This is a genomic window from Paracoccus marcusii, from assembly GCF_006151785.1.
Taxonomy (GTDB): Bacteria; Pseudomonadota; Alphaproteobacteria; order Rhodobacterales; family Rhodobacteraceae; genus Paracoccus; species Paracoccus marcusii.
The window spans coordinates 56,636-98,239 of record NZ_VDDD01000001.1 but is presented as its reverse complement, the minus strand read 5'-3'; the positions used below and the strand labels follow the sequence as shown (position 1 = coordinate 98,239).

Below are 41,604 nucleotides of genomic sequence, written 5' to 3'. Positions count from 1 at the left end.
ATCGCGGGCGGCCACCGCGCGCGCTTCGGCCAGGCGCAGCGTCTCGCGGGCCTGGGTCACGCGGTCGGACAGCTGTCGGGTCTGGTCGATCTGCTGGCGCGCGGTCGTCTCGGCCATCCGGGCCAGCGTCAGGTCGCGTTCCGCCTGCGCCAGCCGGTCTGCATGCTTGCGGGCGGCCTGATGCGCCTCCTCGGCCTGCGTCAGGGCAGCCTGGCGGGCGCGGGCGGCCTCCGGGTCTGTCACGCGGGCCAGCATGCGCGTCACCTCGGAGCGGCGTGCCAAGTCGCCGGACAGGCGCGCGGCCTTGTCGCGGGCCTCGGTTTCGGCACGGGACAGTCGCTCGGCCTCCTCGATGGCGCGCTGCCATTCGCCCCCGGCCCTGGGGCGGCCGGTGGCGGTGGCCAGCCGTGCCATCTCCTGTCCGACGCGGTCCAGGACCGCGTCCATGCGCCGCCCCCCGGTCATCATGTCGATCTCTCCGGCAACGGAAGACAGCAGGTCGCGCCGCGTCCCAAGGTTGCGATCGCGGTCCTGCCGGTCTGCGGCGCTGTTGCCCTCCGGCTCCAGCCCCAGCAGGCCCTGGCGGACCCACAACAGACCCGACGGTCCGGCCAGTCCCCCATCCAGCAGGCGGTCGATCCAGGCCTCGGCCTCGTCCTCCTGGGCGATCAGGCGGCCTTGCGCGTCCGTGATCCGCGCCTGCGCCCGCGACAGGAACCGCTTGTGGATGCGGAACCGCCCTTGGGTCGATTCGATCTCGACCGCCACCTCCGGCGCGCCGCCGGCATGAGGCTGCAGCGCCTTGACCGGCGCGCGGCTGCTGCGGTGGCGTTCAAAGAACAGCGCGTGCAGCGCATCGAAAAAGGTGGATTTGCCGAACTCGTTCGGTTCGGACAGAACCGTGATGCCGTCGCCCAGGTCGGACAGCACCGCCCGGCGCCCGGCAAAGCGGCGAAGGTTGGTCAACTCGATCGCGCGCAGCTTCATGCCTGCACCTCCTGCGCAAAGCTGTACAGGCGCGACAGCGCCGCGGCCGAGATGTCGCGGTCGGCCTGCGACCGCTGCGGGTCGGTCGTGTCCGCCAGCAGGGCGTCGGCGGCGTGGCGCAGCGCGCCCGCGCGGTCGATCAGGTCCAGATCGTCGGGCCGGGCCTCGACCTGCAGGGCGGACAAGTCGACGGCGAACCAGCCGTAATCGGGCGCAGCCGCCTGCAGGGCCGCGTCCAGCGCCGCACGGTCCGACAGGGCCAGCCTGCCGCCTGCCGTCACGCTGACCAGATGATCGCGTGCCCGTTCCGTCGGCAGGGCGCGCGTCAGCGCCGCCCGCACATCCGCGCCCGGCAGCAGGTCCAGGTGCGGGCGGGTCCAGCGGAACTGCCCCACGGGCACCGCCTGCACCGTCATTTGGGCGCCCAGTCCGACCAGCAGCGCACCCGCCGGGCCGTCATGCTTGAAGCTGTCGGCCTCGGGCGCGCCCGAATACCAGGTTGCGGGGCCGATCTGGCGCTGTCCGTGCCAATCGCCAAGTGCCAGATAATCCAACCCCGACCGCGCCGCACGGTCGGGCGGGATGATGCCCGTTCGCCCGCCGCCCTCGTCGAAATCCGTCACCGGGCCGTGGCCCAGGCCGATCCGCCGCGCGCCTTGCGGCGTGGCCGCGTCCATCGCCTGCGTCAGGTCGCGCCCGGCGCGACGCTGCGTGCAAGGCGCGGGCAGCAGCCAGACGTCGTCGGCCAAGGTCACCGGGCCGTCATCCAGCAGGGGTTTCAGGTTCGCCGGGCCATCGGTCGCGATGCGCCGCCACAGCTCGGTCGCCGCCAGGCTGTCATGGTTGCCGGGCAGCATGATCCAGCGGATGTCTGCCTCCTCCGCCATCGCGCGAAGGGCCTGGCGCAGGGTGTCGGGGGCCGGGGTTTCCGCGTCGAAACTGTCGCCCGCCAGCAGCACGACCTGTGCACCGCCCTGCCGGGCAGCCTGGGCCAGGCGCCCGATGGCGGCATGACGCGCCTCGCGCAGGCGGTTGCGGATACCCTCGGGATAGCCGCCGAAGGGCTTGCCCAAATGCAGGTCCGATGCGTGCAGAAAGCGGAATGTCATGCGTGAGAATCCTTGTCGGTCAACGGGTCGCACTCACGGATCCAGGTCGATCCGCAATTGCAGCGGGTCGGTGCCCATGTCGAACGCGGCCTCGTCAAAACGCGGCGCGCGCAGGCGCGGTGCAGGCCCGACAGAAATGCCCCAGCGTTCCTGTGGCATTCCCAGCACGTTTGTGTCCAGCCGCCCGTTGCCATTCGCATCATGCAGCACCGCCACCGCATAGCGCCCCGGCGTCACGCCCTCGAACATGCAGACAGCCTGGCCACCGCGCGGCGGGGACGCGTCATGGACCGCGCCCGCCCCGTCGGGAAACCCCGCGGGATCGGCATGCAGGCTGCAGGCCAGCACGCCGCGGTCATCGGGGATGCCGGTCACCGTCACCTGGATGGTGCCCGCGATCGCGGGCGCGGCCAGCGTGGTTGCGGCGACCAAGGCCGCGATCCCGATCCTGCGACGATGCTGCATCCGTTCCCCCGTGACGGTCGTGACATGACGTGGCAGGTCACCACGAAACGCGGTGCCGGACAACCGCCGCCAGGGCCTGATACGCAGATGGCCGCGCCTTTGCGGGCGCGGCCATCGACACGTCACCGTGAAGGACGATCAGATCTGGCGTTCGGGCATCTGCACGACAAGACCGTCCAGCGCCTCGGTCACCTTCAGCTGGCAGGTCAGGCGCGACCGCTCGGGGTCGGGCTTGTAGGCAAAGTCCAGCATGTCCTGCTCCATCGGGTCCACCGGCGGCAGCTTGTCCGTCCATTCCGGCGCCACATAGACATGGCAGGTCGAACAGGCGCAGGCGCCGCCGCAATCGGCGTCGATGCCGGGAATGCCGTTGTCGCGCGCACCCTCCATCACGGTCATGCCGGGGCGGACCTCGACCTGGTGGCGGGTGCCGTTGTGTTCGATATAGGTAATCTTCGCCATGAGTGCTTGTTCCCTTGTGTCACCCGGAATTACGGGATCGGACGGCCATTGAAAAGGGGCAGCCCCGAAAGGCCGCCCCTCTTTTGCCATGGGCCGCAGCTTATTCGACCGGAGCCGTGTCCTCGTCCGCAGGGGCGGTCTCTGACAGGGGCAGCGCCACGAACAGCGGCTCTCCGCCACGGCGGATCAGCATCAGGACCGACCGGCGACCGGCCTCGCGGGCCTCGTCGATGCGGGCGTTCAGGTCGGCCACGCTGGCGACGGACTGCTGGTTGACGTCGGTGATGATGTCGCCGGGGGCCAGGCCCTTCTCTGCGGCCGCACCCTCGGGGTCGATGCCGGTGATGGCCAGGCCGGTCGCGTCGCGCGGCGCACCCAGCTCGGCCGCCATTTCGGGCGTCAGCACCGTCACGGTCATGCCCAGGACATCGCTCTCCGACGGCTCTGCCGCCGCGGGCGATTCCGACGCGCCGTTCTGCGCCGTCTCGCGGCGACCCAGGGTCACGTCCAGCGTCAGTTCGTCGCCGTCGCGCATCACCACGACCTGCGCGGTCTCTCCCGCCGGGGCCTCGGCCACGCGGCGGACCAGGCCGCGGGTGTCCTCGACCTCGGTGCCGGCAAAGCTGGTGATGACGTCGCCCGTCTGTAGGCCTGCATCGCGCGCCGGGCCTTCGGGAACGTCGGTGATCATCGCGCCGCCAGCCACGTTCAGACCCATCGCCTCGGACATTTCAGGGGTCACATCCTGGATCATGACACCCAGCCAGCCGCGACGGGTCTCGCCAAATTCCTTCAGCTGTTCAACGACTTGCGAAACGACGTTCGACGCCATCGAGAAACCGATGCCGATCGATCCGCCGTTGGGCGACAGGATCGCGGTGTTCACGCCGATCACTTCGCCCTTCAGGTTGAAGAGCGGCCCGCCGGAGTTGCCCCGGTTGATCGCCGCGTCGGTCTGCAGATAGTCGTCATAGGTCCCCGACAGCTCGCGGTTGCGGGCCGACACGATACCCGAACTGGCCGAAAAGCCCTGACCCAGCGGGTTGCCAAGCGCCAGGACCCAGTCGCCCACGCGGGCGCTGTCGCTGTCGCCGAAAGTGACGAAGGGGATCGGCGTCTCGCTGGTGACCTTCAGCAGGGCCACGTCCGTGTTCGGGTCGGTACCCACCACCTCGGCGGGCAACGTCTCGCCGGAATAGAACTCGATCTCGATCTGGTCGGCGCCCTCGATGACGTGGTTGTTCGTGACGATGAACCCGTCGGCCGAGATGACGAAGCCCGACCCCAGCGCGTTGGACCGCTGCGGGCTGCGAGGCGTCGGCATCCCTTCCGGTGCACCGGGGCCGCCGGGCAGGCCGAATTCGCGGAACAGGTCGGCAAAGGGGCTGCCTTCGGGGAAGGCCGGCCCGCCGGTCGGCTGCGACACGACCGAGGTCGTGGTGATGTTCACCACCGCGGGCGAGACCTGCTGCGCCAGGTCGGCAAAGCTGCCGGGCATGACCTGGGACGTGTCGGCGGTCGCGGCATCCGCCCCCAGCGGCTGGTTGGCCTCGGCGGCCTCCTGGGCCTGCTGGCTGACCTCGGGGGGCACGTCGTCATTGGCCGGGTCGACGGCCTGCGCGCCGGCTTGGCCAAGCCCGACCGCCAGCGCCAGCGCCGACGCGGTCAGGATATGGCGAGGGAAAAGCGGTTTCATGCGGGATGTCCTCATCTCTCGACGGCAGCGATCAGGGGCGGGTGCCCGGACTGCCTGTTGGATATGACGCCAATGTAGGGTGCCGTGGCAAATAAACCACGCTCTCGACTTGTGAACAGATCGTGATTTTCGTTGCAGAAACGGGCGAAGGTTTCCCTCCGCCCGCCTCGGGTTCGTCAGTTGGCGGGCGCGGGTTCCGCCGCCGTATCCTCGGCCGGGGCCTCGGGGGCCGGGGCTTCCTCAGCTGGCGCATCCTCGCTCTGGGCAGCGCCCTCCACCGGGGCGTCCGGCGACAGGATCTCGGACGGCTCCTGCGGGGGCGTGGCCAGATTCTCGGGCACCGGGGTCAGCTCGATCCCGGCAGATTCGCCCAGACGGTTGCCGTCGCGGTCGACTACCTCGGGAACGACCAGCTCCTCGCCTTCGGGCGTTTCGGCAGGGCTGTTCAGACCCAGCCGCTCGGCCGAATTGCCCGGCGGTACCGGCGTCGATGCGGGGTTGGCGTTCGCAGCCCCGTCGCTGGACAGATAGCTGAAGAACTCGCTGTCCGGCTGCATCACCAGCGAGCTGTTGCTGCCCTGAAGCGCGCGCTGATACGAGGTCAGCGAGCGCGTGAAGGCAAAGAATTCGGGGTCGCGGCCATAGGCGTCCGCATAGATCGCGTTGCGCTGCGCGTCGGCCTCGCCTCGGACGATCTCGGAGCGGCGGCCGGCCTCGGAGGTCAGCTCGACCACGGTCCGGTCGGCGGCGGCGCGGACGCGCTGCGCAGCCTCGTTGCCGCGTGCAACCTCGTCGGCGGCCTCGCGGGCACGCTCGGCCCGCATCCGGGCATAGGTCGCGTTCAGGTTCTGCTCGGGCAGGTCGGTGCGGGTCAGGCGGACGTCGATGATCTCGATCCCCAGGCCGCCCGAATTCGACCGCGCCTCGTCGCGGATCTGGTTCATCAGGCTGGTCCGGTCATCCGACAGGACCGAGGTCGAGGGCACCGTACCCAGAACGCCGCGAATGGCGTCGATCACGATCGGCTCAAGGCGCATTTCGGCGGCCTGGATGCCCTGCACGCCGACCGCCTGGCGGAACCGCACTGGATCGGTGATGCGCCAGCGGGCGAATGCGTCGACCACCAGGCGGCGGTCGTCCAGCGGGGTGACCTCCAGCGGGCTGGTCGGCAGACCCAGGATGCGCCCGTCGTACTTCACCACGTTGTCGATAAAGGGCAGCTTGAAGTTCAGGCCCGGCGTCTCCTGCACGTCGACGACCCGGCCAAGACGCAGCACCAGCGCCTTTTCCCGCTCGTCCACGATGAACAGGGCCGATCCGGCCAGGACGGCAACGACGACCACGGCCGGCAGGGCCAGGGCGGTCAGCAGGTTCTTGCGCGCAGCCATCAGTTCGTCCCTCCGCTGGTCGTTGTGGTGCCGGGCTGGGTGCCCGCCTGCGTGCCGGTGGTCTGGCCCGCGCCTTGGCCGGCGGTCGGCGCCGGGGGCGTGGCGCCGCCCTGCCCCGTGCCGCGCAGCTGGTCCAGCGGCAGATAGGGCACGATGCCCGAGCCACCCTCGCCACCGCCGATGCCCTCGCCGATGATGATCTTGTTCACGCCGCCGAGAACCTGCTCCATCGTCTCCAGATACATCCGGCGACGGGTCACATCGGGCGCGTTCACGTATTCCTCGTAGATCGAGTTGAAGCGCGCGGCCTCACCCGCGGCGGTGTTGACCGCCTCGGCGCGATAGGCTTCGGCCTGTTCCAGGATCTGGGCCGCCTGACCCCGGGCTGCGGCCAGTTCGCGGTTGGCATAGGCGTCGGCCTCGTTCTGCAGACGGTCACGCTCCTGCTGGGCGGCCTGCACCTCGCGGAAGGCGTCGATGACCTCCTCGGGCGGGTCGGCCCGGTCCAGGTTGACGCGGATCACGTTGATCCCCGACTGATAGCTGTCCAGCGTGCTTTGCACGGCGGCGCGCAGGTCGCTGGCGATCACGCCGCGATCGCGGTTCAGGATCGGGGCCAGTTCGCTGCGCGCGATGATGTCGCGCATCGCGGCCTCGGACACGGCGCGGATCGTGTCTGCGGGGTCGGCCAGGTTGAACAGGTACATCTGCGGATCGCGGATGTTCCAGACCACCTGGTATTCCATGTTCACGATGTTCTGGTCGCTGGTCAGCATCAGGCCGCTGTCCATCGGGCCGGCTTGGCCGGTGCCGATCTCGGTCACGCGTTCGTTCGTGACGGGCACGACCTCGGCGGTGACGACGGGCCAGGGGGCAAAGTTCAGACCCTCGGTCCCCACGGCGATGGCGCGGCCGAAGAGGAACTCGACCGACTGTTCGTTGGTCTGAACACGATAGAAGCTGGCAAAGGCCCACAGGCCGACCGCTGCCAGGCCCGCCACGACCAGGGTCGAGCGGTTCAGGCCAAAGTCCGGACCCATCGGGCTGCGACCGCCGCCGCCACCCCCGCCCGTGCCGCCGCCGGTGCCGCGACCGCCCATCAGCACGCGCAGGCGTTCCTGGCCCTTCTTCATCAGGTCCTCGATCTCGGGGCGCTGCGGGTCGTTGTTCGGACGGCGCGGCCCGCCGGGGGGCGGCTGTTCACCCCAGGGACGGCCGGCAGGCTTCTTGTCACGATCCCCGTCATCCCGGCCGCCGTTGCCGCCGCCGCCTCCGCCCCAGGGGCCCTGATTTGCCATCCGATAGACCTTCTTTCGTAGAAATTTCCGTTAGTTGAAAACTGGGGCGCGGGGCCGAAATGTCAACCCTGACACCCGTCCATGGCCGCGACCCAAGGCCGCGCCCACGGGATTGTCAGCCCGCCACGCCCTGATGCCGGCGCGTGGGCTGGCGCATCGTCACCAACTCCTCGGCCGCGGTCGGGTGGACGGCCACGGTCGCGTCGAACTGCGCCTTGGTCGCGCCCATGGTGATGGCGATGGCGGCCAGCTGGATCATCTCCCCGGCCTCGGGGCCGAAGATGTGACAGCCCAGCACGCGGTCGTCCGCCGGATCGACCAGCAGCTTCATCATCACCTTGGCGTCGCTGCCCGCGAACATAGACCGCATCGGCCGGAAGGTCGCCGCGAAGACGTCGACCGGACCGCGCGCCTTGGCCTCCTCCTCGGTCAGGCCGATGCTGGCCAACTCGTGCGGGCGCAGATAGACGGCGCTGGCGACCAACCCGTGATCGACCGTCCGGGGCCGTGCGCCGAAAACCGTGTCGGCAAACGCATGCCCCTCGCGGATCGCGACCGGGGTCAGGTTGACGCGGTCGGTCACGTCGCCCACCGCAAAGATCGACGGCACGCAGGTCTGCGACCATTCGTCGACCTCGATCGCGCCGTTGGGTTTCGTGCGGACCTCGGTCGTCTCGAGGCCCAGGCCCCGGGTATAGGGGTCGCGCCCAGTCGCCATCAGCACCGCGTCGAAACGATCGTCCGATCCGTCGTCGAACCGCACGCGGATGCCGTCGCCGTCACGTTCCAGCGCCGCGGGCGTCAGGCCCAGACGCAGGTCCACGCCCACCGCGCTCAGCTGCAGCGTCGCCAGGTCGCGCGCCTCGCGGTCGAAACCCCGCAGCACCGCGTCGCCGCGATAGGCCTGCACCGTGTCCACCCCCAGCCCCGCCAGGATCGTCGCGAATTCGCAGGCGATGAAGCCGCCGCCGACCAGCAGGATGCGCCCCGGCAGCCTGTCCATCAGGAACAGGTCGTCCGAGATCACCGCCAGCTCCTCTCCGGGAATGCCGATGGGCGCGGGACGGCCGCCGGCCGCAATCAGGATGTGGCGGGCGGTCTTCGTCGTACCGTCTGCCAGCCGGACCCGGTGATGGCCGTCCAGCGTGGCACGCTGGTCGTGGATCTCGACCCCCGCGCGGGTCAGGCCGGCGCGATAGATCACCTCCAGGCGCGACAGTTCGGCGTCCAGCTTCTCGCGGAACACCTCCCAGTCGAATGCCCCGGCCTGCGCGTCGCACCAGCCATAGCCGCGCATCTCCTCGGCCATCAGCCCGGCCTGAGAGGCAAAGATCATCAGCTTTTTCGGGACGCAGCCGCGGATGACGCAGGTGCCGCCCATGCGGCTCTCCTCGGCCAGGCCGACCTTGGCGCCGTGCTCGCCCGCCGCGATCCGCGCCGCGCGCACCCCGCCCGAGCCGCCGCCGATGACAAACAGGTCATAGTCGAAGGTCACGTCATTCCCCTTCCTGCGCCAGCATGTCGGCGTCGATGTCGTTGCGCGCCAGTTCGATCACGCTGCCGTCCTCGCGGCCGATGATGGCCAGATCGCACATCCCCAGGAACAGCCCGTGTTCGACGACGCCGGGAATGCAGGACAGCGCCCGCGCCAGGGCGGACGGGTCGGGGATCACCTCCAGGTGCAGGTCCAGGATCAGGTTGCCCTCGTCCGTGACGACCGGGTCGCTGCCCTTCAGGCGTTGCAGGATGTCGTGTTCGCCCAGTTCCAGCCCCTCCAGCGCGCGGCGGATCAGCTTGCGCGTGGTCTCGAACCCGAACTCCAGCACCTCGACCGGCAGGGGAAAGGCGCCCAGGGTCTCGACCACCTTGCCGGGATCGGCGATGACCACCATGCGGTCGCTGGCGGCGGCCACGATCTTCTCGCGCAGATGCGCCGCACCGCCGCCCTTGATCAGGTGTAGGTCGGGATCGACCTCGTCCGCGCCGTCGATGGTCATGTCCAGCCAGCCGATGTCGTCCAGGCTCTCGATGCGCAGGCCCAGGCTCTCGGCCAGCTGGGCCGTGGCGCGCGACGTCGCGGCGCAGCGCAGGGACAGACCCTCGGCCTGCACGCGGGCGGCCAGTTCGCGCACCATGACGCTGGCGGTCGAGCCGGTACCAAGGCCCAGCCTCATCCCGCCCTCGACCAGCGCGACCGCCGCCTTGGCGGCGGCCAGCTTGGCGGGATCGACCTGCGGTGATTGCGACATGACGACATCCCCTGAAAAATCCGTTCGCCCGCTTATAGGCCAAGCCACCGCCAAGGGCGAGAGGCCGCGACCCGTCAGCCGCGCGCCAGCCCTTCGGGCAGGATCACGGTAAAGCGGCTGCCCTGCCCCAAACGGCTCTCGATCCGCAGTCGGCCGCGGTGGCGGTTCACGATGTGCTTGACGATGGCCAGGCCCAGCCCGGTACCGCCCTGTTCGCGCGACCGGTGGGTGTCCACGCGATAGAACCGCTCGGTCAGGCGCGGCAGGTGCTGCTCCTCGATGCCGTCGCCGCGATCCTCGATGGCCACGGCCCAGGCCGGTCCGCGCAGCAGCGGTTCGTGCGCGATGCGCGACAGCGTGACGCGCAGCACGCCGCCCGATCCGCCGTATTTCACCGCGTTCTCGATCAGGTTCTGGAACACCTGGGTCAGCTGGTCGCCGTCGCCGGGCAGGCGCAGGTCGATGTCCAGCCCCTCGGTCGCGACGCTTACCCCGGCGGTCTGGATGCGCGGCGCCAGCATGGCCAGCGTTCCACGCAGCAGCCCCGGCAGATCGACCCGGCCCGAGGGGCGCGACCGCTCCTCGGCCTGCACCCGGCTCAGCGACAGCAGCTCGCTGATCAGGCGGTTCATGCGCGCGGCCTCACGCTCCATGATGTCCAGGAACCGGTCGCGGGCGCGGGCGTCGTCACGCGCCGGACCGCGCAGCGTCTCGATGAAGCCGGTCATGGCGGTCAGCGGGGTCTTCAGCTCGTGGCTGACATTGGCCACGAAATCGCGGCGCATCTGCTCGGCCTCCTCGGCCACGCTGCGGTCCAGGACGGCGACCGTCGCGCCACGCCCCAGGGGGCTTGGCAGGGGCGCCACCGTCACCTCGGCCAGGATCTCGCGGCCGTCGGCGACGCAGGTCGCGCGCAGGGTGGCGACTCCGTCCGGTGCCGTGGGCAGCGTCTGATCGGGCGTGGGCGCAGGCACCCCCTCCGGGTCCAGGACCCAGTCCACGGCCTGCACGATGGCAGGATGGCGCAGCACGGTCACGAACGGTCGCCCGACCAGGGCCGGACCGAACAGCGCCAGCGCCAGCGGATTGGCGGCGATCACCCGCGCCTCGCGGTCGACGGCCAGCATGGGCAGCGGAATGCCGTCCAGGAACCCTTCGACCCGGCGCGGCCCGGCCGCCATCGCGTCAGTCCCCCGCCGGCGACAGCCCGGCCCGGAACCGCGCCGCGTTGTCCCGGTACCGCGCCGCGGATGCCCGCAGCCCCGCCTGCGCATCGGTGTCCAGCATCCGAACGACGCGGCCCGGGGCGCCCATGACCAGCGCGCCGTCGGGGATCACCTTGCCCTCGGGGATCAGCGCCCCTGCCCCGATCAGCGCACCCGCGCCGATGATCGCGCCGTTCAGCACCGTCGCCCCCATGCCGATCAGTGCACCGTCGCCGACCCGGCACCCGTGCAGGATCGCACGGTGCCCGATCGTGCAATCGGCCCCGATCACCAGCGGGTGGCCCGGATCGGTGTGCAGCACGCACAGGTCCTGGACATTGCTGCCCTGCCCCACCTCGATCACCTCGGTATCACCGCGCAGCACCGCCCCGAACCAGACCGACGCCCCCGGCGCCAGCACGATCCGCCCCATCACCTGCGCGTCCGGCGCGACCCAAGCCTGCGGGTCGATCTGCGGCGTGATCCCGTCCAGCGACCAGATCATGCGACACCTTCGGACATCAGGTCGCGGACAAAGGCCCCCAGCCCCGCCTGCCGGTCGCGACGCAGGCGTTCCGCCGTCAGTATGGCACGCATCCGCGCCTCGGTCTGGTCCAGGTCGTCGTTGACCAGGACGTAATCGTATTCGGCCCAGTGGCTGATCTCGGATCGGCTTTTCTGCATGCGCCCGGCAATGACCGCGTCGCTGTCCTGGCCGCGGCCGCGCAGGCGGCGTTCCAGTTCGGGCAGCGACGGCGGCAGCACGAAGATCGACACGACATGCGCCCCAAGGGCCGATGCCCGGATCTGCTGGCCGCCCTGCCAGTCCACGTCGAACAGCGTGTCGCGCCCGGCCAGCATCGCCTGTTCGACCGGCCCGCGCGGGCTGCCGTAAAGGTTTCCGAAGACCTCGGCATGTTCCAGCATCTGCCCCTCGGCGACCATCCGCAGAAAGCCGTCGCGGGTGGTGAAATGGTAGTGCTCTCCGTCGATCTCTCCAGCCCGCGGCGCCCGCGTGGTGGCCGAGACCGAGAAGCGCAGCCCCGCGTCCCAGTCCATCAACCGCCGCGCCAGCGTGGATTTCCCCGCCCCGGAGGGCGATGACAGGATGACCATCAGGCCGGTGCGTTCGATCATGGCGGCATGTTCCCTGGCGGTTGGTCGCGATGCGTCCGGGGATGCCCCGTCGCGCCGCAGGGGTCAAGACCCGCAACCGGAAGGCATCTTAACCATTCGTTCATTAAATGACTCGGCGAGCGGGCGGGGAACGCGCTATTGTCAGGGGTGAGCAGTGACCGGCCGTGGCCGGAGAGAGTAAAGGGTTGACCGTGCCGGACCGGGAAGACGGACCAGACACCAAGCCGGGAATGCCGCCCCAGGACGCCATGGGACGGATCGTGCGCCTGCAGGACTATGAGACCTGCACGCCGGACCGCGTTCTGCGCGAGATGCGCGAATACTGGGACGGCATCCGCAAGGGCCGGGCGATCCCGGCGCGGTCGGATGTCGATCCGCGGGGCATCGCGCGCACGCTGGATTATGCGTTCATCCTGGAACGCATCGCGCCGGGCGCGGGTCGCCTGCGTCTGGCGGGACGGCACCTGATCGACCTGATGGGCATGGAGGTGCGCGGCATGCCCGTCTGCGCCTTCCTGAACACCTCGTCGCGGGGGCGGTTCTCGGACGTGCTGGAAAGCGTGTTCAAGGCGCCCCAGATGGCGCGACTGACGCTGCAGGGCAAGCCCGACTATGGCCGCCCGCAGCTGAACGCCCAGATGCTGCTGCTGCCGCTTCGGTCGGATCTGGGCGACGTCACCCGCGCCCTGGGCTGCCTGGTGGCGGAGGGCGACACCGGCATCGCGCCCCGCCGCTTCGACATCCTGGCGGATGAGGTCATGCCGATCATCGAAGGCGGCACGACGGTCAAGCCCTCGCCCTCGGCCATCGGCTTTGCCGAAGGACGCGCCGATTTCAAGCCGCGAGGGGCCGTGCCGGACAAACCCGCAGCGGAAAAGCCCCTGCGCGGTTTCCCCCAGGCCGAAACCCCCGAGGAACGGCGCGCCCTGTTCCGGGTCATCCAGCCCCGGCAGCCCGACGCCTAGCCCAGCAGCGCCGGCCGCCAGCGATACAGCGCGGCCGGCGCCGGCGACGCACGCCCCAGGCTCTGCAGCTCCAGGTCCTCGCCCCGACGGAAACCAAGGTTCTTCAGGATCTTGCGTGACGCATCATTGTCGACGAAGGCAGCTGCCAGAACCTCGGGGGGGTCGAACCGCGCCACCAGTTCTGCAAAGACCGCGGCGACCATCTCCTGCCCCAGGCCCTGTCCGGCATGGGCGGGGTCCAGGAAATAGTTCATGCGCGGCGGTGGGCCTTCGGACAGGCCCACGATGCCGACGACCTGCCCCCTGTATCGGACCGCCAGCCGCAACGGCGGAAGCAGCGCGCCCTGCAGCAGCAGTGGCTGGACATCGTCCAGCGTCATCGCGGGGTCATAGCGCAGCAGCATCCGTGCCACCTCGGGCTTGGTCACGATGCGGTGCAGCGCGGGCAGGTCGTCCGGGGTCACCGCATCGATGCGCAAGCGCGGCGTCGTCAACGCAATCGCGTGGCGCTGCTGGAACGTGTCGCGGTCCAGATGCAGCATCTCGGCCGGGACCTCGGCCCGCAGCGGGCGCGACCGAAGCACTGTCCGGCCACAGGGCCGAAACCCCAGCCAAGCCAGAAGGCGCGCTGACCGGTCGTTGCCGATCAGGCAATGGGCATGCACCTCGGTCGCGCCGGAGAGGAACAGGCGCGAAAGGGCCAGCACGCCCGCGCGGCGGCCGATCCCCTGCCCCTGCCGGTCCGGTGCGATCCAGATGCCAAAGACGCGGCCCGCCTGGACCATGCCGACCAGCCGTCCGTCCTGACGGATCGCATGTTCGTCCAACCCCGCGGCTGCGATGAAATCGCGCGCGTCAGCCGTGCCATAGGGCCAGGGCAGCGTGGTCAACCAGCGCACGACGTCCCAATCGGCCAGGGCTGCCGCAATGTCGTCGGCATCCTCGGGCCAGGGGCGCGTCAGGGCGACCGGCGGGTGCATCGCCTATCCGACCGGCACGACCCGGACCGCGCCGCCCTTGGCCGACAGCGCGATCTCCCCGGCGGCCAGACGCAAAGCGTCGCGGCCAAAGACCTCGGCCCGCCAGCCCTGCAATGCCGGCAGGTCGCGGCTGCCGGTGGCCAGCGCGTCCAGTTCGGACGACGACGCGATCAGCTTTGGCGCGACGCCCGCCGCATCGGCCTTGGCCTTCAGCAGCACGCGCAGCAGATCCGACAGGGCGGCATTGCCGGGCTTGCCGGGCTCCTCGCCCTTGGGCTGCGGCAGGTCCTTGGATTCGATCCCGGCCTTGACCGCGGCCAGGATGCCGTTGGCGATGTCGCCCTTGCGCGCCTCGCGCAGCAGCAGGCGGGACTTGCCCAAATCGGCCTCGGTCAGCGGCTTGGTCGAGGCCAGCTCGATCATCGCGTCATCCTTGTAGACGCGGCTGCGGGGGATGTCGCGCGCCTGGGCATAGCTTTCGCGGAACCGCGCCAGTTCGCGCAGGATCGCCAGGAAGCGGGGCGAGTTGGTGCGGGTACGCACCTTGAGCCAGGCCTCTTCGGGGCGGGTGATATACGTCTCGGGGTCCTCCAGGACCGCGATCTCCTCGGCCAGCCATGCCTCGCGGCCGGTCTTCTTCAGCTCGGCCGACAGGTATTCATAGATCACCCGCAGATGGGTCACGTCGGCCAGCGCATAGGCGGCCTGCGCATCCGACAGCGGACGGCGCGACCAGTCGGTAAAACGCGAAGACTTGTCCAGGTCGGCCCGGGCGATCTTGCGGACCAGCGTCTCGTAGCCGACCTGTTCGCCAAAACCGCAGACCATGGCCGCGACCTGGGTGTCGAACAGCGGCACAGGGAACAGTTGCGCGTCGTGATAGAAGATCTCCAGATCCTGGCGGGCGGCGTGGAACACCTTGACCGTCGCCTCGTGGCGGAACAGGTCATAAAGCGGTTCCAGCGACAGCTCCTCGGACAGGGGATCGACCAGGACGGCGTCGCCCCCGCCGGTCTTGGCCGTCGATGCCGGCGGGATCGCCAGCTGGATCAGGCACAGCTTGGACCAATAGGTCCGCTCGCGCAGGAACTCCGTGTCGACGGTCACATAGGGGGCAAGCTTTGCGGCCTCGCAGAAACGGGCGAGGTCTTCGGTGCGGGTGATGGTGGGGATGTCCTGGCTCATGCGCTCTTTCAGATCGGGCGGTTCGTCCGCCAATTGGACAGCTTTACGCCCACGGCAGCGCGTTGAAAAGCCCCGTCGCCCGCCGCCGGGGCACAGGTCCTAGTCCGGCGCCTGCTCGCCCGGACGGGCGCGCAGCGCGTCGGCCACGCCGTCCTCGCAGACGGTCCGGTCGACCATCGGCACGCCCGTGCGAAAGGCCGCACGGCCGATCAGATGGGCCGCGACCGGCGCGGTCATCAGCAAAAACAGGATCGCCGCCACCGCCCGCGCGATGACCGTTCCTTCGGCGAACTGCACGGCCACGGCCACCAGGATCAGGCCCGAACCCAGTGTTCCCGCCTTGGTCGAGGCATGCATCCGCGTCAGCAGGTCGGGCAGCCGCAGCACCCCCATCCCCGCCGCGAAACAGAAGATGCCGCCGGACAGCACCAAGATCGCCACGATGATGTCATGCATCATGTCAGTTCCTCCGCCTTGAGCAGGATGCGACGCTCCAGATAGCGCGCCAGGCACACGGTCGCCAGAAAGCCGACCAGTGCCAGCACGACGGCCACGTCCAGAAAGCCCGCGCTGCCCGACAGCAGCGCCGTCAGGCCGCCGAACGAGACCAGCTGCACCGTCATCAGGTCAAGCGCCACGATCCGGTCAGCCAGGCTTGGCCCCCGCACCAGCCGGATCGCGGCCAGCACGACGCCCAGGATCACCAAGGCAAAGCCGAACAGGATTACAAATTCCAGCAGGGTCATATCGTTCACTCCGTCGCCTCGCGGACCCAGACCTCGAACCGGTCGCGGATCTGCGCGCGGATCGCGTCCGGGTCGTCGCCGAACATTGCGTGGATATACAGCGTGCTGCGGTCCTCGGACACGTCGAGGCTGAGCGTGCCTGGGGTCAGCGAGATGAAGTTGGCCAGCAGCGTGATCTGCAGGTCGGTCGTCACCGTGATGGGCACCGCGATCAGCGCGGGCTGCGACGACTGTCCTGGCGTCAGCACGTCGCGCACGACCGGGATCGAGCTGACCACCAGTTCATAGACGAACATCACGATCAGCCGCGTCCAGTAGTAGAGGCGCCGGAAATAGACCCCGGTATCGGGAAACAGCGGACGGACCAGCCACATCGCGGCCATGCCGACCAGATAGCCGGTCGTCAGCCCGCCCAGGGTCAGCCCGCCGGTCAGCGCGACCCAGGCAAAGGCCAGCACCATGTTGATGGCGAACAGGTTCATGGCTGCACCCCCAAGACGGTCGTGACATAGTCGGTTGGATCCAGCAGCTGCGTGGCCGCCCGTTCGGCGAACAGCACGAAGGATTCCGGGAACAGGCCGATGATGCAGGTCAGCGCGGCCAGCGCGACGATCGGCAGCATCAGCGCCATCCGGTCGCCCATCGGCAGGTCCGACAGGCGCGGCTTGACCCCGTCGGGATTCGCGGGCCAGAAGGCCGAGCCCCAGATCTTGGTCATCGAGAAGATGGTCAGCAGACCGACCGCCAGCGACACCCCGGCCACGAACCACATTTCCAGGTCCAGCGCGGCCTTGACGACCACGTATTTCGCCCAGAAGCCCGAAAGCGGCGGAAAGCCCGCCAGCGAGAATGCCGGGATCAGGAACAGGAAGGCCAGCACCGGGGCATGGGCGTAAAGGCCGCCGATGCGCGCCAGATCGGTCGATCCGGCAATGCGCTTGGCCACGCCCGCGACGAAGAACAGGTTCGCCTTTACGATGATATGGTGGACCAGGTAGAACACCGCCCCCATCAGGCCAAGCGGCGTATAAAGCGCCAGTCCCAGGACCATGTAGCCGATCTGGCTGATGATGTGGAACGACAGGATGCGACGGAAGTCGTTCATCGCCGCCGCGCCCAGAACGCCCGTGACCATCGTCACCACCGACGCCCACAGCAGGATCGTGTGCGTGAAGCCGACATCCTGGTCGAAGACCAGCGTGAACATCCGGATCAGGGCATAGACGCCAACCTTGGTCAGCAGGCCCGCGAAGATCGCCGACACCGCCACCGGGGGCGTGTGATAGGAGGCGGGCAGCCAAAAGAACAGCGGGAACAGCGCGGCCTTGACGCCGAAGGCCACCATGAACATCACCGCGACGGTGGTCAGCAGGCCGGTATTCTCGACCTCGCGGACGGCCAGGTGCAGGTCGGCCATGTTCAGCGTGCCGGTCAGGCCGTACAGCAGACCGGTTCCCGCCAGGAACATGATCGTCGAGACCAGGTTCAGCAGCACGTACTTGATGCCGCCGTCCAGCTGTTCGCGGCTGGCCCCCAGCACCAGCAGGCCGAAGCTGGAGATCAGCATGACCTCGAACCAGACATACAGGTTGAACAGGTCGCCCGTGACGAAGGCCCCGCAGACGCCCATCAGCAGCGTCTGCAGCAGGGCGTGAAAACCCAGCCGTTCCAGCCGTTCGGGGATTTCGGACAGGGTATAGATTACGGTCGCGAGGCCGGTGATGGCGGTGATGACGACCATGACCGCGCCCAGAAGGTCGGCCACAAGCGTGATGCCGAAGGGCGCCTGCCAGTTCGACATCTGGGCGGCGACGACGCCCTCCTCCAGCACCTCGGCCATCAGGACGACGCTGGCCAGCAAGAGCGCGACCGTCCCCGCGACAGAGATCCAGCGCCCGGCGGGCGATTTGCGGAACAGATAGGACAGGACCGCCGTCAGCAGCGGGATCAGGATCGGATAGACCAGAAGCCAGCTCATTTCCCGGCCTCCTTGCCCGCGTCGACGGGCTCGGCCACGCGCATCTCGTCGCTGTTGACGGTGCCCAGGGTCATGAACGCGCGATAGACCAGCGCCAGGGTGAAGGCCAGCAGGCCGAACCCGATCACGATCGCGGTCAGCACAAGCGCCTGCGGCAGGGCGTTCGCGACCACGCCGGTGGGCGCATATTCGCCCGCATCGATCAGCGGGGGCGCGCCTGGGGTCAGACGGCCGCTGGCAAAGATCAGCAGGTTGACCGCGTTCGACAGCAGCGCCAGCCCGAACAGGAAGCGCAGGATGTTGCGGTCCAGCATCAGATAGACCGACGCGGCGACAAGGACGCCGACGGACAGGGCAAGCAGCATTTCCAAATCAGATCTCCTGTTCCAAGGCAAAGACCAGGGTCAGGATTCCGCCGAAGACGGCCATGTAGACTCCGATGTCGAAGACAAGGACGGTGGACAGCGGCACATAGCTGTCGCCGTCGCGAAACAGGAACAGCCACTGTCCGGTGAAGAAGGGCTGGCCCGCGAAGGCCGCGCCGATGCCCCCCAGGGCCGCGACGCCCAGGCCCGCCATCGCCAGGTTCGACGGATCGATGCGCAGCGCGGCCTGCGCCTCCTCGACCGAGGTGGCGATGGTATAGAGGATGAACGCCGTGGCCCCGATCAGCCCGCCGATGAAGCCGCCGCCGGGCAGGTTGTGCCCGCGCAGCAGCGCATAGACCGAGAACATCAGCAGCAGGGCCGCCAGCAGGCGCGTGGTGGTGGTCAGGATCAGCGACTGCATCTCAGCTCTCCTCCTCGGGCTTGCGGCGGGTGGCACCGCGCAGCAGGGCGAACGCGGCGATGGCGGCGATGGCCACGACGGTGATCTCTCCGAACGTATCCAGGGCGCGGAAGTCGACCAGGATGACGTTGACGATGTTGCGGCCATGCGCCTCGGGATAGGACGCGGCCTCGAAGAAGGACGTCAGGCGGCGGTCGAAATCGGTCGCCATCACGGACATCAGCAGGAAGGTTGTGACAAGGCCCGCGCCCCCCGCGATGACCGCGTGCCCGGTGCGGAACCGGGTCTTGGACCGGCGCGGCAGATAGGGCAGGCGCAGCATGACGACGCTGACCAGCACGACGACCAGCACCTCGACCAGCAGCTGCGTGATGGCCACGTCGGGGGCGCTGAACATGATGAAGATCAGCGACACGCCGATGCCCGACGCGCCCATCCCGGCGATGGCCGTCATGCGGCTGTGCGTCCAGACGGTCAGGATCGCGCCCGCCACGATCAGGCCCAGCACCGTCCATTGGATCGGGTGCACGCCCTCGGCCGACAGGCCCGGCACGCCCTGGAACGCGCCCTTGATCAGATACGAGCCGCCGACCATCACGACGAAGGTCGCGAACATCACGGCCATATAGCGCTGCAGGCTGCCGGTCTGGATCAGGTTGGTCTGCCAGGCGGCGAAGGCCTTGAACCCGTCCAGCAGACGGTCCCAGCCCGCGTCGAAGTCGATCGGGCTGCGCGCCTCGAACGCGGCAAGGCGGTCGCGGATCGCCTGATGGCGGCGATAGACCAGCCAGCCCGCCAGGAAGGTCAGCAGCGACAGGATCAGCGCCATGTTGATGCCGCCCCACAGGTACAGGTGCACCTCACGGACCTCTCCGAAGACGGCATGGGTGGCGGGGCCGACCAGGTAGTGGCCCAGCACGCCTGGCAGCAGGCCGAAGATCAACGACAGCGCACCAAGGACCAGCGGACCCGCCAGCATCGCCCACGGCCCCTCGTGTGGGGTGGTGGGGGTCGGGCGCAGATCGCCGCGGAACGGCTTGAGCGCGACGATGCCGCCGACGGCAAACATCAGGACCGATGCCGCGAAGGCCATCGCGGTCACCCAGAACGCGCCGAACCCGTCCAGCCCCAGGCCGGCCTTGTACATGAATTCCTTGCCGATAAAGCCGATCATCGGCGGAATGCCCGCCATGCTGATCGCGGCCAGCGCGGCGGCAAGCCCGGTCAGCGGCATCGCCTTGGACAGGCCGCCCAGGACGCCCGCATCGCGCGTGCCGGTGGCATGATCGACGATGCCGATCATCAGGAACAGCGCCGCCTTGTAGAGCGAGTGTACCACCAGGAACAGCATCGCCGCGACGATGGCGTAATGCGTGCCCGCGCCGATGAACATGGTCAGCGTGCCCAGCGCCATCAGCGTGGTATAGGCCAGCACCTGCTTGATGTCGGTCTGGCGCAGCGCCATGACCGAGGCGAAGACCGCCGTGACCCCGCCGAACAGCGTCAGGATCCAGAACCACGCATCCGTCCCGCCCAGCGCGGGGTTCATGCGCGCCATCAGGAACACGCCCGCCTTCACCATCGTGGCCGAATGCAGATAGGCCGATACGGGCGTAGGGGCTGCCATCGCGTTGGGCAGCCAGAAGTGGAACGGCACCTGCGCCGATTTCGTGAACGCGCCCGCCAGGAACAGCAGCAGGATGCCCAGGTACCAGGGATGCGCGCGGATCATGTCGCCCATCGTCACGATCTGCGACAGCTGCGACGTGCCCGCGACCGTGCCCAGCACGATCAGGCCGGCCAGCAGGATCAGGCCCCCCGTCCCCGTCACCAGCAGCGCCTGCAGCGCGGACCGGCGCGACGCCGCGCTGTCGGCGTTGAAGCCGATCAGCAGATAGGACGCGATGGTCGTGATCTCCCAGAACACGAACAGCATGATCAGGTTGTCGGCCAGGACCAGGCCCAGCATGCCGACCATGAACATCAGCAGATAGCTGACGAAACGCGGATAATCCGGGTGATCGCCCAGATAGCGCGCCGAATACAGCGTGACCGCCGCGCCGATCCCGGTGATCAGCAGGGCGAATGTCATCGACAGCCCGTCCAGAAGGACCGACAGCTGCACCCCCAGCGAGGGCACCCAGTCAAAGCCATAGACCTGCGGGCCTTGCGCGATTTCCGGCAGCAGTCCCAGGAAGTACAGGAACAGGATCGTCGGGAACGCGATCGAGATCCAGCCCGCAGGCCCTCCCATGACGCGGTCCACCGATGGATAGTCGTCAGCCATGTCTCGAACCCTTGTCGCGGCATGCAATTGGCGGATGGCTTAGCACCCTTGGTCGGCGGAAAACAGTCGCTTGGGGCGGCTAAATCGGCGCTGACGACCGAAAATTGCGCATCGGGGCACGGTGGCCGCCCTTACGTGCGCGCGCGCCCTGTAAATAGGTATCGGGTTTCCGGCCGCATCCGTCCGGTGACCCCTGCTGTCGCCGGATTGCGACATTTTGGCGCAGCGCTTCGAGCATCGAAAATGCCGCGCCGACAGGGCCTTGTGGCCGCATGTCCGGCGCCTGTCATCTGAAGGCTTGTGCGCGCCCCCCCGTTTGGGGTCTGATGTGCGGCAACCGGGGCGCAGCAGGCTGCCCTCGATTCGCGACATCTCGATGAAAGGGACATCTCATGCTGCTCGCACGCGACCGCATCGCCGAACAAAGCCTTGGCGCCAAGATCGGACTGACCCTGGCCGCCGCCGCGCTGATCGCGCTTGGCGCCAAGGTGCAGGTGCCGTTCTGGCCGGTGCCGATGACGCTGCAGACGCTGGCTGTGCTGGTCATCGCCGCCGGTCTGGGGCCGCGCCTCGGCCTGGCCGCGATGGGGGCCTACATGGCGGCGGGACTGGCGGGGCTGCCGGTCTTTGCCGGTTCGCCGGAACGCGGGCTGGGCCTGGCCTATCTTGCGGGGCCTACCACCGGCTTTCTGATCGGCATGGCCCTGTCCATGATCGTGACCGGCGCGCTGGCGCAGGGCCGCGGCCTGGGCATGCGGGCGGTGGCGATGCTGGCCGGAACCGTGGCGATCTATGTGCCCGGCCTGATCTGGCTGTCGGCCTTCGTGCCGGCCGACCGGCTGCTGGCCGTGGGCGTCGCACCCTTCATCCTGGGCGACATGGTCAAGATCGCCTTGGGCGCGCTGGCCCTGCAGGCGGTCACCCGCCGCGGTTGAATCAGACCGCCGAATGACCGCGACGGGGCCCCATGCGGGCCCCGTTTCGCATGGTGACCCCGCGTCCGCCCCGCCATCGGGGCTTTTCCCCTGCCCCGCCCGCGCCCAGACTGCGCCCAAGCCAGCAGGAGGAGCAGCGCTTGACCCCCACCACCCTGACACCCGACACCATCGCCCGCATCGAGGACAGCTTTCGCGACCAAGGCCTGATGCGCCATCTTGGCGCCGAAATCGCCGCCATTCGCCCCGCCGAGGTCACGCTGCGCCTGCCCTTCCGGCCGGAACTGACCCAGCAGATGGGATATTTTCATGCCGGCGCGACCACGGCCTTGGCCGACAGCGCCGGGGGCTATGCCGCGCTGACGCTGTTCCCCCAGGGCGACGACGTGCTGACGACCGAATTCAAGCTGAACCTGCTGAACCCCGCGCAGGGCGACTGGCTGGAGGCCATCGGCCGGGTCGTCAAGGCGGGGCGGACGCTGACCGTGTGCCAGCTGGACGTCCATGCGGTCGACGGATCCGCGCGGACCCATGTCGCGACCGGGCTGCAGACGCTGATCTGCGTCCGGGGCCGCGCCCCCGTGACACCGCCCGGCCGTTAGCGTAAACCGCGACCAAACTATCCGCAGGAGGACGGCGATGGCGCAGGCAGAAATCGGGCTGATCGGGCTTGGGACGATGGGGGCCGCCTTGGCCCTGAACATCGCCGAAAAGGGCTTTCCCATCGCCGTGTGGAACCGCACGACCGAGGTCACGCACCGCTTTGCTGCCCAGGCCGGCGATCTGGCCCCCCGCGTGATCCCGACGGATTCCCTGCAGGCTTTGGTCCAGGCCATCGCGCCGCCGCGCGCGATCATCCTGATGGTCCCGGCGGGACAGGCGGTCGACGATCAGCTGCAGGCGCTGGCGCCGCTGCTGGACGCCGACGATCTGGTGATCGACGCGGGCAATGCGGATTTTCACGACACCAACCGCCGCGCCGCGGCCGGCCTGCCCTTCCGGTTCCTGGGCATGGGCGTGTCCGGCGGAGAGGAGGGCGCACGCCACGGCCCCGCGATCATGGGCGGCGGCGACGCCGCGGACTGGGACCGCGTGGCGCATGTGATGACCGCCATTTCCGCCAAGGCGGATGACGGCACCCCCTGTGCCGCACGGATGGGCGACGCGGGCGCGGGGCATTTCGTCAAGATGGTCCATAACGGCATCGAATATGCCGACATGCAGATGATCGCCGAGGCCTATGGCCTGATGCGCGACGGGCTGACGCTAGAGGCCCCGGCGATCTCCGATATCTTCGCCGACTGGAACCGCGGCACGCTGTCCAGCTACCTGATCGAGATCTCGGCCAAGGTCACCGCGGCGCGGGACCCGCATACCGGGGCCGCGATGCCCGACGTGATCCTGGACCGCGCCGGCCAGAAGGGCACCGGCCGCTGGACCGCCATCGAGGCGCAGCACCTGTCCGCGCCCATCCCGGTGATCGAGGCTGCGGTGATGGCCCGCAACGTCAGCGCGCGCCTGGATGAACGGCAGGCGGGCCAGGCCCGCTTCGGGGCCGCCCCCGGTGCGGTCGACCTGACGCCCGACGATCTGGAACAGGCGCTGATCGCGGGCAAGATCCTGTGCTATGCCCAAGGCTTCACGATGATCGCGGGCGCCTCGGAACGGTTCGGCTGGACGCTGGACCTGCCGGAGATCGCACGTGTCTGGCGGGCGGGGTGCATCATCCGGTCGACCATGCTGAACGACATGGCCGACGCGCTGGCGGACGATCCGGCCCGCAACCTGATCATGGCGCCGTTCTTCGCCGACCTGATCGAAGGCGCCCTGCCGGGTCTGCGCCGGGTGGTGTCGCAGGGGATCGCCGCGGGCCACGCCCTGCCCGCCCTGGCATCCGGGCTGATGTGGTTTGACATGATGCGCACCGCGCGCGGCACCGCGAACATGATCCAGGCGCAGCGCGACTTCTTCGGTGCCCACGGCTTCCAGCGGTTGGACGGGATCGACGATCCGCACGGCCCCTGGGGCAGCGCGACCTGATCAGCCGCGCGGGCGGCTGATGTCGCCCAGGGTCAGCAGCGGCGATGCATCGATGCCTTGCGCGTTCAGCATCGCCGCGACGCGTTCCAGCGATGCGACCAGCATCGCCTGTTCCCAATCCTGCAGGGCCTGGAAACCGGTCACGAAATGCTGCTGCAGCGCGTCGGGCGCATTGCGCAGCGCGTCCAGCCCGGCATCCGTCAGGATCACGTGCAGCTGCCTGCGGTCGGTGCTGGACCGCTGACGCTGCGTCAGGCCCAGCTTGTCCAGCTGATCGACAAGCGCCGTCACAGTCGCTTGGCTGACGCCCATCTGGGTCGACAGCTGGGTCGGCATGGCGGACCGCGTCCCGGTTCCGGCAAGGATCTGCAGGACGCGCAGCTTGGCAGGGGTCAGCTTGGCGGCCTGGGCAAGGTCGCGTTCATAATGTTCGGTGGCGCGCAGGATCCGCCGCAGCGCGATCAGCGCGGCGTCGGTACGCGGAATGGCGGGCGGCTGGCTCATGCCCTCCTGTATGCCATCAGCGCGCGGAACAGGGCAATATGGCATGCTTTCGGAACCTGATATTTCGGCAGGCGAACCTCGCGGTCACGCGGCCGTGTCCAAATATCACGCTAGCGTAAGGTCTTAGACGAATTCCCGCGTATTTTCCACGCCAAGGTTGCAACCAAGGCGCGTTTTGACTAGTTAGAGGGTCGAAGCAATTGAGGATCCGCCGCCCATGCCCAAAGACGTGCAAGAACTCGAACGCCCCCGCCAGCTGACGCTGCGCAAGCCCGACCCGACCGACGGCGCCGCCATCTGGGAGCTGGTCCGGGTCTGCAAGCCGCTGGACGAGAATTCGATGTATTGCAATCTGGTGCAGGCCGAGCATTTCCGCGACACCTGCGTCGTGGCCCTGCTGGACGACCAGATCGTGGGCTGGATCTCGGGGCACATGATCCCGAACGAGGACGCGCTTTTCGTGTGGCAGGTAGCTGTCGGACCGGATGCGCGCGGTCTGGGATTGGCCCGCAAGATGCTGACGCATCTGGTGGAACGCGATGAATGCGCCGATGCGCAGCGGCTGAACACGACGATCACCCGCGACAACGACGCGTCATGGGCGCTGTTCCGCAGCTTTGCCCGCCAGCAGGGCGGGCGGCTGACCGACGATCCTCACTATACCCGCCACGATCATTTCGACGGACGGCACGCGACCGAGCATATGGTCACGATCACCCTGCCCCGTCACGCCGATCAGGCCCGCGCCGCCTGATCCCTTTGCCCGTCGAAGCATTCAGACTGACGCACATGATGCGAAAGGACTTCCCATGCCCAAAGACATGACCGCCACCATGCCCGGAACCGCCATCTTCGAACGCCGCGAAAGCGCGGCCCGATCCTATTGCCGGGGGATACCCACGGTCTTCACCAAGGCCAGCGGATCGGTGATGACCGGGGCGGACGGACGCGACTACATCGACTTTCTGGCCGGTTGCTCGTCGCTGAACTATGGCCACAATGATCCGGACATGAAGTCCGCGCTGATCGACCACATCGCGGGTGACGGGATCGCCCATGGCCTAGATCTGCACACCACGACCAAGGCTGCGTTCCTTGACGCCTTCGAGCGTCACATCCTGACGCCGCGCGGCATGGATCATCGCGTGATGTTCACCGGCCCCACCGGTGCCAACGCAGTCGAGGCGGCGATGAAGATTGCCCGCAAGTCGACCGGTCGTACCAATGTCGTGGCCTTCACCAACGGCTTTCATGGCGTGACGATGGGCGCACTGGCCGCGACCGGCAACGGATACCACCGCGGCGGCGCCGGGATGGAGACGCAGGGCGTCACCCGCGTGCCGTTTGACGGCTATGCCGACGGGCTGGACAGCGCGGCCTTGCTGGACCAGATGCTGTCGGACAATTCGGGCGGCATCGACGCCCCCGCCGCCATCATGCTGGAGGCCGTGCAGGGCGAAGGCGGCCTGAACGCCGCGTCCGCCGAATTCGTACGCACCATCGCGGACATTGCAAAGCGCCACGGCGCGCTGCTGATCATGGACGACATCCAGGCAGGCTGTGGCCGCACCGGCAAGTTCTTCTCGTTCGAGGAGATGGGCGTGATGCCCGACCTGGTGCCGCTAGCAAAGTCGATCTCTGGCTTTGGCCTGCCGCTGGCGATGGTTCTGGTGCGCCCGGAACATGACGTCTTCGGTCCGGCCGAACACAACGGCACGTTCCGCGGCAACACCCATGCCTTCGTGACCGCCCGCGTGGCGATCGAGAAGTTCTGGTCCGACGACGCGTTCGAGGCCGACCTGGCGCGGCGCGCCGACCTGATCCAGACCCGGCTGACCGAACTGGCCGAACTGGTGCCCGGCGCCTATCTGAAGGGTCGCGGCCTGATGCGCGGCGTCGACGTCGGATCGGGCGATCTGGCGGCCGCCATTTGCAAGCGCGCCTTTGACGGCGGGCTGATCATCGAGACATCGGGTAACGAGGATCAGGTCGTCAAGGTCCTGGCCCCGCTGACCACCCCCGACACGCTGCTGTCGCGTGGCTTCGACATCCTGCTGCATGCCGCCCGCGACGTCCTTGCCACCACCAAGATTGCTGCGGAGTAATTCACATGATCGTACGTGATTTCAACAAACTGAAGGACACCGACCGTTCGGTGTCAGACGCGCAATGGAATTCGGTCCGGATGCTGCTGGCCGATGACGGGATGGGCTTTTCGTTCCACATCACCACGCTGCAGGCCGGGTCGGAGCACCAGTTCCACTACAAGCACCATTTCGAAAGCGTGTTCTGCATGCAGGGCAAGGGCTCGATCACCGATCTGGGCACCGGAGAGACGCATGAGATCACGCCCGGCGTAATGTATGCGCTGAACCTGCATGACAAGCACATCCTGCGGGCCGAGGAGACGCTGGTCATGGCCTGCTGCTTCAACCCGCCCGTCACCGGGACCGAGGTGCATCAGGAGGACGGCAGCTACGCCCCTGCCGAGACCGCGTGATGGGTCATACGGTCGAGAAGATCGGCGGCACCTCGATGTCGCGCGTGCACGAGCTGCGCGACACGGTGCTGATCGCCGACCGCGACGCGCCCTATGGCCGGATCTTCGTGGTGTCGGCCTTTGGCGGCATCACGAACCTGCTTCTGGAACACAAGAAGTCCGGAGAGCCGGGCGTCTACGCCGCCTTCGCGTCGGGCGACGGCGATCACGGCTGGCTGGCCGCGCTGGACCGTGCCAGCGAGGCGATGATCGAGGCGCATCGGGCGGTTCTGGATCATCCCGGTGATCTGGAACGCGCCGATGCCTTTGTCCGCGACCGGCTGGTCGGGGCGCGCAACTGCCTGATCGACCTGCAGCGCCTGTGCTCCTATGGCCATTTCCGGCTGGAGGAACACATGCTGCACACGCGTGAACTGCTGTCGGGACTGGGAGAGGCGCATTCCGCCTTCGTCACCACCCTGATGCTGCAGCGCGTGGGCATCCAGGCACGGTTCGTCGACCTGTCGGGATGGCGCGACACGGAACTGGTCACGCTGGAGGAGCGCATCACCGGCGCGATGGCCGGCGTCGATCCCACGACCGAAATGCCCATCGTCACGGGATACGCCCAGTGCACCGAGGGGCTGATGCGCGAATTTGACCGCGGCTATTCCGAGGTGACGTTTTCAAGGCTGGCGGCACTGACCGGCGCCCGCGAGGCAATCATCCACAAGGAGTTCCACCTGTCCTCGGCCGACCCGAACTTGGTCGGGGCGGATGCGGTGCGCAAGCTGGGTCGCACGAACTATGACGTGGCCGACCAGCTGTCGAACCTGGGGATGGAGGCGATCCACCCCAAGGCCGCCAAGACCCTGCGCCAGTCCGGCGTCCCGCTGCGCGTGACCAACGCGTTCGAGCCGCACGATCCCGGCACGCTGATCGACGACCAGCCCGCCGCCACCCCGGCGGTGGAGATCGTGACAGGCCTGAACGTCTTTGCGCTGGAACTGTTCGAACAGGACATGGTCGGCGCCAAGGGCTATGATGCGTTCATCCTGGAAGTGCTGACCCGCCACCGCGTGCGCATCGTCAGCAAGGTGTCCAACGCCAACACGATCACGCATTATGTCGACAGCAGCCTCAAGGTGCTCCGCCGCGTGGAAAAGGACCTGGCCGAACGCTATCCTTCGGCGCAGGTGTCGTCGCGGGCGGCGGCCATGGCCTCGGCCGTGGGCCGCGACCTGGAGGGCCTGGCGGTGCTCAGCCGCGGTCTGAACGCGCTGGCGGCCGCGGGGCTGGAGGCGATCGGTGCGACGCAGGGACCGCGGCCGGTGGACGTGCAGTTCATCCTGGAACGCACGGCGCTGGCGCCCGGGATCAAGGCCCTGCACGGCGCGCTGATCGAACAGACGGCGCAACCCTTGGCCAAGGTGGCCTGAGGCACAAAACGAAACGGGCGGCCGCAAGGGCCGCCCGTTCGCATTCTGAATGGCGCAATCAGCGCGCCATCGCTTCGCCGGTCGTCGGATCGACACGCATCTCGACCTCGCGATTGTCCTGGGTGCGGTATTCGACCTCGTAATAGCCATCGTCGTCCCACTGGATATCCTCGATATAGCCCAGCTCTGCGGACAGGTCGGTCTCCATCTTGGCGACGATCTCGGACAGGGCCATCGCATCGGCCGGCGGGGCACCGCGCATGGCCTCCTGCGCCATCAGCGCGGTGGGCGACAGGATCAGGGCGGCGGCGGTCAGGGTGCGGAAGGTCATCGTTCTCTCCGGTTGTGGGTCTGCGGTCAAACCCGCACCCAAGGCCCGTGGTTCCGACCCCTTGCCGCATCCCTGCCGATGACCTATATCGATGCTGTCGGAAGCAATTCCGACTATGGACATAAACGCGCTCGTAATAAGCGGATCGGACCCGGGGGCGGTACCCGGCGGCTCCACCAAACAACCCTTCATTGGGGGCGAATGGGGCCGAAACAGGATCGACGAACGTCTAAAGGGGTTATGCTTTGTCTCGGTGAGCTACTACCGTTATCGGTGCAAAACGTACAGTTGCCAATGACAACCGTGCTCCGGTCGCGCTGGCTGCGTAAGCAGTCCGCAAGATCGAAACCTAAGCCCTTGCGCCTAGCAGCGTAAGGCGGGGCCCGCAGGAGCCTGGCAACAGAATCCTGCACCTTATCCCCCCTGATATTTTTGAACCGCCCTGTCCGGTATTCAGCGTTCCTTAACGCGCGGGGTCTATTGCTGCGCTTGTCCGCCTTTGCCATGCGAAAGGATCAAGCGGTGACACACCCCGATTCCCACGACACGATCCACCTGCAGGACAGGCTGGACTTTTTGGGCCTGGACGCCCCGGCGCAGGCCCGGCTCAGGGCCCTGGCCCCCCGGATCGCGGCCAGCGTCGGCCCTGCCCTGTCCGAATTCTACACCAAGATCGCGTCGACCCCCGTCCTGCGCCGATATTTCACCGACAATGCCCATACCGAACGCGCCAGAAGCAGCCAGGCCCAGCACTGGGCCCGTATCGCATCCGGAGAGTTCGGCGCCGACTATGCGCTGTCAGTCCGCCGCATCGGCGCGGTGCATGCACGGATCGGGCTGGAGCCGCGCTGGTACATCGGCGGCTATGGCCTTGTGCTGGACTATGTGATCCGCGACATGCTGGGCGAACGCCGCACCTGGACCGCCGCCAGCCGCAAGCGCCTGGCCGATGACATCTCGGTCCTGATGCGGGCGTCCCTGCTGGACATCGACCTGTCGATCTCGACCTATCTGGACCAGATCGACGGTCGCCGCAAAGAGGTCGAGGATGCCCAGCAACGTGCCTTTGAGGCCCTGTCGGGCGCCCTTGGCCGTCTGGCCGAAGGCGATCTGACCACCCGGCTGGACCCGGAACTGTCGGCCCGCACCCGCTTCAACGAAACGGTCGAACAGCTGGCCAACATCATCGGATCGGTGCGCCATTCCGCCGGCCAGATCGGCAACGGCACAGGAGAGATCGCGGCGGCCTCCGACGATCTTGCGCGCCGCACCGAACAGCAGGCGGCCAGCCTGGAGGAAACCGCCGCCGCGCTGAACGAGATGACCGAGGCCGTGCGCGATTCCGCTACGCGCAGCCGCCAAGCGGAGGAGATGGCCGCCCGCGCCCGCCAGGTCGCCGCGCATGGCAGCCAGATCATGGATCAGACACGCACTGCGATGGACGACGTCTCCTCCAGCGCCGGAGAGATGGGCCAGATCATCGGCGTGATCAGCGAGATCGCCTTCCAGACCAACCTGCTGGCCCTGAACGCCGGCGTCGAGGCAGCCCGCGCCGGTGAGGCCGGCCGCGGCTTTGCCGTCGTCGCCGCCGAGGTCCGCGCCCTGGCCCAACGATCGGCCGAGGCGGTGCGCACCATCCAGACACTGATCGACCGCAGCGTCCAGCAGACGACACATGGCGTGTCGCTGGTCGGCGCGACGCACCAAGCGCTGTCCGACATCATCCTTGTCTTCAACGAGATCGAGGGGATCGTGACCGAGATGTCCTCCACCGCCCAACGCCAGTCGCTGAGCATCTCCGAGATCAACAGCGCGGTCCGGTACCTGGACGACGTGACCCAGCAGAACGCCGCGATGGTCGAGGAAGCCAACGCCACCAGCACCCTGCTGAACGCAGAGGTCAAGGACCTGACACGCATCGTCAGCAGCTTCACGATGGCGGCCCCCCGCCCGCAGGTGCATCAGCAGACCTACCGCCAGGCCGTCTAACCTCGCGCCGCGCGCCCCAACAGGGCGCGCGGTTCAGTCATCCCGCCGCACGCCGATCCAGATCACGTGCCGCGATCCGCGCCCTGACCCGCCGGCGCGCACCCCGTGCGTGCTGACGGCAAAGCCGCACCCGGCCAGGCGCCGTTCGAACGCGGCGTCCGGCTCTGCCGACCAGACGGCCAGCACACCGCCGGGCGACAGCGCGCGCCGTGCCGCCTGCAGACCGGCCATCCCGTACAGCGCATCGTTCCCGGTCCGCGTCAGCCCGTCGGGACCGTTGTCGACATCCAGCAGGATCGCGTCGAACGCCGTCGTGGCCTGACGGATCTGCGCGCCGACATCGCCGATCCGCACCTGAACCCGCGGGTCGGACAGGCAGCCTGCAAAGACCGCCGCCATGTGCTGCGTCGCCCATCCGACCAGTTCGGGCACGATCTCGGCCACGATCAGCCGGGCCTGGGGGCTGGCCACGGCCTGGGCCGCGCGCAGGGTGAACCCCATGCCCAGCCCGCCGATCAGCACGCGCGGCGCGGGCCGGTCGGCCAGCCGGTCCAGCGCAAGCGTCGCCAAAGCCTCCTCGGACCCACCAAGACGGCTGTTCATCAGCTCGTTTCCGCCCTGCAGCCTGATCGAGAATTCGTCGCCCCGCCGCATCAGCCGCAGCGTGTCGCCATCCGGCGCGATCGCGCTGGCCAGTTGCACCCAAGGCAGCATGCCGATGTCCCATTCTGCGTAACCCGGTCCTGATCTAGCCGATCGGGGCCGTGCCGGAAAGGCACTTGGGCATGGCCGCATTGCCAAACCCGCGCCGACAGGATCGGCGCGGGTCGGACATGGTGCAGGTCGCTTCGGTCAGAACTCGAACATCTGGCCTTCGCCGCGGCCACCCACGACACGCAGGGGGACCGGTTCGACCACGGGAAGCGGCGCCGATGCACGTGTGCGGACCACCTCGGGCCGGCTGGTGCCGCTGCCGATCCGGAACCCGGCGATCTCGCGGATCAGATCCTCGGACCGCTGCTGCAGCGATGCGGCGGCGGCGTTGGCCTGTTCGGCCACTGCGGCGTTCTGCTGGGTTACCTGATCCAGCTGGTTCACGCCCGTGTTCACCTCGGCCAAGCCGATCGCCTGTTCGTTGGCGGCAAGCGAGATCGCGGTGATCTGTTCCGACACCTCATGCGCCTTGGACAGGATCTGACCAAGGCTGTCGCCCGTCCGCCCCACAAGGGCGGACCCCGCCTTGACCTGCGATGCGGACTGCGAAATCAGCGACTTGATCTCCCGCGCGGAATCCGAGGCGCGCTGTGCAAGGCCCCGCACCTCGGAGGCCACGACCGCAAAGCCGCGGCCGGCCTCTCCGGCACGGGCGGCCTCGACGCCCGCGTTCAGCGCCAACAGGTTGGTCTGGAACGCGATGTCATCGATGACACCGATGATGCGGGTGATCTGGTCGGACGACGCCTCGATTCCGCGCATGGCGGTCACGGCGTCGCGCACGACTTCGGCGCTGGTTTCGGCGATGTCGCGGTTCTGACGGCTGGCCTGCTCGGCATTGCGCGCGCGTTCGGCGGTCGAGGTGACGCTGGCGTTCATCTGGTTCAGGGCCGCAGCGGACTGCTCCAGCGTAGCGGCCTGCGTCTCGGCCCGGGAGGCCAGGTCCTGCGCGGCCGAGGTGATCTCGCTTGCGCCACCCCGGACCTGATCGGCGACGTCGGTGATGCGGTTGATGGTGCCGGTCAGGTTCGACACGACGCTGTTGAACGCCTCTCTCAGCCCGTCATAGCCGGCCGGGAACGGGTCCGACGGCGGGTTCGGGATCTGCTGTGTCAGGTCCCCCTGCGCCAGCCTATTCAGCCCGGCACCGATGTCGCGCACGACCCGGGCCTGCTGGCGGGCCTCGATATCGCGGGCGGCGGCAGCCTCGTTCTCAAGGCGGCGGGCCTCGTCGGCCAAGGTGCGCGCCTCGACCGCGTTCTGGCGAAAGATCGCCAGGGCCTGGGCCAGCTGTGCCAGCTCGTTGCGACCCTCGGTTCCGCGGATCTCGACGTCCAGATCGCCCCGCGCCAACCGGTTGGTCTGGTCGACCGTCACCGCCAGGCGACGCCCCAGATCACGCGAGATCCATGCGGCAATGACTGCGCCGATCACGATCGTGGCCGCGACCCCTGCCAGCAGTGACATCACCGTGGCATCCATCACCGCCGCTGCCTCCTCCTCCAGCCGGGCAAGGCTGGACATGGCGTCGTCGCGGATCCGTTCGACGGCGGCCAAGACCTCGATCTCGGTCAGCGACAGCGTCGCCAGATGGTCGCGCACGACCAGCTCCAGCGTCCGGCTCTGCTGCGCCATCGACCAGTATTCGTCGATACCGGACAGCGTGGTTGCCAGCAGGGTACGCGCGTCATCGCCCATCACGCGGGGCTGCAGATCGGACAAGGCCTGCCGTGACCTTTGGAAGGGCGCGGCCGCGTCGTCGAAATCCTTCACGGCGCTGCCTTCCAGAAAGCGGTCGATGCGCACACGCGCGACCAGGAATTCGTTGGCGGCCTGCAGCGCGGCATAAGCCGCATCGCGATCACCACGCTGCTGGTACAGGGTCTGCAGCTGTTCCATGTTGCGACGGTGGGTGATGCCCAGCTCGCGCATCTGTGCCGTCAGCGCGGACAGCGGCTGGAAGCTGTCGAACAACTGGTCGGCCTCGGTCACATGCCGCTCCTTCAGGGCGACCAAGGCCCCGGCATGCGGGCTCCCCAAGGCCTGCGCCTTTTCCGCCAGCACCATGACCGAGGTCATGCCGTCCTGCACCCGCTGACGATCCGCATCCGAGGCCGAAACCATGAAATCGTCCAGCGCCAGACCGGCCTGGGCCACGCCGAAATTGATGTCCGCCGCCGCCAGCGCAAGCACCTCGGCATCATGGGCCTGGGCGTCGATGGCCTGCAACCGGTCCATCCGGTTCCAGGTAAAGCCGGCAAGCACCGCCAGCATCAGCAGGATCAGGCCAAAGCCTGCCGCGATGCGCGTCGCGATGCGGGTATTCTTCATCATCATGTCTTTCTCCGGAACGGGGATGGCGAAGCGCCACGAGGGCGCATTGCGGGTCGGTGTGTCAGTTGGGCCGCGGCTGTCGGCGTATGTTGGTCAGAAAAGTTCGACGTCTCCGCCACGCTGCGGCATCGGCTGTTCGCGAACGGGTGCGCGGGCCTCGCCCAGCAGGTGCAGCTGCACCCGACCGATGACGGGCCAGAACCGGATGCGCCGCGCCTGCGTGCCGCAGAGGTCGCTGGCGATCAGCGGAATGCCCTCGTCCTGCAGGAAGCGGCGGGCGGCATCGGCATTGCGCTGGCCGATGTCGGGCAGGCCGGCCATCATCCGTGCGCCGCCGAACAGCTTGGCGCGCAGGCGGCTGCGCACGGCGCCGCGGCGCATCAGCCCGTTCACCAGAACTTCCATTGCGGCGGCGGCATAGCGGATGTCGGGGCCGCCCGGGCCCGCATCGGGCAGCAGAAAATGGTTCAGCCCGCCGATGCCCCGGTCCGCATCCATGATGCAGGCCGACACGCAGGACCCCAGGACGGTGGTCAGGATCGCGTCAGGATCGTCGCTGATGGCATGTTCGCCCTGAACGACATGGATGACGCGCGTCGCGGCATCGCGGATCATGACAGCCTCCGCAGGCGGGCGGGTTCCCGCGTCAGAAGCGTCTGGCCGATACGCGTGAGGGGCAGCACGTCAACCGCACCGCCCAGCTCCACCGCGACGCGCGGCATGCCCCAGACGACGGATGTGGCACGGTCCTGGGCGATCGTGTGCGCCCCGGCCCGACGCAGCGCGCACAGCCCCTGCGCGCCGTCGGCCCCCATCCCCGTCAGCAGCGCGGCACGGATGTCCAGACGATCGGCAATCGCGGCACCGTCGGAGAACAGCACGTCCACGGACGGACGGTGCCCGGATACGGGTGGGGTCGCGGACAGACGCGCGCGGGGTCCGCCCCGCAGGGTCACGCCCAGATGCCTGTCAGGCGCGGCGGCCAGATAGACGACGCCCCGCCGCAGGGGCATGTTGTCCTGCGCCGCGACGACCTGCGGCGCCAGCAGTTGATCCAGCCGGCGGATCAGCCCTTCGGCAAAGCCTGGGCGAATATGCTGCACGATCATCGTCGGTGGACAGTCGGCGCGAAATCCGGCCAGAACGGCCTCCAACGCGGTGATTCCGCCGGTCGAGGCGCCCAGCAGGATCAGCCCGGCCGCCGCGTCCGTGGGTGGTACGGGGTCTGCGGCACGGATCGGTGCGGCGCGGGCGGGCTCAAGCCCACCGAACAGGCGCGACAGCATCTGTTCCGGGCTGGACATCACCGGATATCCGCCCGCCGGCACACGCATCTGACCATAGATGACCACGCCCGCGTCGATCATTGTCAGGATGTCCGCCAATGCGTCGAATTCGATCGATTCGGCGAATTCGGCGGCCACGGCCACGCGGCGCGGGAGGTGCAGTTCGATCAGCACATAGGCCTCGCCGGGCGTGGTGGCGCCCAGCACGGTCACACCGCCCTGTTCCTCGCATCGGCGCAGCAGGGCGGTCAGGCGGGCGGGGTTCGGGTCAACGATCAGCAGGACCGGATTCGACACAGGGACACTCCTGGATGGGTCAGGGGACCATCGCCGGGAAAGATTAAAATATCGTTTCCCGTGAGAGACTTGCCGGACGCGAAATTAATCCATGGCAGCAATGGTTCCTTAACTCATGGCTGTTAGCGATGGGGACGCCGACGACAATACGAGGTAGTTGAGATGCATGCCCTGCCCCTGCCCGAGACGTTCGACCGCAAGGCCGTCTCTGCCTTTGCCCGCACCCTGCTGGACCATCGGGGCGCGGATGCGGTCCTGGATGCGTCCGGGGTCGCGCGCATGGGCACCCTTGCGGTCGAGCTGCTGATCGCAGCGCGCAAGCAGTGGCAGGCCGACGGCAAGACGCTGTCGATCCGTGACGCCTCGGACCCGTTTCTGACCACGATCCAGGCTGTCGGCGCCTCGGTCCAGCTTCTTCAAACCGGGGGACCCGCATGACGACCCGTATCCTGGCAGTCGACGATTCGCCGACAATCCGCGCGCTTGTGTCCAAGGCCCTGCGCAATGCGGGCTTTGACGTGTTCCTGGCCGTGGACGGCGTGGACGGCGTCGGCGCGCTGAGCGAGGCCGATCCGCATCTGATCATCACCGACATCAACATGCCGCGCATGGACGGCTTCGGCCTGATCGAGAACGTCCGCGCGACCGGCGCCTATGCCGACGTGCCCATCCTGGTCTTGACCACCGAAAGCGGCGCTGACCTGAAGGCGCGCGCCCGCAGCGCGGGGGCCACCGGCTGGATCGTAAAACCCTTCGAGGATGAGCGTCTGATCGCCGTCATCGACAAGGTCCTGGGGCGCTGACGATGGCTGACATGGACGAATTCCGCGACATGTTCTTCGTCGAATGCGACGAGCTGCTCGAGGTGCTGGCCACCGGCCTGCGCCAGATCGAGCAGCTCGGCTTCGACGTGGAAACGGTGCATGCCGTGTTCCGCGCCGTGCATTCGGTCAAGGGGGGCGCTGCCGCCTTCGGCCTGACCACGCTGGTCACCTTTGCGCACCGCTTCGAGACTGTCCTGGACCTGGTCCGGTCGGACCGGCTGGACGTGACGCCCCAGATCATGGCGCTGCTGCACCGCTGTTCGGACTGCCTGACGGATCTGGTCGCCAGCGCCCGGTCGGGCCGCGATACCGATCAGGCCCAGGTCGACGGGCTGATGACCGAATTGGCGGCCCTGATCGACACGGAAACCCCCGAGGAGACCGCGTTCGAGTTCACGCCGATCTCGCTGGACTTCGATGTGCCCCTGTCCTTCGATCCGATCCCGCCACCGGCGTCGGGCCTGCTGGTCCAGATGACGCCCACCTTTCAGCTGTACCGTTCGGGCAACGATCCGATGGCCCTGCTGAACGCCCTGCGCAAGCTGGGCGATGCGGACGTCGACGTGGACTGCGGCGCGGTCGCTCTGCTGGAGGACTGGTCGCCCGAACAGCCCGCGCTGTCGTGGCGGGTCCGACTGAGCGGCGCGGCAAGCCAGCCCGATGTCATGTCCGTGTTCGAGTTCGTCGAGGATTGCTGCGCGCTGACGGTCCGCCCGCTGACCGAGGACGACCTGCCCGCGCCCACCCCCGAACCCTCAGCCGCGCCTGCAGACACCGCCCCCGTCGCCCAGATCGTCCGCGATGCCCCCACCACCGCCGCGCCGCGCGCGGTCCAGCAACAGGACAGCGCCCAGGCCGCACCGACCATCCGCGTGGCGCTGGACCGTGTCGATCGTCTGATGAACATGATCGGCGAACTGGTCATCAAGGAGGCGATGCTTTCCCAGGTGATCCAGACGGCGGGCCTGCACGAACAGCCCGACGTCGTCGCCGGTCTGGATGCGATCCGGCAATTGGCAAGCGACATCCAGGAAAGCGTGATGGCGATCCGGGCGCAACCGCTGAAGCTGGTGTTCCAGCGCATGCACCGCATCCTGCGCGAGGCGGCTGACGCCACCGGCAAGCCCGTCCGCATGATCACCATCGGCGAGCAGACCGAGGTCGACAAGACCATGATCGAACGCCTGGTCGAACCGCTGACGCACATGATCCGCAACTCGGTCGATCATGGGCTGGAGGACAGCGTGACGCGCCAGCGTCGCGGCAAGCCGCAGGAAGGCACGATCACCCTGTCGGCCGCCCATCGGTCCGGTCGCGTCCAGATCGAGGTGTCGGACGATGGCGGCGGCATCAACCGTGCCAAGGTCCGCCAGATCGCCGAGGATCGCGGCCTGATCGCGCCCGGCGCAAACCTGTCGCCCGCCGAGATCGATCAGCTGCTGTTCCTGCCAGGCTTCTCCTCCAAGGACGAGGTGTCGGCCCTGTCCGGTCGCGGCGTCGGCCTGGACGTGGTGCGCCGCGAGATCATGAACCTGGGCGGCCGCGTGATGATCCAGTCGACCGAGGGTCAGGGCACGACCTTCTCGATCGCGCTGCCGCTGACGCTGGCGGTCGTCGAGGGGATGCTGATCCAGCTGGGCGACCAGACGATGGTCCTGCCGATCACCGCGGTCCAGGAAACGCTGCGCCCCGAGAACACGATGCTGCACGGCGTGGGCCACGGATCGCAGCTGCTGTCCAATCGCGGAGAGCTGATCCCGATCATCGACCTGTGCACCAGCTTCGGCGTCACCCGGCCCGCGGAGGGTCCCGACACCGGCGTGCTGATCGTGGTCGAGACCGACAGCCGCAGGCGCGCAGCCTTCCGGGTCGACGCGATCTTCGATCAGCGGCAGGTGGTGATCAAAAGCCTGGAGCAGAACTATGGCCGCGTGCCGGGCGTGTCGGCCGCCACGATCCTGGGCGACGGAAAGATCGCCCTGATCATCGATCCCGAAGAAATCCTTCTTTCCATGTCCAACGACCAGGGCCGCCGCATGGCCGCCATGGCATCGAACGGGTGACGCATGCTGCAATCCATCTCGCATAATTCCGTCGGCAAAAGCGACGTCGTGGCCTTCAAGCTGGCCGACCAGGACTTCTGCATCGACATCGGGCTGGTCCGCGAAATTCGTGGCTGGACCCCAACGACCATGCTGCCCCACGCGCCTGACTACGTCAAAGGCGTGATCAACCTGCGCGGATCGGTCGTGACGGTCGTCGACCTGTCGGCGCGGCTCGGCTTCGGCGCCGCGACGCCGTCCCACCGCCATGTCGTCATCATCGCGATGCATGCCGGGCGGATCGTGGGGCTGCTGGCGGACCTGGTGTCCGACATCCTGCCCATCAACGACGATCACATCCAGGCGGTGCCCGACATTGCGTCGAACCCCGCGCGCGAGTTCATCGTCGGCATGATCACGTTGGAAGACGGACGCATCCTGCGCAAGATCGACCTGGCGCAGCTGCTGCCCGCGGCCCACGGGGTCGACGCGTGAGAACGGCACCCCTTTCGGCCCCCACACCAGCGGGGCCGGTCCTGACCGATGGACAATTCCGCAAGATTGCCGCGATCGTGCATCAGGACAGCGGCATCATCCTGTCGGAGTCCAAACGCAGCCTGCTGATGGCGCGCTTGAACCGCCGCCTGCGGGTCCTGACGCTGCCCGATTACGGTGCTTATTGCGACCGTCTGGAAGGGCCTGAAGGTCCACAGGAACGCCGCCACCTGCTGTCGGCCATCACGACGAACGTCACGGCCTTCTTCCGCGAGGGTCACCATTTCCAGGCCTTGGCGCATGAGGTCCTGCCCCCGCTGATCGCCCAGGCCCGCGCCGGACGGCGGCTGCGGCTGTGGTCCGCGGCCTCCTCCTCGGGCGAGGAACCCTATTCGATGGCCGTGACGCTGCTGGACGCGTTTCCCGATGCGGCGCAGCATGACGTTCTGATCCTGGCCACCGACATCGACCCCGAGATGGTGGACCGCGCCCAGCAGGGCCGCTTTGCAGCCGATGCGCTGGCCCCGGTCCCGCCTGCGCAGGTCAAGCGGTACTTCCAGCCCCATGCCGCGGGCTTCGAGGCCAAACCTGAAGTCCGGCGCATCATGCGGTTCGGCGAACTGAACCTGCATGACGACTGGCCATTTTCCGGCAAGTTCGACGTGATCTTCTGCCGCAACACCGCGATCTATTTCGACAGTGCCGCGCGCCAGCGCCTGTGGCTGCGCTTCGGTGGCGCCCTGAACGAGGGCGGCGCGCTGTTCATCGGTCATTCGGAACGGCTGGACGGCCCGGCCGCGGGCCTGTTCGCCGCAACAGGCACAACCCAATACCGGCGCAATGCGACGCCGGCCTCTGCCAAGACGTGAAAGGGACAACATGGCACTGAAATCGAACCTTCATGTGATGGTGGTGGACGACATGACCATCAGCCGATCGCTGATCGAACAGGCGCTGGACTGGGCCGGCCTGGTCAACGTCCAGTACGAGGCGAACGGAGAGACGGCGTTCCGCAGGCTGGCCGCGGCTCCGGTTCATCTGGTCATTTCGGATTACAACATGCCCGGAATGGACGGCCTTGGCCTGCTGGAGGCGCTGCGTCAGAATCCCAGCACCCAGCGCATCGGTTTCATCCTGATCACCGGCACCGCCACGCGCGAGATGATCGAGCGGGGCCAGCGCGCCGGCATGAACAACTTCATCGCCAAGCCCTTCACCAAGGAGGCGTTGCTGCGCTGCATCGAATCGGTGACGGGCAAGCTGCAATGACGGCGACGCCCGATCCTTGCCTGAACGCGACCCTGCATCGCGCCGCCGCCGAGGCGCATCGCATCGCCCAAGGCCTGGGGCGGATCGATGCCGCCTTGGGCGCGATGCTGCAGGTGACCGATGCGGCGGCCCAGTCGCTGCAGGCCGCCGACCTGCTGCGTCAGGAGGTCGAGGGGCTGTCGCGGTTTCTGGGCGTGCTGGCGCAGCAGACCCCGCCGGGGCAGCCCTGCAACCCAGGCCAAGCCGCGGCTGGCCTGGATCTGCGGGCGCAGGCCGTTCGCCTTGGCGGGATGGCGCCGGCGGCCGACAGTACCCCGACAGTCGACCTGTGGTAGCGGATGCGGCGGTACCTACACGTTCATGGGATATACTTGACATAAATAATAAACAATAATAACCCACGCCTTGCCAGCATCTGCCAGCCTCGTGATCCCACGGCCCATGGCCGCACTCCGAGGCGCAGATGACCTTTTCCGACCCTTGCCTGTTGGCTGTCCGTCAACCTGAACAAGCGGGTCCGGGGGCCGGCACCCCGCACGATCCTTGCCCTACGTCCGACGCGCAGGGCATCGCCGATCTGGCCAGCCTGCGCGCCCTTCTGATCTGCGACAGGCGCGAGGTGGGCGGCGGGTGCGATCTGGTCCCGGTCGCCGGCGGCTGGCTAGAGGTCTTGACCGATGCGCCGATGGCATCGGGCCTGCCGCGCATCCGCGGGCTGATCCGGCACGGGCCGGACGGATCGCGCCCCATCGACCCGACCCTGGCGCTGTCGTTGATCCTGGACCGACTGACAGGCGATCACGGACCTGCAGGCGCCGCCTTGGCCCGTCGCGTGCAGGCCAGCCGTCATCGGATCGCCACGATCTGCGGACAGCGCCTGGCGCGGCCGCACCCCGCACCCGACTGGTTGACCGCCGAACAGGCGGTGATCTTTGGCCACTGGATGCATCCCTGCCCCAAGGCGTTGTCCGGCATGTCCCTGCCCGAGGAACGCGCGATGACCCCGGACTGGTGCGGCGCGTTGCACCTTGTCGGCCTGTCGGTCCGCAAAGACCTGATCGCAGGCACCGACCCTGACCGTGTGCGCGATCTGCCGGGCATGGATCTGGACCCCGGTCCCGGACGCATCCTGCTGCCCGCGCATCCGCTGACCTGGGACCGCGCCCGCCGCGATCCGGCCGTTGCCGCGCTGCTGTCGCAGGGTGCCATCCGCGAGCTGGGACCGGTGGGACCGGCATGGTGGGCGACATCCTCGGTGCGGACGTTGTGGCGCGGCGACAGCCCGTGGCAGGTCAAGGTGTCGCTGCCGGTCACCATCACCAACTCGCAGCGCGTGAACAAGCGTCACGAACTGCTGGCGGGCGCGGCGATGTCGGCCCGCATCGGCGCGCTGCAGGGGCGGTTCGGGCGGCTGCGGTTGATCGATGACCCGCATTGGCTGACCCTGGCCCTGCCCGGTCGCGCCGAATCCGGGCTGGAGGTGATCCTGCGCCGCAACCCTTGGCGCGGGGGACGCGGGGGGCAGGTGATGCAGGTCGCGGGCCTGGTCGCCGAACCCCTGCCGGGACGGCCGTCGATGCTGACGCAGGTCATGGCGGGACACGACCCGGCGGCATGGTTCGACGCCTATCTGGACTGCACCGTCGCCCCCCTGCTACGCCTGTATGACGCCACCGGCATCGCGGTCGAGGCACATCAGC

Annotated in this window: 44 protein-coding genes and 1 other RNA gene (1 of these 45 running past the window's edge); 18 read left to right on the top strand and 27 right to left on the bottom strand. The window is 68.1% G+C overall.

Annotation, left to right across the window (positions count from 1 at the left end; translation table 11 throughout):
- From FHD68_RS00480 to gmk, 12 genes are all read right to left on the bottom strand, one after another.
- Nucleotides 1–987, bottom strand: a 987-nt coding sequence (locus tag FHD68_RS00480) for an AAA family ATPase (protein ID WP_167550347.1), incomplete at its 3' end; no start/stop codon positions are given.
- Nucleotides 984–2,096, bottom strand: coding sequence for a metallophosphoesterase family protein (locus tag FHD68_RS00475; RefSeq protein ID WP_127898828.1), 1,113 nt, complete (start codon nt 2,094–2,096; stop codon nt 984–986). The genes FHD68_RS00475 and FHD68_RS00480, both read right to left, overlap by 4 nt.
- A 33-nt stretch (nt 2,097–2,129) precedes the next feature.
- Complete coding sequence (locus FHD68_RS00470; RefSeq protein ID WP_127898829.1) at nt 2,130–2,561, bottom strand: DUF2141 domain-containing protein; 432 nt, start codon at nt 2,559–2,561, stop codon at nt 2,130–2,132.
- Between the two features lie 138 nt (nt 2,562–2,699).
- The gene (locus FHD68_RS00465) at nt 2,700–3,023 is read right to left on the bottom strand and encodes a 2Fe-2S iron-sulfur cluster-binding protein (protein WP_045998869.1); all 324 of its coding nucleotides are present in this window, start codon (nt 3,021–3,023) and stop codon (nt 2,700–2,702) included.
- 100 nt (nt 3,024–3,123) lie between these two features.
- Entirely contained in the window at nt 3,124–4,719 is a 1,596-nt protein-coding gene (locus tag FHD68_RS00460; protein WP_127898830.1) for a DegQ family serine endoprotease, read from the bottom strand.
- 176 nt (nt 4,720–4,895) lie between these two features.
- Complete coding sequence (hflC, locus tag FHD68_RS00455; RefSeq protein ID WP_127898831.1) at nt 4,896–6,107, bottom strand: protease modulator HflC; 1,212 nt, start codon at nt 6,105–6,107, stop codon at nt 4,896–4,898.
- Nucleotides 6,107–7,405, bottom strand: a complete 1,299-nt coding sequence (gene hflK / locus FHD68_RS00450; RefSeq protein ID WP_127898832.1) for an FtsH protease activity modulator HflK — start codon at nt 7,403–7,405, stop codon at nt 6,107–6,109. The genes hflC and hflK overlap by 1 nt, the downstream gene beginning before the upstream one ends.
- A gap of 115 nt (nt 7,406–7,520) precedes the next feature.
- Nucleotides 7,521–8,900 (bottom strand): glutathione-disulfide reductase, encoded by a 1,380-nt coding sequence (gene gorA / locus FHD68_RS00445; protein ID WP_139084956.1) that lies wholly within the window; start codon nt 8,898–8,900, stop codon nt 7,521–7,523.
- 1 nt (nt 8,901) lies between these two features.
- Nucleotides 8,902–9,654 carry a ribose-5-phosphate isomerase RpiA gene (rpiA, locus tag FHD68_RS00440; protein ID WP_139084953.1) on the bottom strand — a complete coding sequence of 251 codons (753 nt, stop codon included), beginning with the start codon at nt 9,652–9,654 and terminating at the stop codon, nt 8,902–8,904.
- Nucleotides 9,655–9,728: 74 nt separating this feature from the next.
- Entirely contained in the window at nt 9,729–10,835 is a 1,107-nt protein-coding gene (locus FHD68_RS00435; RefSeq protein WP_139084951.1) for an ATP-binding protein, read from the bottom strand.
- Nucleotides 10,836–10,839: 4 nt separating this feature from the next.
- Entirely contained in the window at nt 10,840–11,364 is a 525-nt protein-coding gene (locus FHD68_RS00430; protein WP_127898836.1) for a gamma carbonic anhydrase family protein, read from the bottom strand.
- Entirely contained in the window at nt 11,361–11,993 is a 633-nt protein-coding gene (gmk, locus tag FHD68_RS00425) for a guanylate kinase (protein ID WP_164871474.1), read from the bottom strand. The genes FHD68_RS00430 and gmk overlap by 4 nt, the downstream gene beginning before the upstream one ends.
- Nucleotides 11,994–12,187: 194 nt before the next feature.
- On the opposite strand from gmk, the gene FHD68_RS00420 reads away from it, so the two are divergent.
- Nucleotides 12,188–12,961, top strand: a complete 774-nt coding sequence (locus tag FHD68_RS00420) for a PAS domain-containing protein (RefSeq protein WP_240542432.1) — start codon at nt 12,188–12,190, stop codon at nt 12,959–12,961.
- On the opposite strand, the gene FHD68_RS00415 is transcribed toward FHD68_RS00420, so the two are convergent.
- The 9 genes from FHD68_RS00415 to FHD68_RS00375 form a co-directional block, all read right to left on the bottom strand.
- Nucleotides 12,958–13,941: a GNAT family N-acetyltransferase gene (locus FHD68_RS00415; protein WP_127898838.1), complete on the bottom strand. Its 984-nt coding sequence runs from the start codon at nt 13,939–13,941 to the stop codon at nt 12,958–12,960. The genes FHD68_RS00420 and FHD68_RS00415 overlap by 4 nt on opposite strands.
- Nucleotides 13,942–13,944: 3 nt before the next feature.
- Complete coding sequence (gene rnd, locus FHD68_RS00410) at nt 13,945–15,114, bottom strand: ribonuclease D (protein ID WP_127899399.1); 1,170 nt, start codon at nt 15,112–15,114, stop codon at nt 13,945–13,947.
- A gap of 111 nt (nt 15,115–15,225) precedes the next feature.
- A complete protein-coding gene (mnhG, locus tag FHD68_RS00405) occupies nt 15,226–15,585 on the bottom strand; it encodes a monovalent cation/H(+) antiporter subunit G (RefSeq protein ID WP_052715061.1) in 360 nt (119 codons plus the stop codon).
- Nucleotides 15,582–15,872, bottom strand: coding sequence for a monovalent cation/H+ antiporter complex subunit F (locus FHD68_RS00400; protein WP_052715060.1), 291 nt, complete (start codon nt 15,870–15,872; stop codon nt 15,582–15,584). The genes mnhG and FHD68_RS00400 overlap by 4 nt, the downstream gene beginning before the upstream one ends.
- A gap of 5 nt (nt 15,873–15,877) precedes the next feature.
- Nucleotides 15,878–16,354 (bottom strand): Na+/H+ antiporter subunit E, encoded by a 477-nt coding sequence (locus tag FHD68_RS00395; RefSeq protein ID WP_045998861.1) that lies wholly within the window; start codon nt 16,352–16,354, stop codon nt 15,878–15,880.
- Nucleotides 16,351–17,850, bottom strand: coding sequence for a Na+/H+ antiporter subunit D (locus tag FHD68_RS00390; RefSeq protein WP_139084949.1), 1,500 nt, complete (start codon nt 17,848–17,850; stop codon nt 16,351–16,353). Before FHD68_RS00390 ends, FHD68_RS00395 begins: the two co-directional genes overlap by 4 nt.
- Entirely contained in the window at nt 17,847–18,215 is a 369-nt protein-coding gene (locus tag FHD68_RS00385; protein WP_232303266.1) for a Na+/H+ antiporter subunit C, read from the bottom strand. Before FHD68_RS00385 ends, FHD68_RS00390 begins: the two co-directional genes overlap by 4 nt.
- 7 nt (nt 18,216–18,222) lie before the next feature.
- Nucleotides 18,223–18,639 (bottom strand): Na+/H+ antiporter subunit B, encoded by a 417-nt coding sequence (locus FHD68_RS00380; RefSeq protein ID WP_045998858.1) that lies wholly within the window; start codon nt 18,637–18,639, stop codon nt 18,223–18,225.
- Nucleotide 18,640: 1 nt separating this feature from the next.
- Nucleotides 18,641–20,926 carry a putative monovalent cation/H+ antiporter subunit A gene (locus FHD68_RS00375; RefSeq protein ID WP_127898840.1) on the bottom strand — a complete coding sequence of 762 codons (2,286 nt, stop codon included), beginning with the start codon at nt 20,924–20,926 and terminating at the stop codon, nt 18,641–18,643.
- A 392-nt stretch (nt 20,927–21,318) separates the two neighbouring features.
- On the opposite strand from FHD68_RS00375, the gene FHD68_RS00370 reads away from it, so the two are divergent.
- The 3 genes from FHD68_RS00370 (at nt 21,319) to gndA (ending at nt 23,901) form a co-directional block, all read left to right on the top strand.
- Nucleotides 21,319–21,861 carry a biotin transporter BioY gene (locus tag FHD68_RS00370; protein WP_045998856.1) on the top strand — a complete coding sequence of 181 codons (543 nt, stop codon included), beginning with the start codon at nt 21,319–21,321 and terminating at the stop codon, nt 21,859–21,861.
- Between the two features lie 140 nt (nt 21,862–22,001).
- Complete coding sequence (locus FHD68_RS00365) at nt 22,002–22,463, top strand: PaaI family thioesterase (protein ID WP_341872744.1); 462 nt, start codon at nt 22,002–22,004, stop codon at nt 22,461–22,463.
- 37 nt (nt 22,464–22,500) lie between these two features.
- Nucleotides 22,501–23,901, top strand: coding sequence for an NADP-dependent phosphogluconate dehydrogenase (gene gndA / locus FHD68_RS00360; RefSeq protein WP_127898841.1), 1,401 nt, complete (start codon nt 22,501–22,503; stop codon nt 23,899–23,901).
- On the opposite strand, the gene FHD68_RS00355 is transcribed toward gndA, so the two are convergent.
- Nucleotides 23,902–24,405, bottom strand: a complete 504-nt coding sequence (locus FHD68_RS00355; protein WP_139084946.1) for a MarR family winged helix-turn-helix transcriptional regulator — start codon at nt 24,403–24,405, stop codon at nt 23,902–23,904. It lies immediately after the preceding gene.
- 217 nt (nt 24,406–24,622) lie between these two features.
- Between FHD68_RS00355 and ectA the strand changes: the two genes are divergently transcribed.
- From ectA to FHD68_RS00335, 4 genes are read left to right on the top strand one after another with little or no spacing between them, the layout of a single operon-like run.
- On the top strand, nt 24,623–25,159 hold the full coding sequence (gene ectA, locus FHD68_RS00350) for a diaminobutyrate acetyltransferase (RefSeq protein WP_127898843.1): 537 nt from the start codon (nt 24,623–24,625) through the stop codon (nt 25,157–25,159).
- 55 nt (nt 25,160–25,214) lie between these two features.
- Nucleotides 25,215–26,510 carry a diaminobutyrate--2-oxoglutarate transaminase gene (gene ectB / locus FHD68_RS00345; RefSeq protein ID WP_127898844.1) on the top strand — a complete coding sequence of 432 codons (1,296 nt, stop codon included), beginning with the start codon at nt 25,215–25,217 and terminating at the stop codon, nt 26,508–26,510.
- 5 nt (nt 26,511–26,515) lie between these two features.
- On the top strand, nt 26,516–26,905 hold the full coding sequence (locus tag FHD68_RS00340; protein ID WP_127898845.1) for an ectoine synthase: 390 nt from the start codon (nt 26,516–26,518) through the stop codon (nt 26,903–26,905).
- Entirely contained in the window at nt 26,905–28,323 is a 1,419-nt protein-coding gene (locus FHD68_RS00335) for an aspartate kinase (RefSeq protein ID WP_127898846.1), read from the top strand. Before FHD68_RS00340 ends, FHD68_RS00335 begins: the two co-directional genes overlap by 1 nt.
- A 58-nt stretch (nt 28,324–28,381) precedes the next feature.
- Here FHD68_RS00335 and FHD68_RS00330 read toward each other — a convergent pair whose 3' ends face one another.
- Entirely contained in the window at nt 28,382–28,654 is a 273-nt protein-coding gene (locus FHD68_RS00330; protein ID WP_084693624.1) for a PepSY domain-containing protein, read from the bottom strand.
- 57 nt (nt 28,655–28,711) lie between these two features.
- Between FHD68_RS00330 and ssrA the strand changes: the two genes are divergently transcribed.
- Nucleotides 28,712–29,068: a transfer-messenger RNA gene (gene ssrA / locus FHD68_RS00325) on the top strand.
- Nucleotides 29,069–29,176: 108 nt separating this feature from the next.
- Nucleotides 29,177–30,643 carry a methyl-accepting chemotaxis protein gene (locus tag FHD68_RS00320; protein WP_240542433.1) on the top strand — a complete coding sequence of 489 codons (1,467 nt, stop codon included), beginning with the start codon at nt 29,177–29,179 and terminating at the stop codon, nt 30,641–30,643.
- 33 nt (nt 30,644–30,676) lie between these two features.
- On the opposite strand, the gene FHD68_RS00315 is transcribed toward FHD68_RS00320, so the two are convergent.
- The 4 genes from FHD68_RS00315 to FHD68_RS00300 form a co-directional block, all read right to left on the bottom strand.
- The gene (locus FHD68_RS00315) at nt 30,677–31,357 is read right to left on the bottom strand and encodes a spermidine synthase (protein WP_127898849.1); all 681 of its coding nucleotides are present in this window, start codon (nt 31,355–31,357) and stop codon (nt 30,677–30,679) included.
- Nucleotides 31,358–31,495: 138 nt separating this feature from the next.
- A complete protein-coding gene (locus tag FHD68_RS19440; protein ID WP_240542434.1) occupies nt 31,496–33,694 on the bottom strand; it encodes a methyl-accepting chemotaxis protein in 2,199 nt (732 codons plus the stop codon).
- A 90-nt stretch (nt 33,695–33,784) separates the two neighbouring features.
- Entirely contained in the window at nt 33,785–34,306 is a 522-nt protein-coding gene (locus tag FHD68_RS00305; protein WP_127898850.1) for a chemotaxis protein CheD, read from the bottom strand.
- Complete coding sequence (locus tag FHD68_RS00300; protein WP_127898851.1) at nt 34,303–35,274, bottom strand: CheB methylesterase domain-containing protein; 972 nt, start codon at nt 35,272–35,274, stop codon at nt 34,303–34,305. The genes FHD68_RS00305 and FHD68_RS00300 overlap by 4 nt, the downstream gene beginning before the upstream one ends.
- A gap of 162 nt (nt 35,275–35,436) precedes the next feature.
- On the opposite strand from FHD68_RS00300, the gene FHD68_RS00295 reads away from it, so the two are divergent.
- The 8 genes from FHD68_RS00295 to FHD68_RS00260 all read left to right on the top strand — a co-directional run.
- Nucleotides 35,437–35,712, top strand: a complete 276-nt coding sequence (locus FHD68_RS00295) for an STAS domain-containing protein (protein ID WP_042250649.1) — start codon at nt 35,437–35,439, stop codon at nt 35,710–35,712.
- Complete coding sequence (locus FHD68_RS00290) at nt 35,709–36,077, top strand: response regulator (protein WP_127898852.1); 369 nt, start codon at nt 35,709–35,711, stop codon at nt 36,075–36,077. The genes FHD68_RS00295 and FHD68_RS00290 overlap by 4 nt, the downstream gene beginning before the upstream one ends.
- 2 nt (nt 36,078–36,079) lie before the next feature.
- A complete protein-coding gene (locus FHD68_RS00285) occupies nt 36,080–38,161 on the top strand; it encodes a chemotaxis protein CheA (RefSeq protein WP_127898853.1) in 2,082 nt (693 codons plus the stop codon).
- A gap of 3 nt (nt 38,162–38,164) precedes the next feature.
- Nucleotides 38,165–38,635: a chemotaxis protein CheW gene (locus FHD68_RS00280; RefSeq protein ID WP_042250654.1), complete on the top strand. Its 471-nt coding sequence runs from the start codon at nt 38,165–38,167 to the stop codon at nt 38,633–38,635.
- Nucleotides 38,632–39,504, top strand: coding sequence for a CheR family methyltransferase (locus tag FHD68_RS00275; RefSeq protein WP_240542435.1), 873 nt, complete (start codon nt 38,632–38,634; stop codon nt 39,502–39,504). Before FHD68_RS00280 ends, FHD68_RS00275 begins: the two co-directional genes overlap by 4 nt.
- 10 nt (nt 39,505–39,514) lie before the next feature.
- Nucleotides 39,515–39,904, top strand: coding sequence for a response regulator (locus FHD68_RS00270; protein WP_045998843.1), 390 nt, complete (start codon nt 39,515–39,517; stop codon nt 39,902–39,904).
- Entirely contained in the window at nt 39,901–40,239 is a 339-nt protein-coding gene (locus tag FHD68_RS00265) for a hypothetical protein (RefSeq protein ID WP_127898854.1), read from the top strand. The genes FHD68_RS00270 and FHD68_RS00265 overlap by 4 nt, the downstream gene beginning before the upstream one ends.
- A gap of 152 nt (nt 40,240–40,391) precedes the next feature.
- Nucleotides 40,392–41,604: the 5' portion of an IucA/IucC family protein gene (locus FHD68_RS00260; RefSeq protein WP_167550346.1), read on the top strand. 464 nt of this gene lie beyond the right edge of the window; the window shows 1,213 of its 1,677 coding nt (coding positions 1–1,213); the start codon lies at nt 40,392–40,394; its stop codon lies off the right edge, out of view.

Coding starts and splice junctions, on each gene's coding strand:
- hflC (WP_127898831.1), bottom strand. CDS start 6,107: ATGGCTGCGCGCAAGAACCTGCTGACCGCCCTGGCCCTGCCGGCCGTG.
- FHD68_RS00395 (WP_045998861.1), bottom strand. CDS start 16,354: ATGAACCTGTTCGCCATCAACATGGTGCTGGCCTTTGCCTGGGTCGCG.
- FHD68_RS00460 (WP_127898830.1), bottom strand. CDS start 4,719: ATGAAACCGCTTTTCCCTCGCCATATCCTGACCGCGTCGGCGCTGGCG.
- FHD68_RS00335 (WP_127898846.1), top strand. CDS start 26,905: ATGGGTCATACGGTCGAGAAGATCGGCGGCACCTCGATGTCGCGCGTG.
- ectA (WP_127898843.1), top strand. CDS start 24,623: ATGCCCAAAGACGTGCAAGAACTCGAACGCCCCCGCCAGCTGACGCTG.
- FHD68_RS00430 (WP_127898836.1), bottom strand. CDS start 11,364: ATGATCTGGTCGCTGGACGGGATCACGCCGCAGATCGACCCGCAGGCT.
- gndA (WP_127898841.1), top strand. CDS start 22,501: ATGGCGCAGGCAGAAATCGGGCTGATCGGGCTTGGGACGATGGGGGCC.
- FHD68_RS00340 (WP_127898845.1), top strand. CDS start 26,516: ATGATCGTACGTGATTTCAACAAACTGAAGGACACCGACCGTTCGGTG.
- FHD68_RS00465 (WP_045998869.1), bottom strand. CDS start 3,023: ATGGCGAAGATTACCTATATCGAACACAACGGCACCCGCCACCAGGTC.
- FHD68_RS00270 (WP_045998843.1), top strand. CDS start 39,515: ATGGCACTGAAATCGAACCTTCATGTGATGGTGGTGGACGACATGACC.
- FHD68_RS00385 (WP_232303266.1), bottom strand. CDS start 18,215: ATGCTGCTTGCCCTGTCCGTCGGCGTCCTTGTCGCCGCGTCGGTCTAT.
- FHD68_RS00295 (WP_042250649.1), top strand. CDS start 35,437: ATGCATGCCCTGCCCCTGCCCGAGACGTTCGACCGCAAGGCCGTCTCT.
- FHD68_RS00280 (WP_042250654.1), top strand. CDS start 38,165: ATGCTGCAATCCATCTCGCATAATTCCGTCGGCAAAAGCGACGTCGTG.
- rpiA (WP_139084953.1), bottom strand. CDS start 9,654: ATGTCGCAATCACCGCAGGTCGATCCCGCCAAGCTGGCCGCCGCCAAG.
- mnhG (WP_052715061.1), bottom strand. CDS start 15,585: ATGATGCATGACATCATCGTGGCGATCTTGGTGCTGTCCGGCGGCATC.
- FHD68_RS00265 (WP_127898854.1), top strand. CDS start 39,901: ATGACGGCGACGCCCGATCCTTGCCTGAACGCGACCCTGCATCGCGCC.
- FHD68_RS00400 (WP_052715060.1), bottom strand. CDS start 15,872: ATGACCCTGCTGGAATTTGTAATCCTGTTCGGCTTTGCCTTGGTGATC.
- hflK (WP_127898832.1), bottom strand. CDS start 7,405: ATGGCAAATCAGGGCCCCTGGGGCGGAGGCGGCGGCGGCAACGGCGGC.
- FHD68_RS00290 (WP_127898852.1), top strand. CDS start 35,709: ATGACGACCCGTATCCTGGCAGTCGACGATTCGCCGACAATCCGCGCG.
- FHD68_RS00370 (WP_045998856.1), top strand. CDS start 21,319: ATGCTGCTCGCACGCGACCGCATCGCCGAACAAAGCCTTGGCGCCAAG.
- ectB (WP_127898844.1), top strand. CDS start 25,215: ATGCCCAAAGACATGACCGCCACCATGCCCGGAACCGCCATCTTCGAA.
- FHD68_RS00415 (WP_127898838.1), bottom strand. CDS start 13,941: ATGCACCCGCCGGTCGCCCTGACGCGCCCCTGGCCCGAGGATGCCGAC.
- FHD68_RS00355 (WP_139084946.1), bottom strand. CDS start 24,405: ATGAGCCAGCCGCCCGCCATTCCGCGTACCGACGCCGCGCTGATCGCG.
- FHD68_RS00330 (WP_084693624.1), bottom strand. CDS start 28,654: ATGACCTTCCGCACCCTGACCGCCGCCGCCCTGATCCTGTCGCCCACC.
- FHD68_RS00390 (WP_139084949.1), bottom strand. CDS start 17,850: ATGAGCTGGCTTCTGGTCTATCCGATCCTGATCCCGCTGCTGACGGCG.
- FHD68_RS00380 (WP_045998858.1), bottom strand. CDS start 18,639: ATGCAGTCGCTGATCCTGACCACCACCACGCGCCTGCTGGCGGCCCTG.
- FHD68_RS00475 (WP_127898828.1), bottom strand. CDS start 2,096: ATGACATTCCGCTTTCTGCACGCATCGGACCTGCATTTGGGCAAGCCC.
- FHD68_RS00435 (WP_139084951.1), bottom strand. CDS start 10,835: ATGGCGGCCGGGCCGCGCCGGGTCGAAGGGTTCCTGGACGGCATTCCG.
- FHD68_RS19440 (WP_240542434.1), bottom strand. CDS start 33,694: ATGATGATGAAGAATACCCGCATCGCGACGCGCATCGCGGCAGGCTTT.
- FHD68_RS00470 (WP_127898829.1), bottom strand. CDS start 2,561: ATGCAGCATCGTCGCAGGATCGGGATCGCGGCCTTGGTCGCCGCAACC.
- FHD68_RS00285 (WP_127898853.1), top strand. CDS start 36,080: ATGGCTGACATGGACGAATTCCGCGACATGTTCTTCGTCGAATGCGAC.
- FHD68_RS00375 (WP_127898840.1), bottom strand. CDS start 20,926: ATGGCTGACGACTATCCATCGGTGGACCGCGTCATGGGAGGGCCTGCG.
- FHD68_RS00305 (WP_127898850.1), bottom strand. CDS start 34,306: ATGATCCGCGATGCCGCGACGCGCGTCATCCATGTCGTTCAGGGCGAA.
- FHD68_RS00315 (WP_127898849.1), bottom strand. CDS start 31,357: ATGCTGCCTTGGGTGCAACTGGCCAGCGCGATCGCGCCGGATGGCGAC.